The following is a 56,119-nucleotide window of genomic DNA, read 5'->3' as shown; positions in this document are numbered from 1 at the left end:
AAAGGTGGTAACGGCTATGAAGCGGGCGGTGCGCCGCAACCGGCCCAGCATGTCGCCGCGAAAGCCGCTATGGTCCCAGACGCCGGCCAGCGCGGCAGGATGCAACATCTGGAGCAGCAACGCGGTGACGCCGCCTATCATCATCGTCGTGACATCGCCATGCACGCGCCAGATCACCGACTGGCGCGGATAGAGGGCGTTGTCGGAACGGATAACCGGCCTTTCGCCACGATCCCGATCATTGAAGACGTCCTGTATCCGCCGGACCAGCATATGCCGCAGATGCTTGGCTGGCGGCAGGAAAAGAGCGTTGGCCATGGTCAGCAGCCTTCCTTGAAAGCAGGCGGGCGGACGGCCGCATCGGTCAACATTATCTTGTCCGCGCCGGTGATGGCAGCCAGTGCCGCGTCCAGATCGGGATAGCGGAAGCTGAAACCGCTTTGGGTTGCAATAACGGGCAAGACCCGCTGCCCGCTCAGCAGCAATTCCTCCGCAAAGCCGCCCAACAACCGGCGCAGCGGCCAGGCTGGCACCGGCAGCATGGCGGGACGATGCAGGGCGCGGCCAAGCGCGGCGGTGAAGGCGCGGTTGGTGACCGGAACCGGTGCCGTGCCGTTGACCGGGCCGCTGATTTCCGGCCGGGTGAGGCAATGGACGATCAGGCGGACGAGGTCGTCGCGATGAATCCAGCTCATCCAGTGCCGCCCGTCACCGAAGCGGCCGCCCAGCCCATATTCGAACGGCGCCAGCATCCGCGCCAGCATCCCGCCGCTGGCGTCCAGCACCAGCCCGGTGCGCAGATAGACGGTGCGCACGCCAAGCCCTTCAGCGCGTTGCGCAGCCCGCTCCCAGTGCAGACACACATGGCGGGAGAAGCAGGGCTTACCTTCATCGCTTTCGCCAAGTTTCTCGTCGCCGCGCAGGCCGTAGATGCCGATCGCCGATCCGCTCACCAGCACCTCCGGGCGATGATAGAGCCGCTGCATCAGGCGCAAAACATCCTGTGTCATGCCCATCCGCGAGCGAACGATGCGCTGGCGCTTGGCGTGGGTCCATGGGCTGTTGGAGATCGGCTCGCCCGCCAGATTGACGATGGCGTCAATGCGCGTGTCGGGCGAGATCGCGTCAAGGCTGGTGACGATGCGGACCGGGCCGGCCCGAAGCAGCGGCAACGCCTTGGCGCGGTCGCGGGTCAGCACGGTCACGTCATGACCGGCGCTGGCCAGCGCCTCCACCAATCGACTGCCGACAAAGCCTGTGCCACCCGTCACCAACACCGCTTTGCGAGGGCCAAGGGCGGCGGCGAGCGGTGCGGGGTCTGCCGGGACAAGCCGCGGGCAACGACGCGCCGCCGCCAGGTCACGCAGGCCCGACACGAACACGCCGAAAGCGGCTATGGCGCAGAACCAACTCATGATGCCATAATGAACGGACAAGATCGCGCTTGGCTCCCTGGCCCAACCGAGCAACACGGGGATCAGCAGGGCGAGGATGGCACCGTAATTGAGCGTCAGCAGTGTATGAGTGACCCGTTCGGTCGCGGGCAGATGGCGGGTGCGGTCTTCCTCGACGAAATCCCACAAGGTGATGAACAGTTCGCCTGCCAGCAGCAGGATCAGCGCGATTGCCCAGCCGCCCTGCGGCATGGTCCAGCCAAGACAGGCGAAGGCCAGCATATAGGCAAGGTTACGAATGCCGTGGAGGCGCAGTTCCACGCTCTGGCCATGCCGCCAGGCAAGCCGCTCGGTCCCTTCATGATGATAGAAAGTGTCGAATGCGCCCATCATCATCTGCAGGGTGATGAAAAGCCAGAGGGTGGTCGTCATGGCTGGACCTCCTGTTGCGAGGCAGGCTGATCGTGGAAATGGCCGATTTGGCGAATGATCTCGCCAAGCAAGCGATGGCGGAGAGACAGGGTGAAGGCGAACGCTCCCTCGCCCATGTCCTCATGATCGATGCTGAGCGCGCCGGGCGCGATCCAGCGCGGCAAGCGCAGCCGCAGGGCGCCGATGCAGAGGAAATAATGATGGCTGCGGAAGCGGATGCCGGTTGCGTTCACCTCGACGGTCAGTGCTATGCCGAAGCCCGCGCCCAGATATTCCTCCAGCCCCGTGGGGCCTGCGAACCGCTTGGCGCTGTGGATCACCTGGGGAAAGCCGCGCGGGCGGGCATATATGCGGGTCCAAACCTGCCCGCCGCTGGCTCTGTCCTCTGTCACGGTAACAACCGCTGCCATGCCGCTGTCCCGGCCGAGCGGCAGCGGCGATCCGATCAGGCGGCAGGCCTGCGCCAACAGCCAGCCCACTGGCTTCATCCGGCAGGTCATTACCTGCCCCGCATAGCTGACCGAACGGCCCGGCAGCAGGCGCTTGGCAAAGCGGGTCCGCACCGCCTCCGGCAGCCTGTCCCACGCTTCGGCGCCGAGCAACGCCCGAAAGCGCATGTCGGATATCTGGTCGGGGCATGATCGGCGAAAGACACTGTCGCCTGTCCGCCGGATCGCGGGCCTAGCCATCTTTCCTTCCTCCAATATATTCGGTTATTTCTGTATTGAGAGAAACAATAGGGCAAAAGAAAGCCTATTCGGCCTCCTTCTTACTCCCCTTTCCGCTGACGAACTTGAGCAGTCCCACAACCTTCGATCCCATGCGGATCAGGGTCATGATCTGGGCCGGCGGGACGTTCAGCATCTGCCGATACCAGCCTTCGATCGTGTTCGTGAAGTCGTGCATCGAATGAAGACGTTGGCGGACAGCCGGGCTGATCCGGGGATCATCGGCATGCTCCATGGCGGCGCGGATCGCGGCGACCATGGGATCGATTTCCCGCTCCTTGCGCCCTTGCGCGACCTTCGTCGCCATCTGCCACAGATCGGTTTCCGCCTCATAATGGTCGCGCCGGTCGCCCAGCACGGGCACACGCCAAGCCAGCTTCCAGGCCAGCAATTCGCGCAGGCTGTTCGACACATTGGAGCGCGCCATGCCCAGCTTGTCGGCAATATCCTCCGCCGTCAGGGGGTGATCGGACAGGAAAAGCAGCGCATGGATCTGCGCCACCGACCGGTTCACGCCCCATTGTCCGCCCATGTCGCCCCAGCGTAGCACGAACTGCTCCACGGCGGGGGGAAGGCTTTGCGACTCGTTAGATATTTCTGTCATAACAGAAATATCTAACGAGTCTGGATGCATGTCAAGTAATAGAGGCAGAAGGGCACGGCCATCAACTATTGCCTGGAAGCGATCTTTTGTTCAGTTTCGCGTCCGATGATGAAAGATAACAGCATCGTAGGCCATGGCATCGCATTTCGCCGCAGGCATCCCATTGCCACCATGCTCATGGCGCTCGCGCTGTCAGGGATCGGATTGGGCGGGACGCTATGGGCCTGCGCCGACAGTTCCTGTTCGCCGGGCTGGAGGCTGGCCTCGCCCGACTATGATTGCGGTGGACGCGCGGCGATCAGCCCGGGCAATGATACACGGATAAACCTGCTGCTGCTGATGCGGAGCCTGAAGCCTGTGGATGGCAAACAGGCAAGTGCAGCCGTTGACGCGAACAATCCCCAGTTCGGACAGTCCTTCATGACATGGCCGGGCCTACGCGCCGCCTTCTGGCCGCAACCCACTTCCGCCAACTCTGGCCATGACGATGCGCCCGCCTGCGGGCCATCGATCGGCGCGAGTCCGGCCTTTAACGCGGCGCTCGCCGCCGAACCGGGCTTGCCGGAAATAGAGCGCGCGGCATTGGCACGGCACCGTGCGCAGACCGGGTGCGGCGAGGTACATTGGGACGATGGCAGCATCTCCAGCAAACCGGGCCGCGAATACATGGCCTATCTCAAGGCAGCGGACGCTTTCCATAAAGGCGATTGGCCGGCTGCGCGGCAAGGCTTTGCTGCGTTGACGCGGGCCCATAGCCGCTGGGTGGCGGAAACCGCGCTCTATATGCCGATCCGCATCGGCCTGCGCGCTGCCGTCGCGAAAGCGGTGGACGAATATGGCGATTTCGCCGGCACGGAGAAGGTTGATCCAGCTGCTCTGGGCGAGGCGCGCAAGGCCATCGCCATCTACCTCAAGGCATATCCCAAGGGGCGTTACGCCGCATCGGCGCAGGGCTTGACGCGGCGCGTGGCATGGCTGAGCGGGGACATGGCAACGCTTTCCCGCAGCTATGAGAAGCTGCTCGCCACAACCCCCGGCGACCAGGAAGCCGCTGCTGATCTTGCCGAAGAGATCGATATCAAGCTGCTCGAACGCCAGGATGCAGGAGCGATCATCGACGGACTGGGCGATACGCCGCTGTTGCTGGCGGTATCCGATCTCAAACGCATGCGGCGACAGGAAACCGGGTCAGCTCCGTTCTCGGCCAAGATGCTGGCGGAGCAAAAAGGCCAATTCTCCGCTCACCCCGAACTCTATGGATTGCTTCTGGCAACGCGTGCCACTTATGCCGGGGAAGATCCAAAGGCGATTTTGGCGCTGCTGCCCGACACAGCGCGGGAGACGCGTTTCACGCCGTTGGCCTTCAGCCGCCAGATGCTGCGCGGCATGGCGCTGGGCCGAGCGCGCGATCCCAATGAGGTGGGCTTCTGGCGCGACCTGCTGGGCGGGGCAAGCCCGCTTTACGAACGGCCGCTGGTCGAAATGGGACTAGCCATTCGCTGGCAGCGCGACGGGCGGCTGGAGCAGGTTTTCGCGTCCGGGTCCCCCATCACGGACAGCAGCACGCGCGAGATATTGCTGCAAACACTGGCGACGCCGGCCATTCTGCGCGGCAATGCGAAGGACAATTCGCGCCCGGCGCGCGAGCGCGACGTGGCGCGCTTCACCTTGGTCTACAAGGATCTGGCGAAAGGTAAATATGGCGATTTCGCCAGCGATCTTGCCCTGATCCCTTCCAATGCCGACAGCGACGGCGGCCTGTGGGATTTCACCCAGCAGGAAAGCATTCCGGTTGGCCTGTTCCGCAAGGGCAAATGGTCCGACGGCTTTGCCTGCCCTGCCATAGCCCAAACCGCCGCGACCCTGGCTCGCTCACCAGCTGATCATAAGGCGCAGCTGTGCCTCGGCGACTTTTATCGCCTGAACGGCTTCGACGGGTTCAGCCTCTTCAAAGCGGGCAAGGACCCGTTCTCGCTGGGCAATGGACCAGATGGCTTCTCTGGCCAGCCCCTGTCCCGGTCGGATATCTATGCCGCGATCATCGCTGACAAGAGGGCGGCGCCTGAGAACCGGGCCTATGCCCTGTATCGAGCGGTCATGTGCTATGCACCGTCCGGCTATAATGGTTGCAGCGGCTCTTATCTCACCGTCGAAGAGATGGACGCGGCGCAAGCCTCAAAGGCCGAGCGCAAATCATGGTTCACTGAACTCAAGCAACGCTATCCCGACAGTCAGTGGGCCAAGACCCTGCGCTATTATTGGTGACGATGCGTGTCTGCGGATGGAGAGCGGCGCTGCTAGCGGCTTTGGCGCTGACCGGTTGTCAGCGCCAGACAGAGCAAGGTGCAACCGGCGTAAACCCGACGGGCTATGACGCTTTTTACGTCTGGCCCGGTGTACGTCCGCCAAAGGGCGTTCAGCCGAAGATCGTTTATCTCCTTGATGGAGAGGTGCGACGTGGCGGGCCATCCCGATTGGAACGGCTGCGCATGGGCGTGCCCCGGCTGACCGGAAAGACGCTCTGGCTGGTGGTGAGGGCGGATCGGCTGGACTGGAATGACGCAACCTATGCGGCGATTTTCGATGATCTCACCCGCTGGCAGGAGGCGGGCAATCAGGTCGCCGGGCTCCAGATCGATTTCGATGCGGGCACACGCGGCATTGATGGTTATGCCCGGTTCCTGCACGATCTGCGTCAGCGTCTGCCGCGCCCATGGCGATTGTCGATCACCGGGCTAATGGACTGGAGCGCCCACGGCGACCCGCAGGTGCTGGCGAGGCTCGCGGGTCTGATCGACGAGGTGGTGGTGCAGACCTATCAGGGCCGCAGCACTATAGCGGGCTATGACGATTATTTTCAGCGGATGGAGGGCTTCCCGATCCCTTTTCGTGTAGCGCTGGTTGAGGGAGGAGAATGGCAGGCGCCGCCCTTGCTCGCGCGGCATCCGCAATTTAGAGGCTATGTCGTGTTCCTCCTATCCACTGCGAAACCCTAACGACGATAGTGCCTGTGTCCGACCCTTTTGCGTCATTCAGCTGCGAATTTCTTATCCTCAGCTGCGGATGGTCAGCTTCTTTGGTTCAGTGACCAAAAGCAGCGCGTGGTAGTTACGCCGCTTTTACAACCGTCCCAAGGTGGGCAGCTTTCAAACGAACGTACGGCCAGCGGTCGGCTATCGAGCCGAACCGTTGCCATCGTTTATCGTGCCGAATGAGGCCTGCAGGAGTGGAGAGCCGCTGCTGGTATGAGATGACCAGCAGCGGCCGTTTCGGCTTACTCTGCCTTGTCGTAGGAGAACTGGATGCCTGCCGTACCGCCGGTCTCGATGAACAGATTCATGAAAGCGGGGACGGTCTCGGCGCGGCTCCAATCGCGCTGAAGTTCGCAGAAGAGCTGGACGGTGGAGATCAGCTTGCCCCCCGCCTGCTCGATCCGGCGGAGCGCTGCCTCATGCGCGGCGACGGAGGTGCCGCCCACCGCATCCACCGGCACATAGACCTCATAGCCTTCGGCCAGCGCGTCCAGCGCAGGGAAGGTCAGGCAAGCCTCGGTCCATAGCGCGGTCATCACGAGCTTCCTGCGGCCGGCTTCTTCCACCGCCTTGCGGAATTCCACATCCTCCCAGCTATTGATGCTGGTGCGGTCATAGGTGGGATAATCGCCCAGCACTTTGCGGATATGCGGCACGGGCGGCATGTTGAGGCCCGTCTTCACATTGACCGTCGAATGGATGACCGGCAGGCCGTAGGCGACCGCCGCCTTCGAGCAGCCGACGATATTGTTCAGCAGCAATTGCCGGTCCATCGAGGCGATCGAATTCACCTGCACCGGCTGATAGTCGATGATGATGAAGGCCGCGTTCTGCGGCGTGAGCAGATGGTCGGATTTCGGATCACGAACGGGTTCGCTCGACATGGTTTCATCCTTTCAGTTGCAGGCACCCGTCCTCATGTCCGCGCGGACGGCGATGTCCGGCGGCCGGGCGGCGTGCGGGTGCATACGCCGTCCTGATTTCGAACCGGAACGCCCGGCCCCAAAAGGAACCGGGCGCCTGATCAGGCCACCTGCGCGAACCTGCCGCTGTTGAAGTCGTCGACCGCCTGGCGGATCTCGTCCTCCGTGTTCATCACGAAGGGACCATGACCCATGATCGGCTCGTCGATCGGCTCGCCCGTCAGCACCAGCAACGTCGCATCGCCATTGGCCCGGATGCCGACATCGCCGCCCTCGCGGCTGAGCAGCGTCATCTCCGCCTCGCCCGCTTCGTGGCTGCCATTGACCGTGACATGCCCGGTCAGCACCACCAGCATGGCGGTATGGCCTTCGGGCAGGTCCAGCTTGAGCTCCGCGTCGCGGACCAGGCGCAGGTCCCAGACATTGATCGGCGTAAAGGTCTTCGCCGGTCCCTTTGTGCCGAGCAGCTCGCCCGCGATCACCCGTCCCTTGCCCGCCTCGCCAGGCAGGTCGACGACGGGAATGTCCGCCGAAACGATGCCCTGATAGCCGCCAGGCGCCATTTTATCTCTCGCGGGCAGGTTGACCCAGAGCTGCACCATGCGAAACGGACCACCCGTCTTCGCGAAGGCAGGTGCATGATATTCTTCATGCAGGATACCGCCTGCCGCCGTCATCCACTGCACGTCGCCGGGGCCGATGATGCCGCCATTGCCGGCGCTGTCCCGGTGCTCCACCTGCCCATCATAGACGATGGTGACGGTTTCGAACCCGCGATGGGGATGCTGGCCGACGCCGCGCCGCTCCGTGGTGGGCTCGAAATAATGCGGCCCCGCATAGTCGAGCAGCAGGAACGGGCTGATATGCTGGCCCAGGCTGTTGTAGGAAAAGAGCGAGCGAACCGGGAAACCGTCGCCCACCCAATGGCCGCGATTATTGCCGTAGCGGCCGAGAACCGTCTTGCTCATGATCTGTCTCCATGGCGGCGAACGCCTGTTCGCGTCCTTGTTGGATCAATAAATATCATCGCGACGACTCATGCGAAAGATTGCGCCATCCGACGCAGCATCCTAAAAACAGGATGATGCAGGACCTCAACGATCTCTATTTTTTCGTGCAGGTGGTCGATCATGGCGGCTTCGTCGCTGCGGAGCGCGCCATCGGCGTGCAGAAGTCGAAGCTCAGCCGCCGCATCCTGCAATTGGAGGATCGGCTGGGCGTGCGGTTGCTCAACCGCTCCTCACGCCGCTTCTCCGTGACCGAGATCGGCCGGGAATATTATGACCGCTGCGTCGCCATGCTGGTGGAGGCGGAGGCCGCCGATCAGGTGATCGCCCAGGTGCGGGCGGAACCGCGCGGCGTCATACGCGTGGCTTGCCCGGTGGCGCTCATCAATTTCCAGTTCGGCGCCCTGTTCGCCCGCTTCCTCAGCGCCTATCCCTCCGTTCAGCTCCATCTGGAAAGCACCAACCGGCGTGTCGATGTGATCGCGGAGGGCTTCGACATCGCCATCCGCGTGCGCTTTCCGCCGCTGGAGCCGACCGACCTCATCATGCGCAGGCTCGACGCCAGCACCCAATGCCTCGTCACCAGCCCCGCGCTCATGGCTGGCGGGGCGCTCTCCTCTCCAGCCGATCTCAACCGCTTGCCCAGCGTCGCCCTGGGGCCGGTGCAGCGGGATTATCATTGGCATCTCGAACATGTCGGGGGCGAGACGGCGAGCGTCACACATGTGCCCCGACTCGTGACCGACGACATGGCAGCGCTGCGCGACGCGGCTCTGGCAGGCGTGGGCGTGGTGCAACTGCCGACCATGATGGTGTGGCGCCAGGTTGAGGTGGGCGACCTGGTCCATGTCCTGCCCGACTGGCGACCGCGCGCGGGGATCGTCCATGCGGTCTTTCCCTCCCGCCGGGGACTACTGCCCTCCGTCAGAACACTGCTCGACTTTCTGGCAGCAGAATGTGCGGAGGCAAGGATAAGCGCGAGCATGCACATGGAATGATCGAATAGTCTCAGCCATCCTGTCTCACCACCGCACCATTGTTCCCAGCTGCCAACCGTCACCCTGCCGATAACCCGTTGATCCACAGCCAGTCGGGAAAGCTGCCCACGCGAACCACCCTTCTTTGCCGCTCAGCGGCTAATTTCCTACGCCTAACTGCGGACTGACTTCTGTGGATGGCTCCCGCGTTGCAAGTGTAAAGTGATGATCTGGCCTTTGGTCGGGTGCAGTCGTCTGTCCGGCCTGTTGATGCAGTCGGTGCAGACTGCTGGCCCTGATGGGGGCCGCGAACAAGGTCCGATCGGCTTTGCAGGCTATGACGCCTATGACAGTCCTTGGGTTGTCCTTGTTCCCGGTCCGACCGGTTTTGCCATCACATCCTTCGCGCTTACAACCTCGTGAAGCTGATCTCCTCAGCTAAGCTTCTAGTCTATGCTCCCGCCAACATAGGCGCATGCCCGCGTTCGAAGACGCCGCCGCGCGCCATGACCGCCCATGCAATCCGGGCCATCTTGTTAGCGATGGCGACCGAAGCAACGCGCGCGGGTTTTCTGGCGAGTAAAGCTACAAAGCGCGGATCGACCGTGCTGGGCTTCTCCTTGGCGTATCGGACCAGCGCGGTTGCGCCGACCACCAGAAGCTGCCGCAGATATCTGTCGCCCATCTTGGTAATGCGCCCCAACGGTCCTTGCCGCCACTCGAGCTCTGCCGCGGGGTCAGACCCAACCATGCGGCGAACTGGCGCCCTGACGAGAACTGACTTGGGTCGGTCACCGACGCGGCGAGCGCAGTCGCGCCGATCGGCCCGATCCCAGGGATCGTGGCCAGACGCTTGGCTCTGTCGTCGCTTCGCTGCAGAGCGGCGAGACGCAGGTCGAGCTTGCGCAACTGGACGTGCAGCTGGAGCAGTTGCTCTGCCAGCATGGCGACGACGTTGATCGCCTCGGCCGGCAGATCGAGCTTGGTCTCGCCGTCGACGATCTCCCGCGCCATCTGCAGTGCCTTCACAATCCCGACCGGGATGGCGATACCCAGTTCGGCGAGCACGCTGCGCATCATGTTGACCAGCTGCGTGCGCTGTTTGATCAACAGGCTGCGCACGCGGTGCAGCGACAACGCCGCCTGCTGCTCGCGCGACTTGATAGGCACGAACCGCATCGTCTGACGTGTGACCGCTTCGCAGATCGCCTCGGCGTCGGCAGCATCGTTCTTACCGCGTTTCACATAGGGCTTCACGTAAGCTGCCGGCATCAGCCGCACGTCATGACCCAACCTGGTCAGTTCGCGCGCCCAGTGATGCGATGTCCCGCAGGCCTCGGCGCCTACCAGGCACGGCGGCAGCTTCTCGAAGAACGGCAACATCTGAGATCGCCGCAGCGCCTTGCAAAGTACGACCTCACCGGTCGCGCTGATACCGTGAACCTGAAAGATGTTCTTGGCCAAATCCAGGCCGATCGTGCTAATCTCCATGGCGGGTGGCTCCTTGCTCGGGTTGCATGACAGCAAACCCATCTTGGCACTTAGATGCCGTGAGCGGGAGCTATCCACCTTATCCGCTTTCCCTTCCGGCTTGCGCAAGACTGGGCGCTAGCTGGCTGGCAGCTTCCGGGCGTTCCACCGAAGGAAGCGGTAATCACCTGCGGATCTTTCGGAAGGTCCATCCTGGCCGCTGAACGGCAATCGGCTATTGACGAGGTAGCCTGCGGATCGAGTGTCTGGTTGCGACACATCATTGGCATAATATAAGATGTCGTCGACTTTAGTCATAAGATCGTCCGGTACCGACGGTTTGTAAAGAGGATTGGCGAGCGCGGGTGCCAGTGCGATCCGTTCCTCCACCTTCTGGCGTGGTGAGCTGCCTTGGAGCGCGCGCTGTCGTCGTCGATTGTAGGCGCGGTTGAAGCCGGCCAACAGGATTTCGAGATCCGCGTGGCCGGCGACGTTGATGCCCAGCACCTCGCTGGCGATGCGGCCGTTGAAGCGCTCGACCATGCCATTTGTCTGGGGTGTATAGGGTTTTGTCTTGCGATGAGTGACCTTGATCTTGGCGCAAGTGCGTTCAAAATCGTCGGCGGTGAAGCAGGATCCCCGGTCGGTCAGGACATGGGTGATGCGGAAAGGGAACGCCTTCCTAGCGGCGTTGAGAAAGGTGATAGCGTTGGCGGCATTCTCGGCGTCGTAGACGTCGAGATGGACGAACCGTGAGCAGCGATCGATGGCTACATAGAGGAAGCGCTTGCGGATCTCACCGTCCGCGGTACGCAGCTTGGGCAGATGTTTTACGTCGATGTGGACGAAGCCCAGATCATAGTCCTTGAAGCGGCCTTGCCCTTTGCGCGGCTGCGTCGTGGGTTTGGGTGGGCGGCGGTTGAGCCCCTCGGCCTTGAGCACCCGATAGATGCTGTCGCGATTGAGGTGTGGCAGGAAGTGCCGGAGCACGAAGGTGAGATCATCCAGGGCGAAGCCAGTCGACCTGCGCACAGCGCAGATGATGGCGCGCTCTTCCTCGGACATGCACCAAGCCAGGCGCTTGGGCCGGCTTGAGCGATCCTGGACCTCCTTCTCGCCGCGTCTGCGCCACTTGCGGACGGTTTCGTCGCTGATGCCATAGCGCTTTGCGACGACACTGGCAGACTCGGTAGAACGAGCGATTTCCGCCCGCACAACAGGCGTGGTTCGGGCCTGGGGATGTATCTGCACCATCACAAAACCTCATCAACAAGAGCAGCAAAGCGCCATGCGTGATCCGCAATAGCGCTGCTTACCATGTCCCAATGATGTGTCGCAACCAGACAAATATCCCACGGCGGCACTATAGGATTGTCGCCGCGCCGCTGCTAGTTGTACCCGCCACGCAATCGCCGTGCGAGAAAGGAACATCAATCGTGACGCCACGTGCCGCCATCCAGAAGATTGCATGCATGGTTCGAGACGATATCCGCTCGGGCGAACTGTCGCCCGGGGCCTACAGCGTCGGAGATATGCTAGCGGCGCAACCCGAAGCCTTACTGCTGATCGTCGACCTCACCGGTGCTGAAGGGCGCAAGAAGCGGCCTGACGTAACGATGCATCACGCATATTCGTTCATGCTTGGTCAGGCTCTCGAGCAGCTACGTCAGCGAAGCGAAGCCGGCAACGGCCATGCGACCATGGCCATGGAGAATGTCAGGGCCGCGATCGCTCAGCAGATGCGTATTGGCAAGCTCGTGCCGACGGCAGCGATGGCGCTTGTCTCGTCGTTTTCACGGGCTGGGATCGAGGTGGGGGAGGATATACGCAGCGCAATGGATCACGCGATGATCCAGACCGGAGCTGGCCAGCAGAATCTTCCGACGCCAGATGTTGCCGAGATGTTGAAGGACTTGGTGAAAGCCTGTGAGGGCGACCCGTTCCTGATCCAGAGCCAGTTCGCCGAATTCACGGCAGCCATGCCTGCCGGGCTGCAACTCAGTCTGTTGGAAGGTCTCGTCCTCGCCGACGATTCCAGTCTGCGCGAGGCCGCTATCGGTTGGCTTCTTGCAGAACCTGCGATAGCGACGCCGTTAGCCTCCATGATGGAAGAGGCCGCCAGACGAGGGCTTGTATCAGCAACGTCGGTTACGAACCTAATGCTGATCCGCAACTGGGTGTCGGAAGATCGGCGCTGTGCGATCGACGCGATCATCAGAGCCGCGCGAGCTGTCGGGTCGGTGCCGGAGAAGCGCCCCGCAATTCAGGTCAGGGAACTTCTGATTTCCGAGCGCGATGGGGCGGGAGCCCAAAGCATATTCGCATCGATCAAGCAGGGCAGAAAGAACGCGCTGGTATCGATTCTCATCAAGCAGGGCCATGGTGTGCGGGACGCCTGGGTAGCGCGCTCGCTAAGCAGGCCCGAGATCGAAGACATGCTTGACCATATTGCGTCCGAGATGTCGGTCCATGAAACGACGGCCGAGGACACGGCCTTGATCCTGAGCAGCGCCTTGGCGGACGGCCCGGCTAGCTCGCCACCCCCGTTTGGCCTCGTTCAGGCTATCACGCTTATCGGGCTCTCGGATGTCGCGTCCAAATTTGTATCGGTGGATGATCTCGTTGCCTCGATGCTCGCGGACGCCGACGCTGCGGTAACCGATGCCAAGGCGGTGGAGAAGGCAGTGCGCGCATCCGGCCGGTGGCTGGCGACCAACCCTCAGCTCGATTCCTGGTTTGAGAATGGCGACGACGTCGCCGCAGCGATCAAAGGAAAGCGCAAGATCGAAGACCGGATCGCGGCGATTATCGAAAAGGTGCTGGAACCGAAGCGGGCCTATTGGGCCAGCGTCATCGCTTGGAGTGCATTCGCACAGCGAGGTGACGGCCACGGTTCGGACTGGATCGAAATGGCGCTCGTCGCTCGTGAGATGGCTTCGGAACGACCTCTGACCGAGATCCCACTAGCGCGCTTCATCGCCGTGCAAACGGCGGAGGCGGCCCGGACCTGATCAGCGAACCAACTGGGCGCCGGATGCGCAATGCGGAGTGCGGCAGGTTGCATAGCGCGCTGGGCAACCTGCAGGTCGGCTATCGGGAAGCCCCCGCAACCCTTCACCTTTCCGGCCGTTCAGCGGCCGATTTCTTTTCCTTAGATTCGGCCCGTCCGCTTTCTTATTCTGACCGCCCAAGGCTGGTCGATTCCAGTCCGGCAGGTTTCGAACGCGGAAAGGGAGAAAGCTGCCATTCGCTGGCCAGAGGGGTCGGGGCAGATTGAGGAAATCTTATGGTTTGGCCAACGTGTCGCGCCATGCCGCTATATTCAGATGATTGGCCTGGCTTATACCATTGAGGAGCATGTCCTCCTCCCGCGTGGAAGATGGACGGACCACCATTCGGGAGCGGAATTCATCAAACCGGTGCAGCTGTAGTTCAAGATATGCGACACAGGGATGGGCTGTCATATTCCACCTTTTCCCAGGGATGCCGCGATCAATGCCACCAATGCGTCCTCGGCCCGCTCCCTAAGCATGGGGTCCATCGCGTTCAGATCGGCTCGCAACCATTGCGGGATTCGTCTTACCATGTCGCGGAGGGCGGCGTCGGCAAATGTGGGCTCATCAGTCGTCATCATTTCCTTGCACTCATTCCCGTCACATTTCCTGACCCATCCTTCTGCTCACGATGAAGAGACCCTCGGCGGGTCAAGCCCTCGCCAATGTCGTTCGCCGTGTCGCGGCATCTTGAGCCGCGAGCAGATGATATATAATCTGATATTCACTTATCATATCGCATATATGCTATAAAAGATTGTAATTTGATGTTTTATACATCATGTAGGCGCTCATGATCACGTCTCAACAAATGCGGGCCGCGCGAGCCTTGCTCGGTATCGATCAACGCCAACTCGCCGCACTGGCAAGCGTATCCCTGCCGACGATCCAGCGGATGGAAGCATCCGATGGGCAGGTGCGAAGCGTCGTTGAGACATTGGTGAAGGTGATCAATGCGCTCGAGGCGGCAGGGATCGAGATCATCGGGGAAAATGCCCCGAGCAATGGCGCAGGGCGCGGCGTCCGTCTCAAAGATTCCACTGCCAGCCGACAGCCCCGGCGCGTACCGTCGGTCCTGTTCGATCAAACGGCCGAAGACGATGCATCCTGATGGGCGACTGATCGCTTTCACGCCGAAGCTGATCACGGTCCTGCACGAGGGCTATTCGATCGACCGGATGCGGCGCGATTGCGTTGCCGGCCTCACGGTCGCAATCGTCGCGCTGCCCTTGGCCATGGCGTTGGCAATCGCGAGCGGCGCCTCTCCCGACAAGGGACTGGTCACCGCTGTCATAGCCGGTTTCCTGATTTCAGCCCTTGGCGGTTCGCGAGTCCAGGTCGGTGGGCCGACCGGCGCCTTCGTCGTCGTCGTTTTCGGTGTCATTGCACAGCACGGCTATGACGGCCTGCTCCTTGCGACCCTGATGGCGGGCCTCATGCTGATCGTCGCCGGATATTCAGGCCTGGGCAGCCTCGTGCGCTTCATTCCCCAGCCGGTGGTCACGGGTTTCACGGCGGGCATCGCGGTCATCATCGCGTCGAGCCAGGTGAAGGATTTTCTCGGCCTGTCGATGAGCCATGTGCCAGCCGACTTCCTGCCCAAATGGGGAGCCTATTTCGCTGCGCTCGACAGCATCCGGATCGTCACTCTGGCGGTGGGCGCAGGGTCGCTGGCGCTGATCATCGCCCTTCGCAAATGGGCGCCACGGTTGCCGGGCTTCCTGATCGCCGTTGCATCGGCAGGAGCGGCAGTCGCACTCTTCCATCTCCCCGTCGAAACGATCGGGTCGCGTTTCCCTGACCTGCCCACCGGCCTTCCCGCTCCGGCGTTGCCGGACCTTTCCCTCGCCAAGCTCCAATCGGTCGTTCCGTCCGCATTCACCATCGCCTTTCTCGCCGGGGTCGAAGCGCTCCTCTCCGCCGTCGTGGCCGATGGCATGATCGGTTCACGGCACCGGTCCAATCAGGAACTCGTAGGTCAGGGGATAGCGAACATCGCGTCGGCACTGTTCGGCGGCCTGCCTGCGACGGGGGCCATTGCCCGCACTGCGACCAACATCAAGGCCGGCGCGATCACGCCCATGGCCGGCATGATGCATGCGCTGTTTCTGCTCCTGTTCATCCTGTTCGCCTCGGATCTCATGGCCTATGTGCCGCTGGCGGCGCTTGCGGCCATCCTGTTCATGGTTGCCTGGGGCATGAGCGAACATCATCGCTTCATCCAGTTGCTACGCATGCCCAATGGCGATCGCAGCCTGTTGCTCTTGACTTTTGGCCTGACCGTTCTGGTCGATCTCACGGTTGCCATCGGCGTCGGCGTGACGCTCGCCTCGCTGCTCTTCATGATGCGCATGAGCCAAACGGTGGAGATTGCAAACGACAGCGGCAACGGCGCGCTATCGTCCGAGGAGGAAGGGGAAGATATCCACCAGCGCGATGCGCTTCCCCCAGGGGTCGAAGTATTCCGTATCGAAGGACCGGTTTTCTTTGGCGTCGCGAACGAATTGCTCGACACGCTACGACGGATCGGGCCTCCGCCAAAAGTCATTATTCTTCGCATGCGGCGTGTGCCCCTCCTCGATGCGAGCGGCGTGACGACGATCGAGGAAATCGTCCGGCAAGCGGCATCCGCTGGCACGCAGATCATAGTCTCAGGCATCCAGGCGCAGCCCATGGCGATGCTAAAGCGGGTTTCACTGGGTCCGGCGGACCGGCGTGTGATCATCAGCGATGATTTTCCTGAGGCCCTGCGCGTTGCAAGAGCGATCGCCGGTGCTCCAACGGCTGCGGCCGAAAAGCTAAACTGATCGACAACCAGATGAATTTCGAAATGAACCCAACGAACGACGACCATGTCTATGATGAAGCTTCGGGTGAGTGGATCTCCGCGGAAGAGGCTGCCGCGAAGGCCCAGGAGGCTGGCCAAGTCGAAGTACGTGATTCCGCCGGCAACCTTCTGGCGGACGGCGATAGCGTCATCACGATCAAGGACCTGAAGGTCAAAGGCGCCGGCCAGACGCTGCGTAAGGGTACCGTGATCAAATCGATCAGGCTCACCGGTGACGAACAGGAAATTGATTGCCGCTATGAAGGCATCAAAGGCCTGGTCCTTCGGGCCGAATTCGTGCGCAAGCACTGATATAGGATAATATTTGAGAGTGCGGTGAGGTCGGATCAGTCACGCTTCAGGCTGACGAAAACCGGCGCGAGCTTTTCTCGGTAGGAGGCCACGCCCTCGCACACTTCGGATCCGGCGAAGGCGAGGGACTCCGGCGCAGTCGAAGTGTCGAAGGCTGAGGCAGCGTTGCGTAGCCGCTTGTTTGCGCTGTATTTCGTCCAACCCATCGCATCCTGTACGCTTGCGCACGTCGGTGTCCCAGCCGACGTCATGATACGGCTCATATTCTCATTTCCACATACGGCGAGTCTCGGTGCTAGGTATCTGGAGATGGAATGACCGGGAATGGCGCTTTGCCACCTATCGTATCTGGATCAACACAACAGAAATAGCGCTATTCACTCTACCGCGAATCATCATCGCAAGATTTTGGATGTGCAACAATCAAGCTGCCGCTTTCAAATCGGAGAGCGGAATCATGAGCGTCATTTCGTTGGTAGGCGATTGTAGGAAACCGCACCGCAGGTAAAATTGCTTTGCATCTTCGCTGATTGCATGGACTATCATCCCCCGGACACCAACGAGATCGGCGGCGGCAATCACCCGGCGGCCAGCATCGCAAATGAGAGCCCTTCCAAAGCCTTTGCCCTGCTTGGCTTGGTCGATCGCCAGGCGAGCCAAGGTTATAACCGGAATAGGATCGGGCATATTTCGGCGGAGGCGTCCTACGGCCTCTGTGCAGGCGATCGAACTAGACGCCAGCGAATAATAGGCGACAACACGCGCGTCATCGCACAGGACAAAAGTCCTGCTTGCTCTGCTCTCATGATTGGCACGCGCGCGGCGCCTGAGCCAATCGTCCAGCGAAGCTGTACCGGATATGAATTCGTCTAGCAGATGACCATCATCAAGCGGCACTGGAGCGACGATCGTCACTGGGACTCCCAAGGTGCGGGCGTTTGCATCGTCTTGCGCAGCTGTTCATTCGCTTGCGCGGGGCGATCGAGCATATCCAAAAACTCGCTATATGCTTCCGGCGACACCGAAATAACACGTTGATCGAGGATGGCATCTTCGGCCGCCTGCTTGGACGCAGCAATCATGAAATCGGAGCGCGTACGGCCAAGCATATTCGCCGCACGATCAATCAGGGACTGCGTGTCCATTCGAACACGCAGATTGACGGCCTGGAGCGGCGTTTCCGAGGAAGCTGTTGTACGTGGCATGGGTTTAGTCCTTTACACCTCTTCTTACCATATCAGATACACGGTGTGTATCTATTTTTGCGACGCCGGATAGGGATGTATTTCTGGATCGGGGAAGCTGAGTTTGGACATTTAACGGCGATTAATGGCGTAATGCAGCCGTTTCCGCCTTCGACCCATTGCGGACGTCTGAGAGGTAATTACGGCTTCCCAATAGTATCGCCGTTACCTGCATTCAGATCGCCTGCCTTGAATGGACCTTCAACTGATCGTTTGCCGCGGCATCGTTCAGGAGGCGCGGCGCAACGTTATGCGCGTCAACTCCGATGGACGCCCCAGTCGCATTGCGAAGCCGGGCCAGATACCGGTTCCGTTGTTCACATAGAGTGTCATACCGTCTACGGCATAGACGCCCGAAACAAAGCCCGCATTGCCAAGCGCAACGAGCCGATCGAGGCCGGGCATCATGCCGCCATGGGTATGACCGGACAACTGCAGCGCCACACCGCGAGCGGCCGCCTGCCGCGCTGCGCCGGGCTGGTGATCGAAGAGCAGGATCGGCACGCCTGAGGGCGCAGCTTCCAGCGCGGCTGCGAGGTCCGGCGGGGGCATGCCGGTCGCATGCGCCGAGCGATCCGTAACGCCGGCGAGGACAAGTCGATGCCCCATCCGCTCAAGCACCACGTGGGCGTTCTCCAGGATATGCATGCCCATGCTCGTGAAATGCCGCATCCACTCTTGGTAGCCTAGGAAATATTCATGATTGCCCGGGCTCATATGTACGCCGTCCCGTGCGCTCAGCTGTCGCAGCGGCTCGACATCCTCCCGGCGCATGGCGAGGCTGCCGTCAATGACGTCGCCAGTGATGGCGATCAGATCCACATCCAGCGCATTGGCTCGCTCAACAAGGTGGCGCGTCCAGCTGGCTGGAAAGAGGCGACTGATATGCAGGTCAGTCAGCTGCAGGAGCGTGTAGCCGTCGAACTTTGCCGGAAGGCCGGGAATAGCGATGCCGACGTCCTTAACCGGCGGGACTCGCACCGCGTTTGCCACCCCCACGGTCGCGAGGATCATGGCGACTGCCGTCATGCCCCAGCGGACGCTAAGAGGAACGACCGCGCTTGACCCGCCTAGCCAAAGGCCCAGCATTACCACATCCAGCAGTAGCTGCAGCGCCGCCAGAAATAGGATCGTCCCGCCCGCCCAGTTGAAGAGGAGGATGATCGGACGGGGGAACTCGGGCGCAAAGACTGATCCGGAGGACAGGCGGCTCCACAGCATGAACTGCGAGGCAAAGAGCATCAGCAGCGCGACGGCGACCTTCGCAGCCAGCGCGATCGGCAGGGACCACAGGAATTGGACGATGACCAGCAGGGATGGCAGAGCCATGATGAGATAGGGTATGGCACATGCTCCAACGTCGTCGGCGATCGGGAGCAGATAGGGCCGGCGCTCCGCCGATCAAGATGGCGGAGCGTGTATCAGTGCCGCCATCCAAGATCGAGGCATGTCGCATTGAAGCAAGGCGCTGTCCGTTTGGACGCCGTTCCAGCGAGGCATCACTGGAGCTTGTTCGGTCAGTGCCTCAACGAACCCCTACCTCGACATCTGGCAGAAAGATGCAGAGAAGACCGATAGCCAACCGCCTTCTTCAGAGCCAAAGCATGTGAACAGCGGCCCCGACGATCAGCCTGACTGAGTTAGCCTCAATCTAGCTATGCGTCGAACCGCATCCGTCAGCGTCTTCAACGCCGAGGCATGAAGCCTCGTGACCGTCCAGTAGAGCTTGACCTGAAGCGACGTGCCGGGGGTCAGCTCAGCCAGCAGGCCCTGCTCAATGCGCGGACGCGACAGCATGACAGGGTGCATTCCCCAGGCCATGCCCTCGAGCGCGAAATTGAGAAAGCCGAAGGTCGAAGGCACCAAGTGCATCGGCGCGTCCAGTTCGATTCCGTGCTTCTCCTGCGCCCATCGCGCCTGCAGCCCGTCCCTTCGTTCGAAGCGCAGACAGGGCGCCTGGCGCAGCGCCTCTTCGGTCACCCCGTTTGGAAAATGGCGGGCGACGAAATCCGGACTGGAGCAGGCCTGGTATTCCAGGCCGCCCAGTTCGATCGTTCTGCACCCCTGCACTGCGCCAGGGTCCGCCGAAACAGCCGCGACCACCTCCCCGGATCGAAGCCGGTCGGCGGTGTGCGCCTCGTCCTCAATGATGAATTCGAGCAGAAAGCCGGTATTGCGGGCGAAGTCGGCCGCCGCCTCGGGAAACCAGGTCGCGATGCTGTCCGAATTGACGGCGACCTTGAGCGTGACGGGCGCTTCAGACCCACTCGCCGTAAGCGACAGCGATGGGGCCAGATCGGCCTCCAGAAGCTGGACCTGATCGACATGCGCGCAGAGGCGCCTGCCAAGGTCGGTCGCGGAGCAGGGTTGCCCCCGGACAATCAGGATGGTGCCCAGCCGTTCCTCCAGCGCCTTCACACGCTGGGACACCGCCGAAGGCGTGATGCCCAGCCGTTCGGCCGCTCGCTCGAAGCTGCCTTCCCGCACGACGGTCGCAACGGCGGCAAGGGCGGGATAATCAAGCATGATGAAGCGCTACTTCATCAGGATTAGAAGAACAAGTTTTCCTGAATCAGATGAACAGGCCATAGGCTGCCTGATGACGAACGCTCTTCCCACTTTCCTCACCGGCTTTGCGATGTCGGCGGCACTGATCATGGCGATCGGTGCGCAAAATCTCTTCGTCCTACGACAGGGGCTGAAACGCGAGCATGTGGGGCCGATCGTGCTGTTCTGCGGGAGCGCGGACGCAATCCTGATCGCATCAGGCGTCAGCGGCGTCGGCGCGCTGCTGGGTGCCATGCCGCAGTTGACCTTCGCCCTTACGATCGGCGGCGCGCTGTTCCTAAGCTGGTACGGTCTCAGGGCCTTCCAGCGCGCGATGGCGCCTGAGGCGATGCCGGTGATGGCGCAGGGCGGGATCACGCTCGGCCGTGCCCTCGGCGCCACCGCCGCCTTCACCTTCCTCAACCCGCACGTTTATCTCGACACGGTGCTGCTGATGGGAGCGGCAGGTTCGGCCCATCCGGCGGCGCTGCGCCCCGTGTTCGTCGCCGGAGCTGCGAGCGCAAGCATCGTCTGGTTCACCGCCCTCGGCTACGGCGCGCGTATGCTGACGCCGCTGTTCGCCCGGCCAGCCGCATGGCGCGTGCTGGATGCGATCGTGGCGATCGTCATGCTGACGCTGGCGGCATCTCTCATCACAAGGGCGGTCCAATGAACTACACAGAATTCCTGCCGAGGACGGCTGCGCCCGCTGACGGGTCGCCAAAGCCGAAAGGCATACTGCAGCGGCTGTGGGTCCAGATGGTCGAAGCCTCAGACGTCGCCGTCCGGCACCACTATCACGCGCCGTGGGAACGAACCGACGACTGATCGCGCCCAGCTTCTGCCGCCGATCTTTTGTGGTCGTTCAGGCGTCAAACTCTGCTTCTCGGAAGCGGACATAGCCCCGCATCGGCCGCATCAGCGCGGTTTCGCCCGTCGGTCCAGAATCTGCTTGAGAGGATTGGGTTTGCCCGGCGCCACACGCCTGAGGGTATTCGTATCGTGATGGTCGAACGGCTCAGACCTGCCGTGGACGATAAGAGTGGTGCGGATATCATAGCTCCAGCTATCGTTGCCATCGAAGCGGATATCGATCCGGTATGCATCCGTTCGAAAACCATATTCGAGGAAGGCGGTCGAGCATATCCCATCCTGCGTCTGTCCGCGTGTCGCGACCAGCGATAGATTATCGTCGCCAGCCTTGGCTTGGCCTGCGGCCAGCGCGACTTGCCCACGTGGAATCGCCAATGTCTGCAGGATCAGTCCGGTCGCCGGTTCCCAGAGCCAGTAACCGACCTGATCGTGAAAGGTGATGTCCTCTTCCTTGGTCGTGATATGGGTGTGGTATCGCAGGCCGTAGAAAAGCTGCGGGCCGTTGGTTTGCGGATCGATCGCGTCGAACGAAACACGCTCAATGAACACACGCCGCTCGGGAGCGTCGGCTTTCGGGTTGATATCGATGCCCTTATGGGCCTCCCAGCGACCGGCAAACCTCGCAAGTGGCCCCAGATTGGCGAGCGTGTCAGGATCGACGCCGGTCGGCTCGGTAAAAATATCGTGAGGAAACGGGTTCATCGACTCTCCCCGGAGAAAGGTTGAAATCCAGAATATAGGGCTTGATCACGGTCCACCCAAGGCAATCCCGCCGATGGTTCATCACCGACCCATCCCGGCCGCTTAACTCCCAATTTTTCGCTTCCAGGTCCGGTCGGTCCGGTTTTCCATCTCGTATGTCCAGGAGTGGCCGCTTACAGTCCGGCAAGTTTCGAACGCAGAAAGGGAGAAAGCGGCTAATCGCGGTCGAAAGTTTGATAACTGCGCTTATGTTTCACGGTCTGACAAGGTTGACGGCCCTGCCAAAAATGCGCATATATGTGCGCATGAATTTGAGGAGGCTCTGATGGGCAGGCACGAGTATGATTTGGCGACGCAGGCTCGCAAGCCGACTAATGTGTCGCTGGATATAGCGCTTGTGGCTGAAGCAAAGCGGCTGGGCATCAATATTTCCCGCGCTTGTGAGGTCGGACTGACCGAGCAGATCGCCAAAGAACGTGGCCGCCTTTGGAAAGAGGAAAATGCGTCTGCGCTGGAAAGCTCGAACAGCTATGTGGATCGTCGGGGTCTGCCCTTGGGCCAGTATCGTCGGTTTTAATGGCCAAGTTTGATGTGTATCGGCAGAAGCTGGGCGGATGCCATGTGTTCGATTGCCAGGCCGACCTTTTGAATGATCTTAATACGCGTCTGGTCGTGCCGCTTCTGCCGATCGGTGAGGCACCCAAAGCAGCCATCCGCTTGAACCCAATTTTTGATGTGGAGGGTGAACGGCTGGTGATGGTGACGCAGTTCGCTGCCAGCGTTCCGGTTCGTGAATTGGGCGAGGTCGTACAATCCCTCAGCCCGAAGCAGGATGCCATCAGCGCCGCGCTGGATATGTTGATCGTCGGCTTTTGAGAAGGGCGTTTGCAGGTATGGGCGGGCATCGCTGTCACGATCCTACTTTCCATCAGCGCCGTAGCGATGTGGGCGTAAAAGTCGCCGGGGGACGACCATTCTCAGCCATTCATCACCGAATTTGCGGTCCCGAGGTGCGGACCGACCGCTTTTCCAGTGCGTGAGCGGGCCGATGGCACGATATTGTCCGACTAAGTCTATATCTGCGTTGGTAGGAGCGCACGATTTCCGTCCGCTTAATCGCCGTTGGCATCGACCATGAATATAATGGGCTTGCCTCGCGACGCCGGATCCCACCCTGCCGACAATGCTGCCCGCACGCCGCGCGAAGCAATCGCGCCGTTGATATGCAGACGCCCTTTCGGCAATCCTTTCATCAGGCGCTTTGGCGCCGGAAATTCCAGCACGGCTTGACGCGGCATGTCTTGCTGACGCAGGGAAACCGTCATTCCCTTCCAGCCATCGGAAGATGACAACTGAGGTTCGCTGAGGAGTTCCCAATCATATTTGAAACCGTCGATCTCGACAGTGCCGCTGCGGCCGGGTGTATGAAGCATGACATGCCTTTAGCATGCCAGTGGCCGCACTCCACCCATATCTCGCGCGCGTCGCCTGATACTCGGCCAGTTCCTTGAGGCGCGGCGAACGCAGCCAGATTGCCTGTGCAGGCGGCCTCCCTTAAAGCCCGACAATTCCCTCTCCGAGAGAAGGGTAGGATGTGGGTTTATCTTAATCTCCCAGCCAACCGGATATGATCTCGCCTTTATGCCCTTCGGGTGCCAACGCCGCGCGCAAAGCTTCTAGCAGGGACGGCAGCGCCTGTGTGAATGCGTAGGGCGGATTGACGATATAGAGGCCCGCGCCGTTATAGATGCCGGGCTGCTCGCTATCATATAGCCAATGCTCCACCACCAGCAATTTCGGGATGCCGAGCTTGCGCAACTGCGCCTTCCACTGCCAATGCGTGGCCCGGTCTTTCAGCGGATACCAGATCACCGTCACGCCATGCGCCCATTTGCGGTGAGCGACGGCTAGGGTGGCGGTGATGCGCGCGCGTTCGTCCGGTTGCTCGAAGGGCGGGTCGACCACTACCACCCCGCGCGCGGTGCGGGGCGGCACCATAGCCAGCCAAAGCTCGTAGGCGTCGCGTTCGTGCACGGCCGCGCTGGTGCCCCGCATCACGCCACGCAGGGTATAGGCGTCCTTCGGGTGCTTTTCGTTGAGGATCAGGACATCCTGCGGGCGCAAAAGCTGCGCCAGAAACCGCGGTGAGCCGGGGTAAAAGAGCGGTTCGTCACCCACATTCACCGCTTGTACGGCGGCGCGGTAATCATCCAGCAAGGGGTTCGGGTCGGCAAAGGCCCGCAGCACGCCCCCCGCGGCCTCGCCGGTGCGTTGAGCTTCGTCACCGCCAAGGTCGTACAGTCCGCAGCCGGCATGGGTGTCGATCAGAGTCAGCGCGCCCTTCTTGTGCTGCAAGGCCCGCACCAAGGCAATCAGCAGGCTGTGCTTCACGACGTCGGCGCTGTTGCCAGCATGGAAGGAATGGCGATAATTCATTGTGGTTCAAAATCCTGATGGTCGGCCTTTAATCGAACTGCTGGACCTTGTGCAAAGCGAAGTTATGCCCACGCCGGTATTGCTGGGCGCGGAAGCCGACCGCGAGGCGATTGAAGCAATCCGGTGCTCGCATAGAGTCGGGCAGAAACCTCCAAGGCGCTTCGGCGCAGGGCCCCAGCCCGCGTAATCGATCGTCACCGGAGGCGGAGGCCGACCCATTACAGACGCTCAGCGGCTGATTTCTCGCTCTCAGCAGTGGACAGGCTGCTTTTCCATCTTAGGTACCTAAGACTGGTCGATTCCGGTCCGACCGGTTTGGAAAGACAACGGCAGCAGAACCGCTATTCGCCGGTGCTGGCTGCCATCGGTAGGTGCCGCCCCTTTGTCGCCATTCCCGCGCGAGTTTGCGATGCTTCAGAGCGGCCATTCATAGCATTATCATCACTCGGTTACGACATTAAGGTGCTTTCAAAGTGTCGTGTCGATCTGATCATAGAATGTCTTGATTTAGCCCGATCATGCAGGCGCAAGACAGATCGAAAGCAATGGACCGCTCTCTGGCCGTCCATTGCTCCTCAAGCGCTCAAGCGCGATAATGATCACCAGCTTCCGGTCCCCGCCGAATGAACGGCGGATCATCCATCACTGACTTGAGCCGGAATGCTGCGAGAGATTGCGCGCCTCGTCTGTCACGGTCTTCCGCTCGCCCGTCCGGTGGATCCTGCCATTCCGCACATCATCCCAGGTAATGAGCGGGTAAAGCTTGTGTTCCTGGGCCTCATTTTCGAACAAGGCCCGCAACTCCGCCACCTTTTCCGGATAGCGCTTGGCGATGTTCAGGCGCTCCGTGTAATCCTCGTTCAGATTGTACAATTCCCAGGCGTTTTCGTCGAACGGCTTGTCGCCGTTGGGACTGCCGGCAATCAGGCGGTTCGGATAGGGCAAGGCGGCCTTCCAGCCATCCTTGTAGATAGCCCGCGATCCAAAGATGTAATAATGCTGCACCCGATGCCGTGATGCGGCCTTGGCGTCGTTGATCGAATAGGCCAGCGATATGCCCTCAATGGGTTGCTGCGCATTCCCCCGATACGCTCCGGAGCGTTCAGTCGCAGCAGTTCCAGGGTCGTAGGGAGAATATCGATGACATGGCCATATTGCGTGCGGACTGAGCCATTGTCCTTGATCGCCCTTGGGTAGGAAATGATCAGCGGGTTACGGGTGCCACCCTCGCTATTGGCATCGGACTTCCAGAGCCGGAATGGTGTGTTCGCTGCCTGAGCCCAGCCCAGCGGATAATTGCCTTCGACGCTGGCGGCCGTACCGATCTCGCCGATCCTGTTCAGATTATAGGCGAGATTTTCCTGTGCGCTCAGCGGCTTGGCGGTCAGCGGCCGATCGATGTCGCCGTTCGGCGTGCCTTCCTTGCTCGCGCCGTTATCGCCGACGATGACGATGAACAGCGTGTTGTCGTACTGGTTGATCGCTTTCAGATGATCGACAAGCCGGCCGATCTCATGGTCGGTATAGGTCAGGTAACCGGCATAGACCTCCATGAAACGGGCGTAGAGCTTCTTCTCGTCGGGCGAAAGCGAACTCCATGCCGCAATGCTCGGATCGCGATCCGGGAGAATGGCATTGGCGGGAATGATCCCCTGACGCTTCTGCTCGGCAAAGACCTTCTGCCGATAGACGTCCCAGCCCGCTTCGAACTTCCCTTTATATTTGTCGCTCCACTCGGTGGCCACCTGATGCGGCGCGTGCGTCGCGCCAGGGGCGTAATAGAGGAAAAACGGCTTGTCGGCCGCGGCTTGTTTCTGGCGGTCGATATAGCTGATGGCCTTGTCGGTGATCTGCTCGCTCAGGTGCCGGCCGTCAGGTTTCACATGCGCCTGGTCTTCCACCAGGTCCGGCTTGTACTGGTCTGTCTGTGATCCGAGGAAGCCGAAGAAATGCTCAAAGCCCTTGCCCGTCGGCCAAAGATTGAACGGCCCCGCATCGGTCGCATCCTCATCCGGTGTCAGTCCATATTTGCCGACCGCGAAGGTGCTATAGCCATCGTCCCGCAAAATTTCAGCGACGGTGCCGGCCTCGGAGGGAATATGGCCGTCCCAGCCCGGAAAACCGGCCGAGAGGAAGGTGTGGGAAAATCCGGACTCATGAACAGAAGAACTGTTCCTGCCCGTCAGCAGCGCCGCGCGCGTGGGCGCACAGATCGCGGTCGTATGGAAATTGGTGTAGCGCAACCCCTGCTGCGCCAACTGCTCCAGCGCTGGCGTGCTGATGCCCCCGCCAAAAGCACTTGAGGCGCCAAAACCCACGTCATCCAGCAATATCCATACGACATTGGGTGAACCGGCCGGCGCCCGGACCGGCTCAGGCCACCATTCTTTGGACTCAGCCAGCGTTCGCCCCACGGTGCCCTGATAGAGCTGCTGTTGCGGCTGCGCCTGAGCCTGCCCGGCGAGCGACAAAACAGAGGTCAACGCCGTCAGCGAAAGCAAAATCTTACGTGTCATTGTTCATTTCCTTCGATTTCAATCGCGGTTTGGAGCGCCTCAGGAGCGGTGGGGCGAATACCAGATGGGCGAGGACCAGGCGCGCTGCTGAATGGTCGCGGGCACATCCTTGGGCAGCGGCAGGCCATATTCGATGGCGCGCAGCGTCGTCCAACGCGGGGTCGGGATTTCAAGCACGCGGACATAATAGACCGCCTGCTCCTCCGGCCTGAACGACGGATCCGTCCAGACCGTGGCGAGCCGCGCGGCACCGATACTGTTGGCATAGGCCCCGGTCTTGCGATCCACTGTGTCGCCGATCGCGGGGAGCTTGCCGGTTTTCACATCGACCTGTCGCGCACCGGCCCAGGCGACGTCGAATATGCGCTCCTGCTGCTTGCCTCCCGCCTGCCAGAGCTTGATGATCTGGATACGGTCGAGATTGCCGCGTTTCGGGTCCTTGACCGCTTCGACCGCGAAGGAGGGTGCCTTGGCTCCGGCGGCGGGCAAGTCGCCGCCCATCGGCACGCCCTTTTGATAGGCCGCGTGGACCCAGTTCGCGCCCTTCTGCAACGCCGGTGAAAAGCCCCAGCCGCCGAAGAAGCGCAAGCGGATATGGCTGCCTGACGTCGCATAGGTCTCCTTGCGGCGCAGCGCGGCGAAGATCGCTTCGCGGGTGTTCGATTCAGCCCAGACCCCGGTCAGCGCCGCCGGACTCAGCACCTGCGGGGCGAGGGCTGAGTTGGCGGGCTGGCTGCCGACGCCGATGTCCGATGCGGCGGCATCCTTGTTTTTCGCCTTGCCCCCGCCCAGATTGGCCGCGGCAACGCCGCCATATTCCTCGGGCGAGTTGACCGAGAGGCCGGAGTGAAGATCCCCCGAACCGGTGGCGCCGTCCTTATAGGGGTTCACCCCGATCTTCGACTGGATGACCAGTCCGCGCCCGAGCGCATCGCGCCAGTAGGAGCCCTGCGGCTTGGAGGGCACATTGCCGAGCAGGAGATGGTCGAAAATCTCATAACCGGCAAATTCATCATTGCCAGAAAGCGCCGGGTGGGTTTCCGACGTACCCTTGTTCTGCGCGATTTCCGACACTGGCTCATTGGCGGCGCGCAGTTCGGCATAGGCTTCATCGATCGGGCGGCCCTTGAGCGTCGTCCAATCGTACATCAGGCCGTTCGACGCATTGCCATTGTGCGGGATGGCAAGCGCCTCATAGCCTTCGCCCCGGATTTTCGAGAGCCAGGTCCACAAATCCTGCGGGTCGGTCGAATCCTGCGCCGTGAAGGGTGAAGGCGCATCATTCCCCCGGAAGATGACATTCCGGTGGAGGTTCTGGCCCGACGGCATCGAAGTCCACTCATAGGCGATGAAGCTGGTGAACTTGCCCGGCTGATAGGCGGCGTTGGCGGCGGCGATGTTGCGCGCCCAGGCAGAGGCCGCGACCTTCTCATTCTCCGGCCCCAACCGACCGCCGCTCAGTAGCGCAACGATCTTGCGGAAATTTTCATAACCACCGACCTTGGCCAGCTTGCCAATCTCGGAGAGCGAGAAGCTGCTGTTCGGGTCTTCGAGCTGGTTGAACACGCCGATATTCTCGGAATGATCAGTCACCGCGAGGAAGTCGAGCGGCTCGCTGCGGCGGATCGGTTGGCCAAGATAATCGATGGCGCTGCCCTTTGCGAAGGCATAGGCCTGCTCAGGCGTCGTCTTCGTGCCCATCAGCATATAGGCGTCGAAACTGTTGGTGGTGTGAAGATGGAGATCGCCGAAATAGGCATCACGATCCGGGTTGACCTTGACCGGACCGCCAGCGCCGGCCTTCGCCACGGCCTGTGCTGCCTCCGCGTGCGAACCGAAACCGACGATGACATGCCAGGCAAGGGGTGCCGCCGCAGCGGCAAGAAGCCATTTCACGGGTCTTTTCATGGACATTATCCTCTCTCAGACGATGGCGTCGAGCGCGGTGTGGAGGCGCTCAAGGAACCAGAAGGTGGCGAAGGAGCCGATTGCATAGCTTGCGGCGGTCCATGCGAGGCGCGATGTCGCGACGGGCCAGCGCAGGCGGGAAAGCGCCCAGAGCAAGGCGGAAACAACGGCAACGAAGATCAGCTGCCCGATTTCGACGCCGACGTTGAACAGGAACAGCGAGGCCGGGATATTATGTTCCGGCAGGCCAATTTCCTTGAGCGCCCCGGCAAAGGCGGCGCCGTGCAACAGGCCGAAGCCAAAGGCGACGATCCATGGACTCCGCTGGGTGATGCCGTCCTTGCCGCGTTGCTTGCGCACCAGCTCGACCGCCAGGAACAGGATCGAATAGGCGACCATGGCTTCGATCAGTTGCGGATTGACCGAAACCAGCTTCAGCGCGGTCAGCGCCAGCGTGATCGAATGGGCGATGGTGAAGGCGGTAATCGTGCGCAACAACTGCTTCCAGCCGCTGCTGAGCAACAGCAGACCGAACACGAACAGCAGATGATCGATGCCGGTCAAGATATGCTCAATGCCGAGCTTGAGATAGGCTGGCACCGCCGCGCCCGCATGCGCATTGATCGCGAAGGCGGGGTATGCGGGAGTCAGAACGCGCTGCTCTTCTTCCCCATTTTTCAGGTGAACGAGGACCAGAGTGTCGGTGATGGTACGCTCAAGGCCATCGATGCGGACCTCGCGACCATCCAGGCTACCGCCTTTCAGATCGACGGCATTCCAGCGGCGCAGCTCGAAATTCTCCGCATTTTCAACCCTGTCGGGCGCCCGCTCGATCAGGCCGCCCTCGATGCGCGGATGGATCGCGACCGCAAGCAGGCCGATCGACGGTTGCTTCCACAGCACGTCCAGCTTGCCGTCGGCGCGCTCCGTCACCTCCAGATAGGCGGGCCGGACTTCATGTGCATCGACCCGGACGGTCAGGATGACGAAGGCCGCAAGCATCGCCGCCGCCCAGACCATCAGTGGAAAGAGGTGGCGGGAGATCATGGCCGATCCCCGCGCTTCACAGTGTAGCGCGCGAGCAATTGCCGGTAGGCTGCATCGTTGCGGGTCAGCCGGTCCTGTTCCTGCCATGCCATCAGCGCGTCGGCACGGGCTTCGCTGAACGAGCGGCTCCGGGCGGGTGCGCTGTCAGTCACCCGGACCGCGTGCCAGCCAAAGCCTGATCGGAACGGCCCCACCCACTGGCCCGGCCTGGCGGCGAATATGGCGCGGGCGAAGGCGCCGTCACCAAATAATCGCTCCACATCATCCTGCGCCATGCGCGCGACGATCTTGGGACCGGGGAACTCATCACCTGCGGAAGCCGCTTCGCCATGTCCCAGCTTTGCGACGGTCGCGGTGGCAAGTGTCCGGGCAGCGCCCTCCCCGCGCTGGTCGATCGCGAAATAGCGCTGGTCAAAGCTGCGCCGCGCGGGCTCCGCGAAAGACGCGGCATGGGCTTCGAACCAGCGCCGCAATTCGGCGTCCGACGGCGTGCGCGGCGTCGCCATGTCCGCCTGAAGGAACTGATATTTCTGCGCAAGCCGGCGACGGACGATCTCATCATTTCGGTCGAGGCCCAGAGCCAGAGCCTCCCGCAGATAAATCTCCTCCCGCACGCTGTTGTCGATCATCGTGCGCAGCTGGGCCAGTGTAGGCATGTTGCCATATTGCTGGACATAGCTGTTCTCGATCCGCGTCACGTCGGCTGGAGCGATGGTGATGACATAGCGCTGCGACCGCGCTTCCAGCCAATGGGCGACCGCGAAGATCAGCACGCCCAGGATGACGAAATGCGTCAGCGGCTCGCGCAGCAATGGGCGCAGGCGCGCGGCGATGCGTTGTCGGCGGCTTGGGCGCGGGTCCGCAGCTTCGGACGGCGACTGCGCCTGTCCATTTGCCACAGCTTCGCCCTCGGCTTCGAAACTCCTGTACATGAAAACGCCTCCCCCCTGGGCTTTGTAGCGGAATGGATGCGGGCGCCCGCCTCTGGCGGACGCCCATGGCCAAGGATCAAAGCTTGGCGCGGAAGGTGGCGCCGAAGGTGCGCGGATCACCGACCACTGCGGTAATCAGGCCGAAATTGCCGCCCGACCGAGTGATGTAATAATTTTTGTCGGTCAGGTTCCGGACCCAGAAGGAAAAGTCGTAACGCCCGCCGACCGTCCGCAGGCCGATGCGCCCGTTCAGAAGGCCATAGCCGGGAACGACACCGTAGACGGAGTTCGTTGCGCTCGAGTTGAAGGTCGAACGGTGGAGATAGTCGGCATGGCCATAGGCTTCGAAGCCGGTGCTGACAGGCTGGGTCACATCGGCGCCGACCGACCAGGCATATTTGGAAACGCCCGGCAACGGCGTGCCCGACAGATCCTGTACCGGATTGACGTTCGGATTATTCTCCGGCGCGTTGGGCGCATTGGCGTAGGTTACATAATGCGCATCGGTGTAGGCGAAGGAGCCAGTGAGCTGGAACCAATCGCTGGGCTGATAGGCGACGTCCGTTTCGAAACCCTGCGAGCGCACTTCCGGAATGTTGTCGATATATTGGATGAAGGTCGTGGCGCCGGACGCGCTTGGCACGCTGATGTTCGCCTGATAATCGTGAACCTTGGTCAGGAAGCCTGCGGCATTGAAGGTCAACGATTTGTTGAGGAACTGGCTCTTGAGTCCGATTTCGAAATTGTCGACCTTTTCGGGCTTGACCAAGGTGTGACCGATGCCGCCCGCCGTCACATTGAGACCGCCCGACTTGTTGCCGCGTGAATAGGTGGCATAGATGAGGGCATCGGGCGTGACCTGATAGGCCAGCGTAACGAGGCCTGAGAGCGCATCCGCCTTGTCGGCGGTCGAGAAGCTGAGGTCACTCACCTGAAACTGGGCCTGTTGCGCCGCCGTCAGCAAGGATCGGTTGCCCGCCGTGCCCGGAGCAAGGAAGCGGCTGAACGAACCGGTCTTGTCCTCATGCGTGTAGCGCAGACCGGCGGTCAGCGTCAGCGGCTCGGCTAGGTGCACATCCACCTGTCCGAACGCCGCGAAGCTCGTGGTGCGCGGGTCTGAATAGCTATTGACCTGTAGGCCGGTCGTCGCCGCCGCGACATTGGCGACGGTCGCCGTCGGGGTGGCACCCGGCAGGTTATAAGCGGCGAAATCCTTGCCATATTGCGTTTCGCCATAGCCTCGCACGACCTGCCAGAAATAATAGAGCCCGGCCTGATAATCGATGAAATGCGTACCGTTGGACGCGACGCGCAGTTCCTGGCTGAACTGCCGCTGATAATTGACCTGCTGTGCCTTGAGATTGACCGAAAGCGCCAGTGAGTCGGCATCATTGGCCGGATACCAATCCCACCAGCGATAGGCGGTGATCGAGGTCAGGGTGACGGGTCCGACGTCCCAGTCCGCCTGGCCGGAGACACCATAGCTCTCCATATTCGCCTGATAATGCGAGTTCGAATTGCCTAGGCGCGCAAACGCGCCATAGGTCGGCAGAGTGTAATTGAGCCGGGCGGCGCGATCGATGATGTTGTTGCTGATGGTGGTGCCGTTGGCAAAAGTCGTGAAATAGCCATCGAGCAGGGTGAGGATATAGTTCTGCTTCTGCCTGGCATAATCGCCGATTAGGCGAACCTTGAAATTCGTCGAAGGTGTCCAGAGCAACTGGCCGCGAACGGAAAAATTGTCATAGTCCCCGGCTTTCGAATTGTTGTAAAGATTGGTGAGGAAACCATCGCGGTGCGTGTCGGCAATGGTCAGTCTGACGGCGAGCTTGTCGTCGATCAGCGGTGCGGAACCAGACACGCGAATCTGATGGTAGTTCCAATTGCCGAGCGTCGCCTCACCAGTTAGTTCCGGCGTGAAGCTTGGCAGCTTGCTGGTTACGTTGATCGCGCCAGCGGTGGTGTTCTTGCCGAACAGCGTACCCTGCGGCCCGCGCAGCACCTCGATCTGCTGGAGGTCGACAAGATCGAACTGCGACTGGCCGGGGCGGCCATAATAGACGCCGTCGAGATAGAAGCCGACACCATATTCAAGCCCGTCGACCGCGAAGGAGGAGTTTGCGCCAAGACCGCGAATATTGATGTTGGAATTGCGAGGATTGGTCGACACCACCTGTAGGCTCGGCACCTGTTGCTGAATCTGGTTGATCGAGAAATTGCCGGTCTTTTCGAGCGCTTCGGAGTCCATGACGCTGATCGCCACCGGCACAGACTGAGCGGACTCCACGCGGTGACGCGCTGTAACGACGATGGGCGCGAATGCCTCATCATCGACCGCAGCGACATTTGCTGCCGAAGCATCGGCCTCAGCCGCTGTCCCGGCCGCATGGGCAGGCGCGGAAATGGCGGGAGCCAGTGCGGCAAGCGCTGACGAATGAAGCAGAAGCGCGGATCGCGCTGAAATTGTAACGGACATTGGAAATCCCCCGGAACCTTGTGAATTGGACGCGCGCCAGCATCGCGCCGTTCCCTTTCGATCGGGGACGCCGACAGTTGCAGATCGGCAGACTCCGATCTGCGCATGAACGCACTGGAAGGCACCGCCGCTTTACGGCGGAACCGATCGCCTCAGTTGGCTCGCCTGAAGGCGAGGAAAAGGGGCCGGATTCCATCTCGGACGCAATCCATGCTGCCCTGCCCTTGAAACATAAGCGCGGCTTGCGCGCCTACGGCTCAGGTCACTGTGTCATATTGATCAAATTGCGCATCGTTTCGCCTCATCTTCAATAGAGAGGGAACACGATACCTGGCGATGTCGCCCCCAGCATCGCGCGCTTTAGCCGTTGGTATCGCGGAGCAAGCTGCTTCCCATTCAAAAGCCGCGGGCTGGGATCCCTGTAATGCGCGAACTGGCCCAGCCTCCAGTGCCGCACGGTGTATTCTCTACTTATTTTATCAACAAATAAGGGCAAACAAGCTTTGCTTGCCCAACCCGTAGCTCGCCTATTATTCGCTATCGGATGGCCCGCGCGGCCGGGCGATATCGCCTAAGGATAGAAGAGTGCCTGCGTCGGCGTAAAATACAGGATCTGGCCCTGCGCCAGACCATCCGCAGATGAAAGATCGAGCAATATAGGCCACTCAAGACCGTCGATCTGCCCTTCGATCCGAACAGCACCATTGCGCGGGCGCAATTGTGTGACTTTGAGCGCAATGCCATTCTGCGGATCGGCCATCTCCACATCATGGGGCCTGAACAGCAGTTGCCCAACCCCATTGCCGTTCGCGCATCCTGAGCAGAGGATTTTGCCTTGGAAAACAGCCTGTCCCTGGGAGATCGTCACCGGTAGTTCGTTGGATTCACCCACGAACCGGAACACGAAAGCGCTAGCCGGTTCATTGTAGATATGGTCAGGCGTTGCGACTTGCTGGATAATGCCATCGTCCAACACGACAACCTGGTCCGCCAATTCCAGTGCTTCGTCCTGATCATGGGTCACGAAAATCGATGTCAGCCCCATCCGGTCATGAAGCTCGCGCAACCAGCGCCGGAGATCCTTGCGAACCTTGGCGTCCAGCGCGCCAAACGGTTCGTCTAGCAGCAACAGCCGGGGTTCAACAGCCAGCGCGCGGGCCAGGGCCACCCTCTGCCTCTGTCCACCGGACAGCTGGGAAGGATAGCGTCGTCCCAATTCGCCAAGCTGAACCAGATCAAGTAATTCGGCCACTCGCGCATCGATGGCGGCGTGCGGGGGACGATTGCGCCTCCTCCTGACCGTCAAGCCGAATGCGATATTATCGGCGACCGTCATATGCCGGAACAAGGCATAATGCTGGAAGACAAAGCCGATCTGGCGTTTTGAAATCGGAAGGTTGGTCACCTCTCCCTCATCGAAAAAGACCGCCCCTGTGTCGGGGAATTCGAGGCCCGCAATGATCCGCAACAAAGTCGTTTTACCTGAGCCTGAGGGGCCAAGCAGCGCCAGAAATTCGCCGGGACGCGCGTCAAGATTGATATCGCGAAGCGCGGAGAATGCGCCGAAGCGCTTGCTGACATTTTCGAGCCTGATGCTCAATGGCGCGATCCCTTGCCATGATAGTCGTAACGCCACTCAAGGACTGTCTTGAGAGCCAATGTCACCAGCGCGAGGAGAACCAGAAGCGAGGCGACGGCAAAGGCTGCCACGAAATTATATTCATTATAGAGGATCTCCACATGCAGGGGCATGGTGTTGGTTTCGCCGCGGATATGGCCGGATACGACTGAAACCGCCCCAAATTCGCCCATCGCCCGCGCGTTGCACAACAGAACCCCGTAAAGCAGCGCCCATCGGATATTGGGCAGGGTGATGTGCCAGAATGTTTGCCACCCCGATGCGCCAAGGGACAGGGCAGCCTCCTCATCGTCCCGCCCCTGCTCGACCATCAGCGGGATCAGCTCTCGCGCAACGAAGGGAAAAGTCACGAACAGCGTGGCCAGGATCATGCCCGGCACGGCAAAGATGATTTTGATACCATGGCCGGCCAGCCAGGGTCCCAGCCAGCCCTGCGCACCGAAGATCAGAACGTAGATAAGCCCTGAAACGACCGGTGAGACCGAAAAGGGAAGATCGATGAAGGTACTGAGCAGGCCTTTGCCGGGGAAATCGTACTTCGTGATCGCCCAGGAAGCCCCCAGCCCGAACAGGATATTGAGCGGCACGCTGATTGCGGCGATCAGAAGCGTCAACCGGATCGCCGCCATCGTATCCGGCTCCGCAACTGCTTCAAAATAGGTCGCCACGCCCCGGGAGAGCGCCTGCGAAAAGACGGCCAGCAGGGGCAGAAGGATGAACAGACCCAGATATGCCAGTCCGACCGCCAATAGGAGGAGGCGGACAAAGGGCGATTCAGTGGTGCCCCGATTGCTCATCGGTTCACTGCCATCCTGCGACTCCAGAGCTGGAGCAGGTTGATGAGAAAGAGCATGCAGAAGGAAGCCAGCAGCATCACCGTCGCTATGGCCGTCGCACCCGCATAATCATATTGCTCCAACTGCGTGATGATCAGCAGCGGAGCGATTTCCGTCTTATACGGCATGTTGCCGGCGATGAAGATGACCGAGCCATATTCACCGACCCCGCGTGCGAAAGCGAGCGCGAAACCGGCCAGCAGCGCTGGCAGTATCGCAGGAAAAATGACACGGCGGAATGTCTGGAAACGTGTCGCTCCCAGCGAAGCGGCCGCTTCCTCGATATCCTTTCCAAGGTCGGACAGAACCGGTTCGACGGATCTGACCACGAAGGGCAGGCCGATAAAGGCCAATGTCACAAGGATGCCGAGCCGCGTAAACGCGACCTTTATCCCATGGGGTTCGAGAAATTGTCCGATCCAGCCCGTCCCGCTGTAGAGGGTCGTAAAGGCGATGCCCGCAACGGCTGTCGGCAGCGCAAAGGGAAGATCCACCAGCGCATGGACGATCCGCTTCCCCGGGAAAGTATAGCGGACCAGCATCCAGGCGATCAGCAGACCGAAAAAGCCATTGATCGACGCAGCCCCCAGCGAGGCGCCAAAGCTCAGCATATAGGCGGCGACCGCCCGGTGCGACAGGGCCACTCGCGCGAAATGGTCCCAGCCCATGCCCGCCGTCTTGATGAAGACAGCAGAGAGAGGGATGAGAACGATCAGGGACAACCAGGTCAGGCTGAGGCCGAATGTCAGACCGAAGCCAGGAATGATGGACGGCTCCCGAAAGCGGCGCGGCGGTTTGTATCGGCTTTCGATCCGGTCTGAAGCGATTGCAACCATGCGCCTTACTCAACGCCTGCTTCGGGCGAAGATGGTGTCGAACACACCACCATCGTCGAAAAACCGCTTCTGTGCGGCGGCCCAGCCTCCAAAATCCTTGTCAACGGTCACCAGTTTCATCGTGGGAAAGGTGCCGGCATATTGCGTCGCTACCTTAAGGTCGCGCGGCCGGTAGAAATGGCTGGCGACGATCTGCTGTCCCTCCGGCGTGTACAGGAAACGAAGATAGGCTTGCGCGAGTTGCTGCGTGCCATGTTTCTTCGCATTGCCTTCCACGACCGCAACGGGCGGCTCAGCCAGGATGGAAATGGAGGGGGCGATGATCTCGAACTTGCCCGCGCCCATTTCCTTAGTGGCGAGGAATGCCTCATTTTCCCAGGCCAGCAGGACATCGCCTATGCCCCGCTCGGCGAAAGTGGTGGTTGCACCCCGCGCCCCCGAATCGAGGACGGGGACATTGGCGAACAGCTTCGCGACATAGTGCTCGGCCGCCGCGTCGGACCCTCCTGCCTTGCGGCCATAAGCCCAGGCCGCGAGAAAATTCCAACGGGCGCCGCCGCTGGTCTTTGGGTTGGGCGTAATCACCTGGACGCCCGGCCTGATCAGGTCACCCCAGTCGTGGATGTCCTTCGGATTGCCCCTGCGCACCAGAAAGACGATCGTCGATGTGTAGGGGGAACTATTATCCGGAAGCCTTGCCTGCCAATCGGCGGGAATGAGCTGCGTCCGTTTCGCGATGGCATCGATATCATAGGCAAGGCCCAGCGTCACCACATCGGCCTCCAGACCATCGATCACGGCGCGGGATTGCTTCCCCGATCCGCCATGACTCATATGGAAGCTGATCTGCTGGCCGTGACTTGCCTTCCAGGAGCGGGCGAAAGCGGTGTTCACATCCCGATAGAGCTCGCGTGTCGGATCGTAGGACACATTGATAAGCTGGCGGGGTTTGCCGTTATCACCTGAGGGTCTGCCGGAGCAGCTTGCCAGCAGTAGAGCGCTCGACAGCGTGGCTATGATCAGGGGCAGCTTTGCATAGGCCATTCCCGACTCCCACATTCTCTAAGATCATGGTGGACGTACTGTTTCTCGGGCTATTCCTGATCCTTCCGAAAATGCGGCCCTGTGGTGCCGATTGCGGGATCATATACCGTTCCCCCCAAGGACGCGACAGTTGGCGGAGGCCGAAGCGAACAGGTCGGCATAGTGAGCGCTTCTCCAAAGACTGGGCAACGTCGAGTCAGAAGCTGTCGAGCAGTTCCGGTCGATTTCCAAATATCTATGAAGTGGCTTCCTGCAGCTTCGTGATCGGAAGCAGGGGAGGTATGCGGGAGAGCAGAATACTCCATGCTCTGCAATCGCTCAACCGAGCCTGCTCCAGGGAAAGTTTTCAACCATGTCGGCAAGGCAATAAAGACCTAGCGCGATCAAAGCGATGGCCACGAGAGCCGTAACCACTGCCGTAACCAATCTCAACCAAGCGCCTCGGGCCATGTTGCGGCCTCCTGACGGCGTTCATCCCCGTTCCTGGCGGCCAGTCCGCCTCAGCATCGCGGAGAAAATGAATATATCACATAGCGGCCAGTGAGGAAATTGACCGATCGGTGACGCCTTGTCATGTCCGCTTACGCTGCCCACCAGGCGCCGAATAGCCGGGAAACACCGCAACTTGTGAACTCATGCAGGCAGGAGCGAATTGAACGCCATCGGATCAAAAGCCGGCGGTCAGATTGAACGAGGTATAACGCGTCCATTTTGCGGAAGGCGCGTTGGGCGCTTCCGTCAGGAACTTCCCCTTGGCGAGCGCCACGCCATCAAATTCGAAGCGCAGGCGCGAGGGGATGATCCAGTAGCGCACCCGCGCCTCGATCTGATGCCCGGCAAAATTGCCTGATCGCCCGCTGCTGTCTCGCACGCCGGTTGTCGAAAAGGCGTCAGTGCGCGACGCCAGCCACATGGCCCGATAGACGGCGAACCAATCCCAACGCTTGTCGGGCGCCGCCTCCAGCCTCATACCGGGCGTCACGATATTGGCCCGGCCCACGGCATTATAAAGCCCAGCCGGGACAAGCTCAGCACGACGCATCCCGAACAGCGTATCGAACCGGCCATAGCTGCCGCCCGCTCGGTCGCCGCTCGCCCGATCGAACTCGACCGACAGGCGCGGTTTCCAAGGGCCGGGGAAGCTGTAGCCGGCATCGGCATGGACAAAGCTGGCGCCGACCGACTGCCGCGCGGCGGTGGGAGCGAGCGATGCGCTGATGCTACCGGTCTGGTAAAAGGCTTGCCCAAATTTGGCGGGGTTTGAGCGCGCGCTTTGCACCCACTTTGCGCCCGGCGTTCCACGTCACTCGTTCGCGTGCGGCGGGATCAAATTCTGATAATCCCATGACACTTCTCCTCGGGCCACGATGGCCCGACCGAAGAACGCGCGAAGGGAGGTCGACCCTTTGCCGCCATTCAGCCGGCGATTTTTGATCTCCACGTGCAGACCGGCGGCTTTCGCCCCGCTAGTCGCCGTTGGCATCGACCGTGAAAATCATCGTCTTGCCTCGTGACGCTGGATCCCATCCAGCCAACAACGCCGCCCGTACCCCCCTTGCGGCAATCGCGTCGTTGATGTGGGAACGCCCCTTGGGCAATCCTTTCATCAGGCGCTTGGGTGTTGGAAATTCGAGCACGGCCTCGCGCGGCATACCCTGCGCGCACAATGAGACAGTCATGCCCTTCCACCCATCGTCAGAGGATAGCCGGGGCTCGCTCAGGAGCCGCCAATCAAATTTGGATCCGTCGATTTCAACAGTGCCGCCAAGGCTACGGGTATTGGACATGCAACGGCCCTAGCATGCCGACGGCGGCACTTCATCCTTTTCACTGATGGTGCAGCGTCTTCTCGAACCCCTCATTTGCCTTCGTCATCTTGACGAGCCTCCTGAGGTAGCTGCGCACATGCCGCTCGAACCGGACATCGTCATGGATGCTCGTCGCCGGGTATTCGTCCTGGCCGATCAGTTCCTTAAGGCGTCTGGCGAACGCAGCTTGTTCATTCGTGCAATCGACAGTCTTCAACACGCGGCAAACCCACTCTTCGGCAGCGGCTTTGTCATAATCGTCCCGCGCCTCATAGCCGCGCCGGTCCGCCGCCGCCTGATCCAGCCTCGATGCTTCGAACCGGCGCTCCAGCCATTTGCGGACCCGTTCGCCATCCCACGGTTTCAATGGTTCTGTCATCGCTGTTTCCCATCCCGATTTTTTGGCAAGAGGCCGATTTTCGGCAAAGAGCCGATTTATGAACTTGCCAGTATGATGCTGGCGTTCGCATCGCTATAGCCGAACCGAAATCAAGGCAGTTAATTCAATCTATGGCCCGCAAGCGTTCGAGACACGATCCCTATGATCATCTTCCGCAGGAAGACGAAGCTCCAGAAGCGCCGGTGGCCTGCTGGCTATGCGGCCGCCCGACCGGCAAGACCATCGTCTGGCATCACCCCATACCCAAGAGCCGTGGCGGTCGCGATGTCGTGCCGATGCATTCCATCTGCCAGCAGACGCTGATTGCCAATTTCACCAATTCCGAACTGCAGCGCTACGGGATGGAGGTGGCGGGTCTGCTGGAAAATCCGAATGTTCGCAAATTCGTTGACTGGGTCGCGAACAAGGATCCGGACTTCACGGCGACCATCGCAAAGAAGCAACGCTGATTGCGGTGATCATCGGCCCAATAGGGCCTCATTCGTGTACAAGTCTGATGGTCACATTGCCTTCGACCCGGCTAACCTAAACGCCATGGCTGGCCGATGACGAACGACGGCTTTTGAGACTGAACGATTTCCCGTGAATGGGCAGGATTGAGCGCGAAGTTGTCTCCCAGGCCTCGCATCCGCCGTCGACCCTTTGCGGCCGTTCCCTTGGAAATTTCGTGTTTCAGATTGTTGCCGTTCGTTAATGTGATTGTGGATGCCTATTTTGAGCGGCACGGCTGATCGTGCTGAGCTCGGCTCGACAAATTGTCCTTGGCGAATGCTGGACCGAAAACAGCCGCTACAGGCTGTTTCCTGGAACAAGTGATAGCTGAACTATCTATGCTTGGAGTCCTGCTGGGCCAGCCGTCGCCCGGTCACAAGCGTCTGGGCAATGAACAGAATGATGAGGATAGCGCCCACCGTTCCCACGAAAATATCGAAGCCCGACCACGACCCGAACAGGCCCGGCCCGAAACCAAGTTTCATCATCATGATGGTCAAGGTGATCAGCATCAGCCGAAGCTCGGTCGGACCGGCCGAGAGGTAGGAAAGCTTGAACTCCCCCAGCACGCGGGCAGAGAGATAGGCATGGATCGACAGCAGCAAATAGCCTGCCAGTGCGATCATGGCGACATCCATCGTCACGAACGGACTGAGGCCCATCCCCGCCAGGATCAGCAACACCACCAACCCGTCGCAGCTATGATCGATGAAATAACCATAGGAAGGCCGCTCTATATGGCGATAGCGCGCCAGACTGCCGTCCATCGAGTCACCGAACCATTGTACGACGTAACCCGCAATCGCGAGAAGGAGCCATGCGGAGCCGAAATTACTCGCCGTATATCCCGCAAAAGTCATGAACGCACCGATCACGCCCAGCAGAGTCAATAAATCCGGTGTTACCCATGCGGGCATTCGGCTGCAAAGCCAGGTGAGGAGCTTCCGCTCGGCATCGGCCAGAAAATTCTGCTGGATTCTGTCCAGCCCGGTAGAAGCGCCCTGCAATGGATCTGTCATATGCCCTTATCGGGGAAGAAACGCCCGAGGGCAATGCGAACGAGCGCAAAGCGGTGATGCGGGGCCAGACGAGGATATGCCTAGCCCAGATCAGGAAGCCACTTTACGGGTAGCCAACACAAGCTCGACGGCAGCGAGCCCCTCATCGCTGGCAATGGCCAGATCGAGGGGCCTTCCTCCCAGGCTTTCGTCATGGCCGTTCAGAAAGCTGATCGCGTCAGCCTGTCCCAGCGTCAAAAAGGCTGCCTGGGATACGCGTCCCTGACGTTTCGCCTGTTCGTCCGACAGGCGGGGAGTACTGAAATTCTTCCTGAAACGGCTATTCACGGACGAAACTCCTCCGGGGAAATCTCGGATCGGCCTTAGCCGACCATTTCGGCGACGATCTTCTGCAGATCTTGCCGGGATAGCACAGCGGCGCGTGGCACCGGTTTGACGTAGAGCAGAGAATTAATGGGTTTTCTGATAAAATTTCTTAGATTGTTTATGTTCATGATATTCCTGGCGCATAATATGGGCGCCGTTAAAGAGATTTGTGGATCGCCAAGATCGTATCGATCCAGCATTTCCGGTCCGTGCTGCCCATTGCGGGCGATATACCCGCTCCAGGCGGACGGAGGAATAAGAAGGCCAATGGTCTTCCTGTCCCTCCGCCTTGGCTGATCTGGAAATCGCCGCAGTTCAGAGGGATTCCAGGTTCACCGCAGATTGCTTGCCGCGACGATCCGTTTCGATCTCGTAGCTGAGCCGCTGATCCTTGTGCAGCGTCGCCATGCCTGCGCGTTCAACCGCGCTGATATGCACGAAGCTGTCATTCCCGCCATCTTCGGGCGCGATGAAGCCATAGCCTTTGTCTGCATTGAAAAATTTGACGGTGCCGATAGGCATAAATGTTTCCCTTCACGAAAACAGGTTACCCGCTTGTAAAAAGCGCAAGCGGAGCTGGTAGCGAGAGAAAGGAAAAGTGTACCTACAGGCCTCAGGCATCCCCTCATTTTTGAGATGACGTAGGGCAGGAAAGATGATTCAGCATCTCCGTGTCGAAGGGGGATCAGATTGAGATGAGCGGCAAGGCGAAGTTTTCTTCTGAGGCGGTGCATTCCTTTGTCGACGAACTTTTTGGCGCGGACCTGCACGCGAAGCGGGTGACATCGCTGGCGAAGGCGACGGTGGGCACGTTGCAGGCGTCGTCGCTGGCGGTGAGCGCGATTGGCCACGGTCTCGCACTGGCCCAGGGAGGGCTGTCGCGTCACGCGATCAAGCAGGTCGACCGGATGCTGTCGAATGACGGGATCGATGTCGACGCGCTGATGGCCGACTGGGCCGGCTATTGCCTGGGTAGCCGCACCGAGATCGCCGTCGCCATGGACTGGACCGACTTCGATGCCGACGGGCACTCGACCCTGATGCTGTCGCTGCTTACCGAGCATGGCCGGGCAACGCCGCTACTGTGGTTGACGGTACGCAAGGCGGAGCTGAAAGAGCGGCGCAATCACTATGAATATTGGATCGTCACCCGGCTTGCCGAGCTCTTGCCGACAGAAGTGAAGGTGCTGCTCGTCGCCGATCGCGGCTTTGGCGACACCAAGCTCTACGGCGTCCTCAAGGACGAGTTGCACTTCGACTATGTCATCCGCTTTCGTGGCAACATCAAGGTGACGGCCGCCGGTGAGTGCCGTCCGGCAAAGGAGTGGCTCGGCCCATCGGGACGTGCCAGGCTGTTGCGCGAGGCCACGGTCACGGCGCAGGGTTGCCCCGTCGGGGCGGTCGTGTGCGTCCAGGCCAAGGATATGAAAGAGCCGTGGTGCCTCGCGACCAGCTTGACCACGGTGACGGCCAAGACCCTCATTGATCTTTACTCGCGGCGCTGGGGCATCGAATGCTCGTTTCGCGATGCCAAGGACTGGCGGTTCGGGATGGGCATGTCGGCAACCCGCGTCTCCACGCCCGCCCGGCGCGACAGGCTGTGGCTGATCGCCGCTCTCGCCATTGTCCTCCTGACCGTGCTCGGCGCCGCCGGCGAGGCCATCGGCTACGACCGCCATCTGCGCACCAGCACGACATCGCGACGCGTGCATTCACTCTTCCGGCAGGGCGTGATGTACTATCAACTCATCCCCAACATGCCCGAGGAAAGACTACGCCCTCTCATCCTACAGTTCGAGAACCTTATCCGCCACCATCAGCTCCTCAAACGGACTTTCGGAATCATTTGAATGAGGGGATTCATGAGCCTACAGGCACCAAATTCCGTCGCAGGCGACGATAGCGCCATTAAAATGGGCTGCCTGCCCCATTTAGTCAATGGTTGCACGAAAATGACCAGGATCAGGCAGCGGCAACGATCTCTGCGCCCGGTTTGGAAGCGAACCAGATACTGTGCCAATCATCGACACAGCCCGCCGATGCAGGCAGCTTTGTTTCCTCAACGGCAAAGCCCGCTTTCTCAAGCCTTTCGAAAAATTCCAGATCGGAATAGGCCGACCATACCGCCAGTACTCCTTTCGGACGTAAGGCCGTATAGGCAGCGCGTAGCCCCCAGTCACAGTAAAGGCGGTCGTTCGCAGGGGTTATGAAGCCATCAGGACCATTGTCGACATCCAGAAGAATCGCGTCGAAACGGTCTGCCTGCTCCGAGATGACGTCATGAACGTCGGCAAGCTGGAGTGATACGCGAGGATCGGACAGGTTGGTGCCGAAAAGATGCGCCAGATGCCCATGCGCCCAAGTCACGATCCGGGGCACCAGTTCGGCGACCACCACTGACGAGGATGGCGCCCAGTTGGCAAGCACCGCGCCCAGCGTAAATCCCATGCCGAGGCCACCAACCAGCACATGCCCATCGTTGCGCGTCAGGCGCTGACAGGTCAGCGTTGCCAGCGCCTGCTCCGAGACATGATTGCGGCTCCCCATGAGTTCGTCCTTGCCAAACTGGATCGAAAAATCCTCGCCGCATTTGAGAAGATGCAACAGTCCCCCACCCGGAATTTCCGCGATGTCCACCACTTCGACAGGAGGTTCGGCCCTACGAGATTGATGCCTTGCCTTTGCATTTTGATCCTGGAACAGCGGCAAATCCGTCGATACCGCAAGCCCGGCAGATGTGGCTGTTACCTCTGTCCCCTCAGCGCTGGGATGGGTACGGCACGAGCGCCGCTTGTTCGAGGTACGACGCTGATCCATGCAATGCCTATCACGTTCGAAATCATTCGCGACGTCGACCAGCATGGCGTTCATTACGCGGTGATGGCTCCTCATGCCCATGTTTTCCGCGAGCTGGCAAGAGCCACCTCCTCTTTGAGCGACGCCAATATGATTTGCGAGCCGCCAAAAGGCGATCCCAATTTCATCTCGACTCTCGGTTCGAAAATCGCGTTCCTATTGAGAATGCCGTTAAGCCGCAGCTCCCCGTCTATCGGCAAGATCCCGGTGATCTGTTGGCCATTGGAAATCCAAAGTCTGTGCCCGGATAGCGGAGGTCAGGCTTTGGCCGGAATGTAGAGATTCGGCGCCGCCATGCCAGCTTAGGCTGATCTTAAACCTCGCCGGAAGAAGGGGCTCCCCTTTGCAAGCGATCCTCTCTACATCCCTCGAATGCTCCAGATCCTCATCGATGCTGACGCTTGTCCGGTAAAAGACGAGACCTACAAGGTCGCGTGGCGGTATGATGTACCTGTCATCGTCGTCAGCAACAGTCCGATCAGGGTTCCGACGCATCCACTCGTCTCACGCGTGGTAGCGGGTGCCGGACACGCCGGGGAACAGGAAATCGGGATTGGTGCGCCCATTACGGTGGCAGGTCGAGCAGGAAAGCCCTAATCGTCGGGCCTCTCCCCCCAGCAGAGCGGGCGTACGAAACGCCGCCCGGCCGATATTGACCGAGAGCGCGGCTTTCTCGTCCGCAGGGAACGCCAAGCAGGCGCTGGGTTCGCGGGTCAGCGCCGTAATTGGTACACCCGGCGCAAGCCAGCGCGCATCGCGCAACGGCAAACTACCGACCGACCTAGGTGACGTATCGACCACCAATCCAGGCGGTGGGGCATCCTGATCCAGTGCCACCGAGACGGCGGCAATCGCTGCCCGCAGATCAGCCGTATCCGTACATATGTCCTTACATTCCGCCGCCCGCGCATCAAGCAGAGCCAGGGTTGAGCGGGCCTCATCCTTCCGCCCCAGCCGGGCGGCCAAGACGCTACGCTGCTGAAGCGCCACAACCATCCCGGGATTGAGGCGCACTGCCTCTTCAAATGACTTGAGGCCACCTTTCAAATCTTGGCTTCCGACCCGCGCGAGACCGGCCACATAATGGGTGTTGGCATCCTGTGCTGACGTCGTGATCAACTGGTCGGCCATGCGCTGGGCCTGATCGTAATCGCCTGCATCGAGAGCGGAAATCACAGATCCCAAGCCATATGCCGGACCGCTTGCATGGGACTTCCCAGCAGCCGCATAGCGGTTACCGCGCTCCCCTGCGGCCACGGATTCTCGCGCTCCAGTATAGCACCCGCTCAGAGTCGCCGCGAACGCCGCAGCGGCCAGGATGCCCCGCAATTCGCCCGGCATCTCTCCGACTTCATTTCAGGCAAAAACTATATCATGGCAGCGTAACGGATGGCCAGACAGCACTCACGACCACATCGCAAACACCGGCTTATCTCCCCCGCTCGCGCGAGGCAGCGGGGAAAAGCTCCCGGCTGACATTCGGCAACCGGGTCAAGCTTGTTATTCATTCCGGCAGGGCGCATATCAGGTTCATCGGCGCTTTGATTTGAAACTGCCTGCTCGCAAATTGGTAGCACTGGCTTCCGCTTGTGAAAGCAACAATCTGGTCGCAGACCAGCGCCAGGAAGGTCGGGCTTAAGCCATGACAGCCAAAGACGTGAAATTCGCGCACGAGGCCCGTGAAAGCATTGCGCGCGGTGTCGACATCCTCGCCGATGCCGTGCGCGTGACGCTTGGTCCCAAAGGACGCAACGTTCTTATAAACAGGAGCTTCGGGGCACCCCGGATCACCAAGGACGGCGTCACTGTCGCCAAGGAAATGGAATTCACGAACAAGTTTGAGAATATGGGTGCGCAGATGATCCGCGCTGTCGCGTCCAGAGCGCATGATCATGCTGGAGACGGCACCACGACGGCGACCGTCCTGGCTCAGGCGATCGTCCGGGAAGGGTTGAAGTCGGTATCGGCCGGTATCGATCCAATGGACCTCAAACGCGGCATCGACCTTGCCGTCACCGCCGTCGTCGCCGAACTCAGTGCCCGGTCCAAATCTGTATCGAACAATCAGGAAATTGCCCAGGTCGGCATCGTTTCGGCCAATGGCGATGAGGTCGTCGGCAACCGGATTGCCGAGGCGATGGAAAAGGTCGGCAAGGAAGGCATCATCACCATCGAGGAGGCGGCCGGTGTCGAGTTCGAGTTGGATATGGTCGAGGGCATGCAGTTCGATCGCGGCTATCTGTCGCCCTATTTCATCACGAACAGCGAGAAGATGTCGGTCGAACTGGAAGACCCCGTTATCCTGTTCCACGAAAAGAAGATGGGTAATATCCAGACGGTCCTTCCCGTTCTGGAGGTGGTCGCGAAATCAGGCCGTTCGCTGGTCATCATCGCCGAGGATGTCGAGAGGGAGGTGCTGTCGACGCTGGTCGTCAACAAGGTGCGTGGGGGGCTGAAGGTCGCCGCGGTCAAGGCGCCGGGTTTTGGCGATCGTCGCAAGGCGATGCTTGAGGATCTGGCCATATTGACGGGTAGCGCTGTCGTCACCGAGGATCTTGGCATCAGGCTGGAGGATGTCACGTTGGACATGCTCGGCACCGCTAAGCGCATGACGATCACCAAGGATAACAGCACGATCGTTGCCGGCGCAGGCAGTCCGGAGACGATCAAGGCACGTATCGCGGCACTCCAGGCGCAGATCGAAGCCACCACGAGCGATTATGATAGGGAAAAGCTGCAGGAACGTCTCGCCAAACTGTCCGGTGGCGTAGCCGTCATCAAGGTCGGCGGGTCATCCGAACTGGAAGTTAAGGAACGGAAGGATCGGGTGGAGGATGCTCTGCACGCGACCCGCGCGGCGGTGGAGGAAGGCATATTGCCCGGTGGTGGAACGGCCCTTTTCTATGCGTCGAAGGCGCTGGATGGCCTTGATCCTGTCAATGACGACCAGCGGCGCGGCATCGACATCATCCGCAGCGCGCTGCAGGCGCCGCTCCGCCAGATTGCGGAGAATGCCGGATATGACGGTGGCGTGGTTGCCGGTCGATTGATGGACGGGAAGGACGAAAATCTGGGCTTCAATGCCCAGAGTGAACAGTATGAGAACCTCTTCCAGTCCGGTGTCATCGATCCCACCAAGGTTATCCGCACGGCCTTGCAGGACGCCGCCTCCATCGCCGGGCTGCTGATTACCACCGAAGCGGCGGTTGCCGAACTGGGAGCCGACAGGGGCGGTCCGCAAGCCATGGCATCCGCGGCGGGTTTCTAAAGCGACGTCGAGGAGAACATATATCACGCGCGGATCGGGCGACAGAGTTCGCTTGCCCTAGAAATCGCTAGCATATGCAGCTATTCCAGCCGATATTGCCCCAGCATCACTTGGTCTGCCTGCAGGATGTGCATTAATGCTGAGCCAGCCGGAGCAGGCCATCTTAAACCTCGAGCGGGCACGAGAGCTGCGTGCTTCGGGCATCTCCTATCGGGAGATAGGTCGCAAACTGGCGCTTACTCCCAGCCAGATCGGCCACATTCGTCGGGCCCTGAGCCGGGCGAAGGCGGCGCAAACAAGGTTGCACTCAACCAAGCCAAACGCGACGGATCGCGATCTGCCAGTCACCCAGTCCGTTCTGCCCTTCGGGCTACGGCAGCATTTGAAGGCCTTGGGTTATCGGACGCTGGGTGATCTGGCGGACAGCCTTGCCGATCCCGATTTCCCCGGACTGGAAAGGCTGCCGGGTATCGGTCCGCATAGAGCTCGGCTGGTGAGGGCACTATTGGATCATTTCGGCCTGCTCCCTGGCCCTCACGATCTACAGGCAGCGGTCGAGGCCCTTTTCCCAGAATTTCAGGATGGAGGTTAGCCAAATCCGGATAAGCCAGCCCACCGGTCCAATCGCTGGATCGACTGGTGCAAAATGACAGTGTCCTGGCTAAGAAGACGTTTTTGTAAATAAGGGCTTCCATGAACGGATATGTAGAATTCGAAACCCCCGAAGGGGACGCCGTCGCCATCAATGCAGATCGTGTTAACTTTGTACGGCGATACAGAAGAGGCAGCGATGCCAGCGCGGTGAATTTTGAGAAGGGAAATTACATCGTGGTGAAGGGAAGCCTCAGCGAGGTGATGAAAGCACTTGCCGATGCCTAGCTTCCTTCTGTGATCGACCCATCTTTGCCGCTCATGGGCGAATTCCGCGTTCCGGTTTCCTGCCATTCATTCATGGTCCCACATGACATCGAGACATAGCCCAGACTGGCCGTTTGCCGGTTGGCAGTTTTATGGAATCAACGGGTAGATAGCAGTCATCCTCGGATGATCGGGTCACGTTGATGGAAAACTCTTTCCGTCGGCCGTCAGTGAGCGAGGCCGCAAATCCTGGATGCACAAACTGGTTCGGGCGGAGCTAATCATGACCGCCGTTTATTGGACGTTCAGAACGGCCCGGGCCGTCTTACGCAGTACCGATTTGAAGATCATCACTTCGTTGGGATCATCTGGCCGGTATGGCCGCTCGCTTCCCAATTGCTCCGGATTGCAGACATAGTGGAGAATGCTGCCGCTGAGCAGGTTGACGAGATACATGGAATTGACGTCCGCGAAGCGCCCAGCCGCGATGCCTTCCGCGATGGTGGTACGCAACAACTGAAGCGCGTTGCCTGAATAGGCTTCGGGCGGCTCGTCACCGACAGAAGGCGTGGCGCAGTTGCGCAGGATCAGTCTCGCCGCCGTGGGCCGACCAACCATGAAGTCGAGCCAGGTTTCAACGAGCAACATCAGCTTTTCCCAAGGGTCGATGACGCCATCGAGGCGCGTCTGCGTCAGGCTGACGAGGCTATGATGGATTTCCTGGCTCAACTCCTCGAACAACCGCTGCTTGCTCGGGAAATAATAGAAGATCGCGGCCCGCTTGATGCCGACGTCGTCGGCGATCGTCTCGAGGCGCGCGGCGTCATAGCCCAACCCGGCAAAGCTTGCCTCCGCAGCCCTCAGGATGCTGAGGCGAGTGACCTCACCCTTGGAAAGTTTGCGCGACGAGGAGTCGCCCCGGCTGGAAGCGTTGGATAGCATGCCAAGGATCATGCCAACGGTGGGTATGGGGGTCAAATCAATTCGTCAGTAAGTTAGCTAGCTCGTTTAACACCATGAAAAATCAACAAAAATATAGTTATATATACGCCAAACCAGAGCAGGTTCATATTTTTCTACTTGCTAATCAGTAATTTTCTAATCAACTTGGCGTACCAAGAGCAGAAAAGCGTCGGCATGGGCGCAAACTGGGGAGGGCTGTCATGGAAAACATGTTCGGAAATCCGTTAAATCTGTCGCGCCGCCACCTTTTTGCCGGCGGTGGGCTTGCCGCTTTTGCGGGTCTGGCCGGCCTGGCCGAGGCAGCGGATACTGTCGCGCCTGGCCTGGACGAGACTCTGTTGGCGGAATTCGACGCGGTGCTGCGACGGACCCAGGAGGCTGCAAAGCTGGCTTTTGCGCGAAGTTCGGCCCGACGCCCGCTCGATCGGGCGACGGGCCTCCTGCACATTCTCAACAATCTTTCACTGGGCCTCGCATTCCATATCCACGATTGCGATCCGCAGCACCCCGAGCTGTTTCGCTATATGGGGCCAGACAGAAAGCAGGGTGGCGACAATCAGGATGCCCTCTATCTGGGTTTCGCCGTCGATGCAGTTCACACCTACCGCCTGTATGGCAACCGGGGTACGACCAAGCACATCTCGATCACCACTGTCGAGCACGGCCCCACACCATGGGGTGGGGCGATGGGGGCGGCGCTGTTTGGTCGCGATCTTAAGGCAGACGAAAATGGCGATTTTGAAATCATCCTGAGCGCCACGCCCCATGCCGGCAACTGGATCAAACTGTCTCCGCGCGATTTCCGCGTAACGATCCGGCAGTTCTTCGCCGATTGGGAAAATGAGCGGCCGATGCGGTTGCGTGTCGAACTTATAGGCGAAACGCTGCCGCCGCCGGTCATGAGCACGGAGCGAATCATGTCCGGCCTGCGCGCGACGGGCGAGTGGATCGAAAGCACGATCAGCTTCTGGCAGCAGACTATGGACATGTTCAGGCGCACGCCCAACCAGTTCGTGAGCTGGCGCAAGCTGACGGGCGATAAGGTCAATGCGACGCCCGGCGGCGACCCGGCCTGCGGTTATTGGAACGTGCCCGTCGGCCAGGCGCTCATCATGCGGACCCGGCCACCGCAATGCGAATTCTGGAACATCGAATTCAACAATCCATGGTGGGAAACCATGGACTATCGCTACCGGCTTTCGGGCACGAACATGCACCATGCCGTGCTGGAGGATGACGGGCAGCTCATCGCGGTCATCGCCCATGAGGATCCCGGCGTACCCAATTGGTTCGACACATCGGGTTTCGTCGAAGGCATGGTCGGCCGCCGCTGGATCTTCGCTGACACGTTGCCCGAGATCGAATGCCAGCTCGTCCCGCACGAAAAATTGTTCGATCATCTGCCCAAGGGCGTGAAGCGCATCACGCCAGATGGGCGGCGCGAGCAGATGGCCGCGCGACGGCGCGGGATTTACAACCGATTCAACTGGATGTGACCGGGTTCATCACGGCGGGGAGAAGGAATATGTTCAAGAAGATAATGGTCGCGGCCCTGGCAAGCACGACCTGGCATACGCCATCGCAAGCGCAGACCCTGCCCGAGCAAACGGGCGCAGGCTCCGGGGTCGATGAGATCGTCGTCACCGCGCAGAAGCGGGAGCAGAATCTACAGGATGTGCCGATCGCGATTTCGGCCCTGTCGCCCGCTTATCTCGAAAAGCGCCAGATCACGTCCGTGGCCGATCTCAGCGGCCTCGCACCCAATCTCAAGGTCGATACCGCCGGCGGCAACCGGACGTCGTCGATCATCGCGATACGCGGCGGCGTCCAGGGCAATCCGCAGCTTTATTTCGAACCGTCTGTCGGCATGTACATGGACGGCATCTACATCGCGAAGGCACAAGGGTCGCTCTTCGACGTTGCCGACATCGAACGGATCGAGGTGCTGCGCGGGCCGCAAGGTACGCTTTACGGTCGCAATGCGATCGCCGGGGCGCTCAACATCGTCACCAGGAAACCCAGTGGCGAGCTCAGCGGCAAGGTAGAGGCGTCATACGGCAATTATGATTATCGGCGGGTGCGCGGGACCATCGATCTGCCGCGGCTCGGCATCTTCAGTGCCAAGCTGTCGGGGCAGATCGTCAAACGCGATGGTTTCTATCACGTCGCCGGGAACGCCTTCACCGATGAAGCGCAGACACTCGATTCCAAAAGCGGCATGGTGCAACTGCGTGCGGAGCCGTTTGACGCGCTCACACTCGACTACACGTTCGACATCAGCGTCAACGATCAGCAGGCGAGCGCCGCCCAGGCCGTGTCCGGCACCGGCACGCTCGCTCCCTATGTCCTGCCGCGCAGGCGAATGCGCGATGTCAGTTTCGACAGCCCCAATTTCGAATATGCCAAGAATTGGGGCCATGCGCTGACGGCAACGTTCGATCTGGGCGACCTGGGCACACTGAAATCCATAACCGCGCAGCGCAAGCAGAAATACAGGGATGCGCTAGATCTTGACGGAACACCGGTCGCGCTGGCGCTTTCCTCGCGGGATTCGCGATACAAGCAGTTCAGTCAGGAATTCCAGCTCACCGGGAAGGTTGATCGGCTGAATTATGTGCTCGGCGCTTATTATTTCGATGATGATGGATTTGTTTTCAATCCCCAGTCCTTTTTCTCCGGGCTGTCCAATACGGATTCCCGCTTCGGCTTCACCACCAAGGCTTATGCCGCCTATGCCCAGTTCGACTACAGGATCACCGATGCCCTGACCCTGACCGGCGGGCTGCGCTACACGCATGAAAAGAAGGCGGTGGAACGCTATCTCGCCCGTCTGACGGCCGCCGGGCCGGTTGTCGTCGTGAATTTGCCCGAAGGAACCACGCCACCAGCCAAATTCGAAAAGATCTCCCCCACGGCTACGCTGGCTTATGAGTTCGGCCCCAATCTAAATATCTATGCGCGCTACGCGCAGGGCTTTCGCAGCGGCGGGTTCAATGCGACCGCCAGCACCAAGGCCGACGTGCAACGCGTGTTCAAGCCGCAGGTGCAAAATACCTACGAACTGGGCTTCAAGTCGCGACTGCTCGACAACAGGTTGCAGCTCAACATTGCCGCCTTCCAGAATGATGTGAGCGACCTCCAGCTATCGGTGTTCGTGCCCGGCCTCTCTGCCTCCAGCATTCTTGTCAACGCCGGTAAAGCACGCATTCGCGGCCTTGAGATCGAGGCCGTCGCGAAACCGAGCGACAGGCTGATGGTTCAGGCCAGCGTCGGTTATCTGCACAGCAAATATCTCCAATATCTGGATGCTGGCGTTGATGTTGCCGACAATCGCGCTTTCCCGCACGCGCCCAAATATACCGTTTCGACCAGCGTCGACTGGCGGGCGATGGAGAGCAATTTGGGTAAGCTCAACCTGATCGTCGATTTCAACATGATGTCGGATTATTATGTTTCGCCCAGCCCGCTGGTGCCGACCTCGCCGACGCAGACCGCTGCGGCGTTTACGCAAAGCCCCGGTCGCACCATGCTCGATGCGCGGGCCGTGCTGAGCGAAATTCCGATCGGTTCGGCAACCGGCACGCTATCGCTTTGGGGGCGCAACCTGTTGAACGAGGATAACCCCAATTTCTTCATCGACTATGGCGCCAATTTCCAAAGGCTGACGACAGCCTATTTCCCCGATCCACGGACCTATGGTGTGACGCTGGGACTTCGGTTCTGAAGATCATCTCCAAGCCATGCTCTCGTCCTAGGCCGCTTTCCAATGGAGCAATCCCCATGTCCCATCGCCTGATCCACCGGCTGGCTAGCGCTGCCCTGTGCACGCTCGCACCCATGGCCGTTGCCGCAGCGCCCGCCATGGCCGCCACCAAGTCGCCGGCTGTCGCCGGCGCGCTCGCCAATAAACGACAGATCGTGCTCGAAACCGCTGCGTTGCGCATTCTTGCCAGCGCGCCGATGCAGGCGGAAATCAAGCGCGTGGAGTCCCTTTATGCCGCCGATCCGCAAGGCTCGACGCCGACCGGCCGCGCCACGATCCGCCGTGCCGCTGAATCGATTGCGATGGCGGCGATCCAATATGCCGTCGGGGAGGATACCGATCGCCCTGCCGTGATGTGGGTGGTGAACGCGCCGCATGACTGGTTCGGAATGCGGGTGCCGCGATCGGGCTATGGCATCGACAATCCCGACAATGTCTATCGCAACGCCATGGTCGATGGCGCCGCCCGCTACGAAATTCATGGACGGATCAAGCGCCCAGGTCCCGCCGAACTGCATTTCGAACTTCGCGATTCGATCCCGGGCACGGCGGCGATGGCGGCCGAAGGCGGCAAGCAACTGGGGACGCTGCGAAGCGACGCCATGCAGATTGCCGCAGACGGCAGCTTCACGATCACGTTGGATAGCGCGCCCGCTGGCGAGCGCCGCAATCACATCCAGACCCCGGCGCACGGTAAGCTCCTGTTGATCGTGCGCGATCTCTTTACCGATTGGGCGACGCAGAATCCGGTTGCGCTGGAAATCCGCCGCGTCGACGGCTTGCCTCTGGCTGCGCCGCCTTCGGACGATGCCTTGGCGCACCGCGCCGCTGCGTTGCTGTCGCAGATGGCGCCTTATTGGGTCACGTATGACAACCAGTTTGTTTTCACCAAGCCGGTCAACCAGATCGGCGTGCCGCGCATACGACCGGGTGGTCGCGGCTTTTCGACAAGCGGGCATTTCAACCTCGGTCCAGATGAGGCGTGGGTGGTGACACTGCGTCCGCTGGGGGCGGCTTCCATGGGTTTCCAACTCACCGACCCGTGGGGGGTGGCCTATGATTATGTCGGATGCACAAGCAGTCTCAACACCGCGCAGGCCAAGCCCAATGCCGATGGCAGCTACACCTTCGTGATCTCTCCGCGAGACCCTGGCGTCTATAACTGGCTGGACCCCGAAGGCCATGCGGCGGGGTTGTTCGCCGTTCGCTGGCAGTCGCTGCCGCCAAACGCTGTACCGGCAGACGCGATCCAGGATTTCAAGGTTGTTCGGCTGGCGCAGCTCAAGCAAAGCTTGCCCGCAGGGGCAGTGCAGGTCACGCCGGCCGGACGCAAGGAGCAACTGGCCCAACGGGTAGCGAGCTATGGGCGCAGGCTCACCGAGTAGGACCGGCAACGACTGCATTAGGGAAGGGCGTGTGGCGCGCGCCCTTCTCAACCGACCCTTTGCGGTCGTTCGACTGCCAATTTTCGACTCTCCGGTGCGGACGGTCAGATATTGGGACTACGCTCCCACCACAAGCCGATTCCGGACTGGTGGTTTGATGGTCAACATTTCAGGAAAGCTACGGAAACCCAATGGGAAAATCCGTTGCGTCACGGATGGCCTTCTCTACCTCTCAATCCGTAAATTATGCATCTCACGAGCAAACTAGAAAGACAAGGTCGTGGTCAGACTGAGCCGGCAAGCGCTAAGAGACCCGCCATGGTCAGCTCCCTTTGTGCTTGGGTGAGGTGGTGGAGGGGACGCTCGGCGCCACGATGCCGGTATATTTCGACATGGCGCGCAGGCCGATTTCCGGCCGGACGCCTGTCAGCATCTTCGTGGCCAGATAGATGTTCCGCCGGAGATTCTCGTCATGATCGGTGCCGATCGCGGCTGGTACGAGGCGGACCGGATCATTTGTCGGCCTCACCTACAGGACCGGATGTCCGACCCATGGAAGCCCGAGGCGTCCGGAACGCAGCAGCGCATCGCTCGAGGAAATGGTGCGGACCTGCCAGCCATAGCTGCGGCCGAAGCGGGGGAGGCGCGTCCAAAGATCGCCGCACGGCAGGCAGCCGGGAGCCGAGCTCATCTCGACGACAAAGGTTCCGCCCTCCGTGTGCAATGTCGGGTCGAGATCCGCGGGGAACTCGCGTGTGCGAGGAACCCTTGCCAGCCAGGCGCTCAGTTCGCGGGGTGTCGTGACGGGATGGATCGCTGCTCGCTCAGCCTTGACCTTGTCATTTCCTGCGGCATTTGCGGGCGTGGACACGGTCAGCAGGGCGAGGGGAAGGAACACCTTGAACCCTCGCGGCTTGAATGTAATGGAAGTTTCCATTACATGGCGGATTGAAAGGATTACCCGGATGAACGCGCTCACCGTCACCGCTAAAGGACAAATCACGCTTAAGAGGGATTTGCTCCAGCATCTGGGCATCCATCCCGGCGACAAGCTCAGCATCGACAAGATGCCAGGAGGCGAAATTCGGATTCGGGCCGAGCGGCCTTCCGGCAGCATTTCCGATTTCTGCGGATCGTTGAAGCGGG

General features: G+C 60.5%; 56 protein-coding genes and 2 pseudogenes (2 of these 58 only partly in view). 20 read left to right on the top strand and 38 right to left on the bottom strand.

The genetic code is table 11. The features are described from left to right. From HUK73_RS19350 to HUK73_RS19335, 4 genes are all read right to left on the bottom strand, one after another. On the bottom strand, positions 1-318 hold the 5' end (the start) of the coding sequence (locus HUK73_RS19350; protein ID WP_176593496.1) for an oxygenase MpaB family protein. It extends 540 nt beyond the left edge of the window; 318 of the gene's 858 nt are visible here — the first part of the coding sequence; the start codon lies at positions 316-318; its stop codon lies off the left edge, out of view. Positions 319-320: 2 nt separating this feature from the next. Further along, complete coding sequence (locus HUK73_RS19345; RefSeq protein ID WP_176593495.1) at positions 321-1,826, bottom strand: TIGR01777 family oxidoreductase; 1,506 nt, start codon at positions 1,824-1,826, stop codon at positions 321-323. Further along, on the bottom strand, positions 1,823-2,515 hold the full coding sequence (locus HUK73_RS19340; RefSeq protein WP_255326437.1) for a DUF4166 domain-containing protein: 693 nt from the start codon (positions 2,513-2,515) through the stop codon (positions 1,823-1,825). The genes HUK73_RS19345 and HUK73_RS19340 overlap by 4 nt, the downstream gene beginning before the upstream one ends. Before the next feature lie 64 nt (positions 2,516-2,579). Further along, entirely contained in the window at positions 2,580-3,158 is a 579-nt protein-coding gene (locus HUK73_RS19335; RefSeq protein ID WP_176593494.1) for a GbsR/MarR family transcriptional regulator, read from the bottom strand. 105 nt (positions 3,159-3,263) lie between these two features. Between HUK73_RS19335 and HUK73_RS19330 the strand changes: the two genes are divergently transcribed. After that, on the top strand, positions 3,264-5,423 hold the full coding sequence (locus tag HUK73_RS19330) for a hypothetical protein (RefSeq protein WP_176593493.1): 2,160 nt from the start codon (positions 3,264-3,266) through the stop codon (positions 5,421-5,423). Between the two features lie 2 nt (positions 5,424-5,425). Beyond that, on the top strand, positions 5,426-6,154 hold the full coding sequence (locus HUK73_RS19325; RefSeq protein WP_176594712.1) for a DUF3142 domain-containing protein: 729 nt from the start codon (positions 5,426-5,428) through the stop codon (positions 6,152-6,154). A 278-nt stretch (positions 6,155-6,432) separates the two neighbouring features. Here HUK73_RS19325 and HUK73_RS19320 read toward each other — a convergent pair whose 3' ends face one another. Both HUK73_RS19320 and HUK73_RS19315 read right to left on the bottom strand, forming a co-directional pair. Beyond that, positions 6,433-7,074 (bottom strand): hydrolase, encoded by a 642-nt coding sequence (locus HUK73_RS19320; protein ID WP_176593492.1) that lies wholly within the window; start codon positions 7,072-7,074, stop codon positions 6,433-6,435. A 140-nt stretch (positions 7,075-7,214) separates the two neighbouring features. Further along, complete coding sequence (locus HUK73_RS19315) at positions 7,215-8,081, bottom strand: pirin family protein (RefSeq protein ID WP_176593491.1); 867 nt, start codon at positions 8,079-8,081, stop codon at positions 7,215-7,217. A gap of 113 nt (positions 8,082-8,194) precedes the next feature. Here HUK73_RS19315 and HUK73_RS19310 point away from each other — a divergent pair, with 113 nt between their 5' ends. Then, complete coding sequence (locus HUK73_RS19310; protein ID WP_255326436.1) at positions 8,195-9,118, top strand: LysR substrate-binding domain-containing protein; 924 nt, start codon at positions 8,195-8,197, stop codon at positions 9,116-9,118. A 430-nt stretch (positions 9,119-9,548) separates the two neighbouring features. Here the strand turns inward: HUK73_RS19310 and HUK73_RS19305 are convergent. Together HUK73_RS19305 and HUK73_RS19300 are read right to left on the bottom strand one after the other, a co-directional pair. Continuing rightward, positions 9,549-10,588 (bottom strand): annotated as a pseudogene (locus HUK73_RS19305) (IS110 family transposase). A 243-nt stretch (positions 10,589-10,831) separates the two neighbouring features. Further along, a pseudogene (locus tag HUK73_RS19300) lies at positions 10,832-11,821 on the bottom strand (IS481 family transposase); the annotation flags it as partial. A gap of 182 nt (positions 11,822-12,003) precedes the next feature. Between HUK73_RS19300 and HUK73_RS19295 the strand changes: the two are divergent. Beyond that, on the top strand, positions 12,004-13,578 hold the full coding sequence (locus HUK73_RS19295; RefSeq protein WP_176593490.1) for a hypothetical protein: 1,575 nt from the start codon (positions 12,004-12,006) through the stop codon (positions 13,576-13,578). Positions 13,579-14,027: 449 nt separating this feature from the next. Here HUK73_RS19295 and HUK73_RS19290 read toward each other — a convergent pair whose 3' ends face one another. Beyond that, positions 14,028-14,201 (bottom strand): hypothetical protein, encoded by a 174-nt coding sequence (locus HUK73_RS19290; protein WP_176593489.1) that lies wholly within the window; start codon positions 14,199-14,201, stop codon positions 14,028-14,030. Between the two features lie 212 nt (positions 14,202-14,413). On the opposite strand from HUK73_RS19290, the gene HUK73_RS19285 reads away from it, so the two are divergent. Genes HUK73_RS19285 through HUK73_RS19275 form a run of 3 tightly spaced genes read left to right on the top strand, consistent with a single transcriptional unit; the run spans position 14,414 to position 16,759 of the window. Continuing rightward, positions 14,414-14,731 carry a helix-turn-helix domain-containing protein gene (locus tag HUK73_RS19285; RefSeq protein WP_176593488.1) on the top strand — a complete coding sequence of 106 codons (318 nt, stop codon included), beginning with the start codon at positions 14,414-14,416 and terminating at the stop codon, positions 14,729-14,731. Continuing rightward, positions 14,721-16,427, top strand: coding sequence for a SulP family inorganic anion transporter (locus HUK73_RS19280; protein ID WP_176593487.1), 1,707 nt, complete (start codon positions 14,721-14,723; stop codon positions 16,425-16,427). The genes HUK73_RS19285 and HUK73_RS19280 overlap by 11 nt, the downstream gene beginning before the upstream one ends. Positions 16,428-16,450: 23 nt before the next feature. Next, positions 16,451-16,759 (top strand): alkylphosphonate utilization protein, encoded by a 309-nt coding sequence (locus tag HUK73_RS19275; RefSeq protein ID WP_176593486.1) that lies wholly within the window; start codon positions 16,451-16,453, stop codon positions 16,757-16,759. 35 nt (positions 16,760-16,794) lie between these two features. Here the strand turns inward: HUK73_RS19275 and HUK73_RS19270 are convergent, their stop codons facing one another. The 5 genes from HUK73_RS19270 to HUK73_RS19250 form a co-directional block, all read right to left on the bottom strand. Continuing rightward, on the bottom strand, positions 16,795-17,022 hold the full coding sequence (locus HUK73_RS19270) for a hypothetical protein (protein ID WP_176593485.1): 228 nt from the start codon (positions 17,020-17,022) through the stop codon (positions 16,795-16,797). Between the two features lie 160 nt (positions 17,023-17,182). Then, a complete protein-coding gene (locus HUK73_RS19265; RefSeq protein WP_176593484.1) occupies positions 17,183-17,674 on the bottom strand; it encodes a GNAT family N-acetyltransferase in 492 nt (163 codons plus the stop codon). Further along, positions 17,671-17,964, bottom strand: coding sequence for a DUF1778 domain-containing protein (locus HUK73_RS19260; protein ID WP_176593483.1), 294 nt, complete (start codon positions 17,962-17,964; stop codon positions 17,671-17,673). Before HUK73_RS19260 ends, HUK73_RS19265 begins: the two co-directional genes overlap by 4 nt. A gap of 267 nt (positions 17,965-18,231) precedes the next feature. Next, positions 18,232-19,332 carry a metallophosphoesterase gene (locus tag HUK73_RS19255; protein WP_218036660.1) on the bottom strand — a complete coding sequence of 367 codons (1,101 nt, stop codon included), beginning with the start codon at positions 19,330-19,332 and terminating at the stop codon, positions 18,232-18,234. A 297-nt stretch (positions 19,333-19,629) separates the two neighbouring features. Beyond that, the gene (locus tag HUK73_RS19250) at positions 19,630-20,529 is read right to left on the bottom strand and encodes a LysR family transcriptional regulator ArgP (RefSeq protein WP_176593482.1); all 900 of its coding nucleotides are present in this window, start codon (positions 20,527-20,529) and stop codon (positions 19,630-19,632) included. Here HUK73_RS19250 and HUK73_RS19245 point away from each other — a divergent pair. Continuing rightward, positions 20,528-21,223 carry a LysE/ArgO family amino acid transporter gene (locus HUK73_RS19245; RefSeq protein WP_255326435.1) on the top strand — a complete coding sequence of 232 codons (696 nt, stop codon included), beginning with the start codon at positions 20,528-20,530 and terminating at the stop codon, positions 21,221-21,223. The genes HUK73_RS19250 and HUK73_RS19245 overlap by 2 nt on opposite strands. A gap of 245 nt (positions 21,224-21,468) precedes the next feature. On the opposite strand, the gene HUK73_RS19240 is transcribed toward HUK73_RS19245, so the two are convergent. Next, a complete protein-coding gene (locus HUK73_RS19240) occupies positions 21,469-22,125 on the bottom strand; it encodes an FABP family protein (protein WP_176593481.1) in 657 nt (218 codons plus the stop codon). Between the two features lie 325 nt (positions 22,126-22,450). On the opposite strand from HUK73_RS19240, the gene HUK73_RS19235 reads away from it, so the two are divergent. Together HUK73_RS19235 and HUK73_RS19230 are read left to right on the top strand one after the other, a co-directional pair. Continuing rightward, entirely contained in the window at positions 22,451-22,702 is a 252-nt protein-coding gene (locus tag HUK73_RS19235) for a type II toxin-antitoxin system CcdA family antitoxin (RefSeq protein WP_176593480.1), read from the top strand. Further along, positions 22,702-23,001: a CcdB family protein gene (locus HUK73_RS19230; RefSeq protein WP_176593479.1), complete on the top strand. Its 300-nt coding sequence runs from the start codon at positions 22,702-22,704 to the stop codon at positions 22,999-23,001. The genes HUK73_RS19235 and HUK73_RS19230 overlap by 1 nt, the downstream gene beginning before the upstream one ends. Positions 23,002-23,237: 236 nt before the next feature. Here the strand turns inward: HUK73_RS19230 and HUK73_RS19225 are convergent, their stop codons facing one another. The 15 genes from HUK73_RS19225 to HUK73_RS19160 all read right to left on the bottom strand — a co-directional run bounded on the left by HUK73_RS19225 (position 23,238) and on the right by HUK73_RS19160 (position 39,982). After that, entirely contained in the window at positions 23,238-23,558 is a 321-nt protein-coding gene (locus HUK73_RS19225) for a hypothetical protein (protein ID WP_176593478.1), read from the bottom strand. 172 nt (positions 23,559-23,730) lie between these two features. Next, positions 23,731-24,561: a 23S rRNA (adenine(2030)-N(6))-methyltransferase RlmJ gene (locus HUK73_RS19220; RefSeq protein WP_176593477.1), complete on the bottom strand. Its 831-nt coding sequence runs from the start codon at positions 24,559-24,561 to the stop codon at positions 23,731-23,733. A 642-nt stretch (positions 24,562-25,203) separates the two neighbouring features. Beyond that, entirely contained in the window at positions 25,204-25,506 is a 303-nt protein-coding gene (locus tag HUK73_RS26565; RefSeq protein WP_218036659.1) for a hypothetical protein, read from the bottom strand. After that, a complete protein-coding gene (locus tag HUK73_RS19215; RefSeq protein ID WP_218036658.1) occupies positions 25,485-27,077 on the bottom strand; it encodes an arylsulfatase in 1,593 nt (530 codons plus the stop codon). The genes HUK73_RS26565 and HUK73_RS19215 overlap by 22 nt, the downstream gene beginning before the upstream one ends. Before the next feature lie 39 nt (positions 27,078-27,116). After that, positions 27,117-28,985, bottom strand: a complete 1,869-nt coding sequence (locus HUK73_RS19210; protein WP_176593476.1) for a DUF3604 domain-containing protein — start codon at positions 28,983-28,985, stop codon at positions 27,117-27,119. Positions 28,986-29,000: 15 nt separating this feature from the next. Continuing rightward, complete coding sequence (locus tag HUK73_RS19205; protein ID WP_218036657.1) at positions 29,001-30,032, bottom strand: HupE/UreJ family protein; 1,032 nt, start codon at positions 30,030-30,032, stop codon at positions 29,001-29,003. Beyond that, positions 30,029-30,964, bottom strand: coding sequence for a peptidyl-prolyl cis-trans isomerase (locus HUK73_RS19200; RefSeq protein WP_176593475.1), 936 nt, complete (start codon positions 30,962-30,964; stop codon positions 30,029-30,031). The genes HUK73_RS19205 and HUK73_RS19200 overlap by 4 nt, the downstream gene beginning before the upstream one ends. A 76-nt stretch (positions 30,965-31,040) precedes the next feature. Then, entirely contained in the window at positions 31,041-33,440 is a 2,400-nt protein-coding gene (locus tag HUK73_RS19195; RefSeq protein ID WP_176593474.1) for a TonB-dependent receptor, read from the bottom strand. A gap of 571 nt (positions 33,441-34,011) precedes the next feature. Then, on the bottom strand, positions 34,012-35,040 hold the full coding sequence (locus tag HUK73_RS19190; protein ID WP_176593473.1) for a sulfate/molybdate ABC transporter ATP-binding protein: 1,029 nt from the start codon (positions 35,038-35,040) through the stop codon (positions 34,012-34,014). Continuing rightward, positions 35,037-35,903 (bottom strand): sulfate ABC transporter permease subunit CysW, encoded by an 867-nt coding sequence (cysW, locus tag HUK73_RS19185; protein ID WP_369805623.1) that lies wholly within the window; start codon positions 35,901-35,903, stop codon positions 35,037-35,039. Before cysW ends, HUK73_RS19190 begins: the two co-directional genes overlap by 4 nt. Then, the gene (gene cysT / locus HUK73_RS19180) at positions 35,873-36,751 is read right to left on the bottom strand and encodes a sulfate ABC transporter permease subunit CysT (RefSeq protein ID WP_176593471.1); all 879 of its coding nucleotides are present in this window, start codon (positions 36,749-36,751) and stop codon (positions 35,873-35,875) included. Before cysT ends, cysW begins: the two co-directional genes overlap by 31 nt. 9 nt (positions 36,752-36,760) lie before the next feature. Next, positions 36,761-37,795, bottom strand: coding sequence for a sulfate ABC transporter substrate-binding protein (locus HUK73_RS19175; protein ID WP_176593470.1), 1,035 nt, complete (start codon positions 37,793-37,795; stop codon positions 36,761-36,763). A gap of 667 nt (positions 37,796-38,462) precedes the next feature. Continuing rightward, positions 38,463-39,074 (bottom strand): alginate export family protein, encoded by a 612-nt coding sequence (locus tag HUK73_RS19170; protein WP_369805571.1) that lies wholly within the window; start codon positions 39,072-39,074, stop codon positions 38,463-38,465. A 187-nt stretch (positions 39,075-39,261) separates the two neighbouring features. Further along, a complete protein-coding gene (locus tag HUK73_RS19165; protein ID WP_176593469.1) occupies positions 39,262-39,582 on the bottom strand; it encodes a hypothetical protein in 321 nt (106 codons plus the stop codon). Positions 39,583-39,622: 40 nt separating this feature from the next. Continuing rightward, positions 39,623-39,982, bottom strand: coding sequence for a hypothetical protein (locus tag HUK73_RS19160; protein WP_176593468.1), 360 nt, complete (start codon positions 39,980-39,982; stop codon positions 39,623-39,625). 131 nt (positions 39,983-40,113) lie between these two features. On the opposite strand from HUK73_RS19160, the gene HUK73_RS19155 reads away from it, so the two are divergent. Further along, positions 40,114-40,452 (top strand): hypothetical protein, encoded by a 339-nt coding sequence (locus HUK73_RS19155; RefSeq protein WP_176593467.1) that lies wholly within the window; start codon positions 40,114-40,116, stop codon positions 40,450-40,452. 375 nt (positions 40,453-40,827) lie between these two features. Here the strand turns inward: HUK73_RS19155 and HUK73_RS19150 are convergent, their stop codons facing one another. From HUK73_RS19150 to HUK73_RS19140, 3 genes are all read right to left on the bottom strand, one after another. Next, the gene (locus tag HUK73_RS19150; protein WP_176593466.1) at positions 40,828-41,514 is read right to left on the bottom strand and encodes a CDP-alcohol phosphatidyltransferase family protein; all 687 of its coding nucleotides are present in this window, start codon (positions 41,512-41,514) and stop codon (positions 40,828-40,830) included. Positions 41,515-41,604: 90 nt separating this feature from the next. Next, positions 41,605-41,841, bottom strand: coding sequence for a hypothetical protein (locus tag HUK73_RS19145; RefSeq protein WP_176593465.1), 237 nt, complete (start codon positions 41,839-41,841; stop codon positions 41,605-41,607). Between the two features lie 354 nt (positions 41,842-42,195). After that, positions 42,196-42,402 (bottom strand): cold-shock protein, encoded by a 207-nt coding sequence (locus tag HUK73_RS19140; protein ID WP_176593464.1) that lies wholly within the window; start codon positions 42,400-42,402, stop codon positions 42,196-42,198. A 173-nt stretch (positions 42,403-42,575) separates the two neighbouring features. Here HUK73_RS19140 and HUK73_RS19135 point away from each other — a divergent pair, with 173 nt between their 5' ends. Further along, positions 42,576-43,730: an IS4 family transposase gene (locus HUK73_RS19135; RefSeq protein ID WP_176590506.1), complete on the top strand. Its 1,155-nt coding sequence runs from the start codon at positions 42,576-42,578 to the stop codon at positions 43,728-43,730. Positions 43,731-43,842: 112 nt separating this feature from the next. Here the strand turns inward: HUK73_RS19135 and HUK73_RS19130 are convergent, their stop codons facing one another. Next, on the bottom strand, positions 43,843-44,697 hold the full coding sequence (locus tag HUK73_RS19130; protein ID WP_255326434.1) for a spermidine synthase: 855 nt from the start codon (positions 44,695-44,697) through the stop codon (positions 43,843-43,845). 3 nt (positions 44,698-44,700) lie between these two features. Between HUK73_RS19130 and HUK73_RS19125 the strand changes: the two genes are divergently transcribed. Continuing rightward, positions 44,701-45,015 carry a hypothetical protein gene (locus HUK73_RS19125; RefSeq protein WP_176593463.1) on the top strand — a complete coding sequence of 105 codons (315 nt, stop codon included), beginning with the start codon at positions 44,701-44,703 and terminating at the stop codon, positions 45,013-45,015. 225 nt (positions 45,016-45,240) lie between these two features. Here HUK73_RS19125 and HUK73_RS19120 read toward each other — a convergent pair whose 3' ends face one another. Next, complete coding sequence (locus tag HUK73_RS19120) at positions 45,241-45,912, bottom strand: tetratricopeptide repeat protein (protein WP_176593462.1); 672 nt, start codon at positions 45,910-45,912, stop codon at positions 45,241-45,243. A 466-nt stretch (positions 45,913-46,378) separates the two neighbouring features. Here HUK73_RS19120 and groL point away from each other — a divergent pair, with 466 nt between their 5' ends. The 3 genes from groL (at position 46,379) to HUK73_RS19105 (ending at position 48,883) form a co-directional block, all read left to right on the top strand. Continuing rightward, positions 46,379-48,004, top strand: coding sequence for a chaperonin GroEL (groL, locus tag HUK73_RS19115; RefSeq protein WP_176593461.1), 1,626 nt, complete (start codon positions 46,379-46,381; stop codon positions 48,002-48,004). Positions 48,005-48,140: 136 nt separating this feature from the next. Next, positions 48,141-48,596 carry a hypothetical protein gene (locus tag HUK73_RS19110; protein ID WP_176593460.1) on the top strand — a complete coding sequence of 152 codons (456 nt, stop codon included), beginning with the start codon at positions 48,141-48,143 and terminating at the stop codon, positions 48,594-48,596. 101 nt (positions 48,597-48,697) lie between these two features. Next, on the top strand, positions 48,698-48,883 hold the full coding sequence (locus HUK73_RS19105; RefSeq protein WP_176593459.1) for a hypothetical protein: 186 nt from the start codon (positions 48,698-48,700) through the stop codon (positions 48,881-48,883). A gap of 273 nt (positions 48,884-49,156) precedes the next feature. Here HUK73_RS19105 and HUK73_RS19100 read toward each other — a convergent pair whose 3' ends face one another. Beyond that, on the bottom strand, positions 49,157-49,804 hold the full coding sequence (locus HUK73_RS19100) for a TetR/AcrR family transcriptional regulator (protein WP_176593458.1): 648 nt from the start codon (positions 49,802-49,804) through the stop codon (positions 49,157-49,159). A 221-nt stretch (positions 49,805-50,025) separates the two neighbouring features. On the opposite strand from HUK73_RS19100, the gene HUK73_RS19095 reads away from it, so the two are divergent. From HUK73_RS19095 to HUK73_RS19085, 3 genes are read left to right on the top strand one after another with little or no spacing between them, the layout of a single operon-like run. Next, complete coding sequence (locus HUK73_RS19095) at positions 50,026-51,321, top strand: DUF1214 domain-containing protein (protein WP_255326433.1); 1,296 nt, start codon at positions 50,026-50,028, stop codon at positions 51,319-51,321. A gap of 29 nt (positions 51,322-51,350) precedes the next feature. Next, positions 51,351-53,549 carry a TonB-dependent receptor gene (locus HUK73_RS19090; RefSeq protein WP_176593457.1) on the top strand — a complete coding sequence of 733 codons (2,199 nt, stop codon included), beginning with the start codon at positions 51,351-51,353 and terminating at the stop codon, positions 53,547-53,549. A 56-nt stretch (positions 53,550-53,605) separates the two neighbouring features. Next, positions 53,606-54,973, top strand: coding sequence for a DUF1214 domain-containing protein (locus HUK73_RS19085; RefSeq protein WP_176593456.1), 1,368 nt, complete (start codon positions 53,606-53,608; stop codon positions 54,971-54,973). A gap of 322 nt (positions 54,974-55,295) precedes the next feature. On the opposite strand, the gene HUK73_RS27285 is transcribed toward HUK73_RS19085, so the two are convergent. Further along, complete coding sequence (locus HUK73_RS27285) at positions 55,296-55,502, bottom strand: hypothetical protein (protein ID WP_369805570.1); 207 nt, start codon at positions 55,500-55,502, stop codon at positions 55,296-55,298. Then, positions 55,503-55,871, bottom strand: a complete 369-nt coding sequence (locus HUK73_RS27280) for a hypothetical protein (protein ID WP_369805569.1) — start codon at positions 55,869-55,871, stop codon at positions 55,503-55,505. It lies immediately after the preceding gene. A 1-nt stretch (position 55,872) separates the two neighbouring features. On the opposite strand from HUK73_RS27280, the gene HUK73_RS26900 reads away from it, so the two are divergent. Beyond that, positions 55,873-56,119, top strand: partial view of an AbrB/MazE/SpoVT family DNA-binding domain-containing protein gene (locus HUK73_RS26900; protein WP_369805568.1) — the 5' portion only. It continues 71 nt past the right edge of the window; 247 of the gene's 318 nt are visible here — the first part of the coding sequence; the start codon lies at positions 55,873-55,875; its stop codon lies beyond the right edge, outside the window.

Origin of the sequence: Sphingobium sp. EM0848 (assembly GCF_013375555.1) — a bacterium.
GTDB lineage: Bacteria > Pseudomonadota > Alphaproteobacteria > Sphingomonadales > Sphingomonadaceae > Sphingobium.
Note: the sequence above shows the minus strand (reverse complement) of the source record. Positions and strands in the feature narration are given on the sequence as shown.

Bases quoted from the DNA above. Each gene is read 5' to 3' on its own strand.
- HUK73_RS19095 (WP_255326433.1), top strand. From the start codon at position 50,026: ATGGAAAACATGTTCGGAAATCCGTTAAATCTGTCGCGCCGCCACCTT.
- HUK73_RS19245 (WP_255326435.1), top strand. From the start codon at position 20,528: ATGATGAAGCGCTACTTCATCAGGATTAGAAGAACAAGTTTTCCTGAA.
- HUK73_RS19225 (WP_176593478.1), bottom strand. From the start codon at position 23,558: ATGCTTCATACACCCGGCCGCAGCGGCACTGTCGAGATCGACGGTTTC.
- HUK73_RS19270 (WP_176593485.1), bottom strand. From the start codon at position 17,022: ATGAGCCGTATCATGACGTCGGCTGGGACACCGACGTGCGCAAGCGTA.
- HUK73_RS19165 (WP_176593469.1), bottom strand. From the start codon at position 39,582: ATGTCCAATACCCGTAGCCTTGGCGGCACTGTTGAAATCGACGGATCC.
- HUK73_RS19290 (WP_176593489.1), bottom strand. From the start codon at position 14,201: ATGATGACGACTGATGAGCCCACATTTGCCGACGCCGCCCTCCGCGAC.
- HUK73_RS19240 (WP_176593481.1), bottom strand. From the start codon at position 22,125: ATGAACCCGTTTCCTCACGATATTTTTACCGAGCCGACCGGCGTCGAT.
- HUK73_RS19215 (WP_218036658.1), bottom strand. From the start codon at position 27,077: ATGACACGTAAGATTTTGCTTTCGCTGACGGCGTTGACCTCTGTTTTG.
- HUK73_RS19135 (WP_176590506.1), top strand. From the start codon at position 42,576: ATGAGCGGCAAGGCGAAGTTTTCTTCTGAGGCGGTGCATTCCTTTGTC.
- HUK73_RS19205 (WP_218036657.1), bottom strand. From the start codon at position 30,032: ATGATCTCCCGCCACCTCTTTCCACTGATGGTCTGGGCGGCGGCGATG.
- groL (WP_176593461.1), top strand. From the start codon at position 46,379: ATGACAGCCAAAGACGTGAAATTCGCGCACGAGGCCCGTGAAAGCATT.
- HUK73_RS19280 (WP_176593487.1), top strand. From the start codon at position 14,721: ATGCATCCTGATGGGCGACTGATCGCTTTCACGCCGAAGCTGATCACG.
- HUK73_RS19220 (WP_176593477.1), bottom strand. From the start codon at position 24,561: ATGAATTATCGCCATTCCTTCCATGCTGGCAACAGCGCCGACGTCGTG.
- HUK73_RS19160 (WP_176593468.1), bottom strand. From the start codon at position 39,982: ATGACAGAACCATTGAAACCGTGGGATGGCGAACGGGTCCGCAAATGG.
- HUK73_RS19310 (WP_255326436.1), top strand. From the start codon at position 8,195: ATGATGCAGGACCTCAACGATCTCTATTTTTTCGTGCAGGTGGTCGAT.
- cysT (WP_176593471.1), bottom strand. From the start codon at position 36,751: ATGGTTGCAATCGCTTCAGACCGGATCGAAAGCCGATACAAACCGCCG.
- HUK73_RS19140 (WP_176593464.1), bottom strand. From the start codon at position 42,402: ATGCCTATCGGCACCGTCAAATTTTTCAATGCAGACAAAGGCTATGGC.
- HUK73_RS19275 (WP_176593486.1), top strand. From the start codon at position 16,451: ATGAACCCAACGAACGACGACCATGTCTATGATGAAGCTTCGGGTGAG.
- HUK73_RS19345 (WP_176593495.1), bottom strand. From the start codon at position 1,826: ATGACGACCACCCTCTGGCTTTTCATCACCCTGCAGATGATGATGGGC.
- HUK73_RS19200 (WP_176593475.1), bottom strand. From the start codon at position 30,964: ATGTACAGGAGTTTCGAAGCCGAGGGCGAAGCTGTGGCAAATGGACAG.
- HUK73_RS19235 (WP_176593480.1), top strand. From the start codon at position 22,451: ATGGGCAGGCACGAGTATGATTTGGCGACGCAGGCTCGCAAGCCGACT.
- HUK73_RS19285 (WP_176593488.1), top strand. From the start codon at position 14,414: ATGATCACGTCTCAACAAATGCGGGCCGCGCGAGCCTTGCTCGGTATC.
- HUK73_RS19320 (WP_176593492.1), bottom strand. From the start codon at position 7,074: ATGTCGAGCGAACCCGTTCGTGATCCGAAATCCGACCATCTGCTCACG.
- HUK73_RS19230 (WP_176593479.1), top strand. From the start codon at position 22,702: ATGGCCAAGTTTGATGTGTATCGGCAGAAGCTGGGCGGATGCCATGTG.
- HUK73_RS19325 (WP_176594712.1), top strand. From the start codon at position 5,426: ATGCGTGTCTGCGGATGGAGAGCGGCGCTGCTAGCGGCTTTGGCGCTG.
- HUK73_RS19195 (WP_176593474.1), bottom strand. From the start codon at position 33,440: ATGTCCGTTACAATTTCAGCGCGATCCGCGCTTCTGCTTCATTCGTCA.
- HUK73_RS19110 (WP_176593460.1), top strand. From the start codon at position 48,141: ATGCTGAGCCAGCCGGAGCAGGCCATCTTAAACCTCGAGCGGGCACGA.
- HUK73_RS19155 (WP_176593467.1), top strand. From the start codon at position 40,114: ATGGCCCGCAAGCGTTCGAGACACGATCCCTATGATCATCTTCCGCAG.
- HUK73_RS19125 (WP_176593463.1), top strand. From the start codon at position 44,701: ATGCCTATCACGTTCGAAATCATTCGCGACGTCGACCAGCATGGCGTT.
- HUK73_RS19260 (WP_176593483.1), bottom strand. From the start codon at position 17,964: ATGCCACGTACAACAGCTTCCTCGGAAACGCCGCTCCAGGCCGTCAAT.
- HUK73_RS19085 (WP_176593456.1), top strand. From the start codon at position 53,606: ATGTCCCATCGCCTGATCCACCGGCTGGCTAGCGCTGCCCTGTGCACG.
- HUK73_RS19210 (WP_176593476.1), bottom strand. From the start codon at position 28,985: ATGAAAAGACCCGTGAAATGGCTTCTTGCCGCTGCGGCGGCACCCCTT.
- HUK73_RS19130 (WP_255326434.1), bottom strand. From the start codon at position 44,697: ATGGATCAGCGTCGTACCTCGAACAAGCGGCGCTCGTGCCGTACCCAT.
- HUK73_RS19175 (WP_176593470.1), bottom strand. From the start codon at position 37,795: ATGGCCTATGCAAAGCTGCCCCTGATCATAGCCACGCTGTCGAGCGCT.
- HUK73_RS19315 (WP_176593491.1), bottom strand. From the start codon at position 8,081: ATGAGCAAGACGGTTCTCGGCCGCTACGGCAATAATCGCGGCCATTGG.
- HUK73_RS19340 (WP_255326437.1), bottom strand. From the start codon at position 2,515: ATGGCTAGGCCCGCGATCCGGCGGACAGGCGACAGTGTCTTTCGCCGA.
- HUK73_RS19105 (WP_176593459.1), top strand. From the start codon at position 48,698: ATGAACGGATATGTAGAATTCGAAACCCCCGAAGGGGACGCCGTCGCC.
- HUK73_RS19250 (WP_176593482.1), bottom strand. From the start codon at position 20,529: ATGCTTGATTATCCCGCCCTTGCCGCCGTTGCGACCGTCGTGCGGGAA.
- HUK73_RS19255 (WP_218036660.1), bottom strand. From the start codon at position 19,332: ATGGCTCTGCCATCCCTGCTGGTCATCGTCCAATTCCTGTGGTCCCTG.
- HUK73_RS19090 (WP_176593457.1), top strand. From the start codon at position 51,351: ATGTTCAAGAAGATAATGGTCGCGGCCCTGGCAAGCACGACCTGGCAT.
- HUK73_RS19335 (WP_176593494.1), bottom strand. From the start codon at position 3,158: ATGACAGAAATATCTAACGAGTCGCAAAGCCTTCCCCCCGCCGTGGAG.
- HUK73_RS19330 (WP_176593493.1), top strand. From the start codon at position 3,264: ATGATGAAAGATAACAGCATCGTAGGCCATGGCATCGCATTTCGCCGC.
- HUK73_RS19100 (WP_176593458.1), bottom strand. From the start codon at position 49,804: ATGCTATCCAACGCTTCCAGCCGGGGCGACTCCTCGTCGCGCAAACTT.
- HUK73_RS19150 (WP_176593466.1), bottom strand. From the start codon at position 41,514: ATGACAGATCCATTGCAGGGCGCTTCTACCGGGCTGGACAGAATCCAG.